Source organism: Selenomonas sp. F0473 (assembly GCF_000315545.1).
In the GTDB taxonomy this organism is placed as follows: Bacteria; Bacillota; Negativicutes; order Selenomonadales; family Selenomonadaceae; genus Centipeda.
Map to the genome: position 1 here is coordinate 2,021,878 of NZ_JH992902.1, position 43,924 is coordinate 2,065,801.

46 protein-coding genes and 4 tRNA genes are annotated in these 43,924 nt (G+C 58.0%); 32 read left to right on the forward strand and 18 right to left on the reverse strand.

Annotation, left to right across the window (positions count from 1 at the left end; all coding sequences use genetic code 11):
- Window positions 1-172: 172 nt before the first annotated feature.
- The 5 genes from HMPREF9161_RS09375 to HMPREF9161_RS09395 are packed head-to-tail and all read right to left on the reverse strand — an operon-like array spanning window position 173 to window position 5,131.
- The gene (locus HMPREF9161_RS09375) at window positions 173-1,423 is read right to left on the reverse strand and encodes a metallophosphoesterase (RefSeq protein WP_009729424.1); all 1,251 of its coding nucleotides are present in this window, start codon (window positions 1,421-1,423) and stop codon (window positions 173-175) included.
- Window positions 1,420-2,148, reverse strand: a complete 729-nt coding sequence (locus HMPREF9161_RS09380; RefSeq protein WP_009729425.1) for a TVP38/TMEM64 family protein — start codon at window positions 2,146-2,148, stop codon at window positions 1,420-1,422. Before HMPREF9161_RS09380 ends, HMPREF9161_RS09375 begins: the two co-directional genes overlap by 4 nt.
- 11 nt (window positions 2,149-2,159) lie before the next feature.
- A complete protein-coding gene (locus tag HMPREF9161_RS09385; RefSeq protein ID WP_009729426.1) occupies window positions 2,160-2,507 on the reverse strand; it encodes a hypothetical protein in 348 nt (115 codons plus the stop codon).
- 37 nt (window positions 2,508-2,544) lie between these two features.
- The gene (locus HMPREF9161_RS09390; protein WP_009729427.1) at window positions 2,545-3,429 is read right to left on the reverse strand and encodes a peptidoglycan recognition family protein; all 885 of its coding nucleotides are present in this window, start codon (window positions 3,427-3,429) and stop codon (window positions 2,545-2,547) included.
- Window positions 3,419-5,131 (reverse strand): ABC transporter ATP-binding protein/permease, encoded by a 1,713-nt coding sequence (locus HMPREF9161_RS09395; protein ID WP_009729428.1) that lies wholly within the window; start codon window positions 5,129-5,131, stop codon window positions 3,419-3,421. Before HMPREF9161_RS09395 ends, HMPREF9161_RS09390 begins: the two co-directional genes overlap by 11 nt.
- A 201-nt stretch (window positions 5,132-5,332) precedes the next feature.
- On the opposite strand from HMPREF9161_RS09395, the gene HMPREF9161_RS09400 reads away from it, so the two are divergent.
- Together HMPREF9161_RS09400 and HMPREF9161_RS09405 are read left to right on the forward strand one after the other, a co-directional pair.
- A complete protein-coding gene (locus HMPREF9161_RS09400; RefSeq protein ID WP_037348734.1) occupies window positions 5,333-6,022 on the forward strand; it encodes a MotA/TolQ/ExbB proton channel family protein in 690 nt (229 codons plus the stop codon).
- Window positions 6,019-6,417, forward strand: a complete 399-nt coding sequence (locus HMPREF9161_RS09405; RefSeq protein ID WP_009729430.1) for a biopolymer transporter ExbD — start codon at window positions 6,019-6,021, stop codon at window positions 6,415-6,417. Before HMPREF9161_RS09400 ends, HMPREF9161_RS09405 begins: the two co-directional genes overlap by 4 nt.
- A gap of 137 nt (window positions 6,418-6,554) precedes the next feature.
- Here the strand turns inward: HMPREF9161_RS09405 and HMPREF9161_RS09410 are convergent, their stop codons facing one another.
- Window positions 6,555-8,246 carry a DUF4127 family protein gene (locus HMPREF9161_RS09410; protein ID WP_009729431.1) on the reverse strand — a complete coding sequence of 564 codons (1,692 nt, stop codon included), beginning with the start codon at window positions 8,244-8,246 and terminating at the stop codon, window positions 6,555-6,557.
- 219 nt (window positions 8,247-8,465) lie between these two features.
- On the opposite strand from HMPREF9161_RS09410, the gene rsmD reads away from it, so the two are divergent.
- The 17 genes from rsmD (at window position 8,466) to HMPREF9161_RS09490 (ending at window position 24,341) form a co-directional block, all read left to right on the forward strand.
- Entirely contained in the window at window positions 8,466-9,017 is a 552-nt protein-coding gene (gene rsmD, locus HMPREF9161_RS09415) for a 16S rRNA (guanine(966)-N(2))-methyltransferase RsmD (RefSeq protein ID WP_009729432.1), read from the forward strand.
- On the forward strand, window positions 9,014-9,502 hold the full coding sequence (gene coaD / locus HMPREF9161_RS09420) for a pantetheine-phosphate adenylyltransferase (RefSeq protein ID WP_009729433.1): 489 nt from the start codon (window positions 9,014-9,016) through the stop codon (window positions 9,500-9,502). The genes rsmD and coaD overlap by 4 nt, the downstream gene beginning before the upstream one ends.
- A gap of 37 nt (window positions 9,503-9,539) precedes the next feature.
- A complete protein-coding gene (locus HMPREF9161_RS09425) occupies window positions 9,540-10,073 on the forward strand; it encodes a hypothetical protein (protein WP_009729434.1) in 534 nt (177 codons plus the stop codon).
- Window positions 10,074-10,156: 83 nt separating this feature from the next.
- Entirely contained in the window at window positions 10,157-10,657 is a 501-nt protein-coding gene (locus HMPREF9161_RS09430; RefSeq protein ID WP_009729435.1) for a DUF177 domain-containing protein, read from the forward strand.
- Window positions 10,658-10,672: 15 nt separating this feature from the next.
- Entirely contained in the window at window positions 10,673-10,852 is a 180-nt protein-coding gene (gene rpmF / locus HMPREF9161_RS09850; protein ID WP_071599625.1) for a 50S ribosomal protein L32, read from the forward strand.
- 158 nt (window positions 10,853-11,010) lie between these two features.
- The gene (gene fapR, locus HMPREF9161_RS09435) at window positions 11,011-11,565 is read left to right on the forward strand and encodes a transcription factor FapR (protein ID WP_009729436.1); all 555 of its coding nucleotides are present in this window, start codon (window positions 11,011-11,013) and stop codon (window positions 11,563-11,565) included.
- 32 nt (window positions 11,566-11,597) lie between these two features.
- Entirely contained in the window at window positions 11,598-12,611 is a 1,014-nt protein-coding gene (plsX, locus tag HMPREF9161_RS09440; RefSeq protein ID WP_009729437.1) for a phosphate acyltransferase PlsX, read from the forward strand.
- Window positions 12,601-13,608 carry a beta-ketoacyl-ACP synthase III gene (locus tag HMPREF9161_RS09445; RefSeq protein ID WP_009729438.1) on the forward strand — a complete coding sequence of 336 codons (1,008 nt, stop codon included), beginning with the start codon at window positions 12,601-12,603 and terminating at the stop codon, window positions 13,606-13,608. Before plsX ends, HMPREF9161_RS09445 begins: the two co-directional genes overlap by 11 nt.
- Window positions 13,608-14,555, forward strand: a complete 948-nt coding sequence (gene fabK, locus HMPREF9161_RS09450) for an enoyl-[acyl-carrier-protein] reductase FabK (RefSeq protein WP_009729439.1) — start codon at window positions 13,608-13,610, stop codon at window positions 14,553-14,555. Before HMPREF9161_RS09445 ends, fabK begins: the two co-directional genes overlap by 1 nt.
- Window positions 14,556-14,566: 11 nt before the next feature.
- The gene (fabD, locus tag HMPREF9161_RS09455; protein WP_009729440.1) at window positions 14,567-15,502 is read left to right on the forward strand and encodes an ACP S-malonyltransferase; all 936 of its coding nucleotides are present in this window, start codon (window positions 14,567-14,569) and stop codon (window positions 15,500-15,502) included.
- Window positions 15,503-15,546: 44 nt separating this feature from the next.
- On the forward strand, window positions 15,547-16,290 hold the full coding sequence (gene fabG / locus HMPREF9161_RS09460; protein ID WP_009729441.1) for a 3-oxoacyl-[acyl-carrier-protein] reductase: 744 nt from the start codon (window positions 15,547-15,549) through the stop codon (window positions 16,288-16,290).
- Window positions 16,291-16,327: 37 nt separating this feature from the next.
- Entirely contained in the window at window positions 16,328-16,558 is a 231-nt protein-coding gene (locus HMPREF9161_RS09465) for an acyl carrier protein (protein ID WP_009442433.1), read from the forward strand.
- A 258-nt stretch (window positions 16,559-16,816) separates the two neighbouring features.
- Window positions 16,817-17,764 (forward strand): nitronate monooxygenase family protein, encoded by a 948-nt coding sequence (locus HMPREF9161_RS09470; RefSeq protein ID WP_009729442.1) that lies wholly within the window; start codon window positions 16,817-16,819, stop codon window positions 17,762-17,764.
- A gap of 37 nt (window positions 17,765-17,801) precedes the next feature.
- Complete coding sequence (gene fabF / locus HMPREF9161_RS09475; protein WP_009729443.1) at window positions 17,802-19,046, forward strand: beta-ketoacyl-ACP synthase II; 1,245 nt, start codon at window positions 17,802-17,804, stop codon at window positions 19,044-19,046.
- 4 nt (window positions 19,047-19,050) lie between these two features.
- Window positions 19,051-19,767, forward strand: a complete 717-nt coding sequence (gene rnc, locus HMPREF9161_RS09480; RefSeq protein ID WP_037348737.1) for a ribonuclease III — start codon at window positions 19,051-19,053, stop codon at window positions 19,765-19,767.
- A gap of 182 nt (window positions 19,768-19,949) precedes the next feature.
- Window positions 19,950-21,137 (forward strand): efflux RND transporter periplasmic adaptor subunit, encoded by a 1,188-nt coding sequence (locus tag HMPREF9161_RS09485; RefSeq protein WP_009729445.1) that lies wholly within the window; start codon window positions 19,950-19,952, stop codon window positions 21,135-21,137.
- A gap of 12 nt (window positions 21,138-21,149) precedes the next feature.
- A complete protein-coding gene (locus HMPREF9161_RS09490; protein ID WP_009729446.1) occupies window positions 21,150-24,341 on the forward strand; it encodes an efflux RND transporter permease subunit in 3,192 nt (1,063 codons plus the stop codon).
- A 64-nt stretch (window positions 24,342-24,405) separates the two neighbouring features.
- Here the strand turns inward: HMPREF9161_RS09490 and HMPREF9161_RS09495 are convergent, their stop codons facing one another.
- The 5 genes from HMPREF9161_RS09495 to HMPREF9161_RS09515 form a co-directional block, all read right to left on the reverse strand.
- A complete protein-coding gene (locus HMPREF9161_RS09495) occupies window positions 24,406-24,738 on the reverse strand; it encodes a branched-chain amino acid transporter permease (protein WP_009729447.1) in 333 nt (110 codons plus the stop codon).
- Entirely contained in the window at window positions 24,735-25,442 is a 708-nt protein-coding gene (locus HMPREF9161_RS09500) for an AzlC family ABC transporter permease (RefSeq protein ID WP_009729448.1), read from the reverse strand. Before HMPREF9161_RS09500 ends, HMPREF9161_RS09495 begins: the two co-directional genes overlap by 4 nt.
- The gene (locus HMPREF9161_RS09505) at window positions 25,439-25,996 is read right to left on the reverse strand and encodes a DNA-3-methyladenine glycosylase I (RefSeq protein ID WP_009729449.1); all 558 of its coding nucleotides are present in this window, start codon (window positions 25,994-25,996) and stop codon (window positions 25,439-25,441) included. The genes HMPREF9161_RS09500 and HMPREF9161_RS09505 overlap by 4 nt, the downstream gene beginning before the upstream one ends.
- A 94-nt stretch (window positions 25,997-26,090) precedes the next feature.
- Entirely contained in the window at window positions 26,091-26,306 is a 216-nt protein-coding gene (locus HMPREF9161_RS09510) for a hypothetical protein (RefSeq protein WP_009729450.1), read from the reverse strand.
- A gap of 22 nt (window positions 26,307-26,328) precedes the next feature.
- Window positions 26,329-27,843, reverse strand: coding sequence for a hypothetical protein (locus tag HMPREF9161_RS09515; RefSeq protein ID WP_009729451.1), 1,515 nt, complete (start codon window positions 27,841-27,843; stop codon window positions 26,329-26,331).
- Between the two features lie 142 nt (window positions 27,844-27,985).
- Between HMPREF9161_RS09515 and rfbB the strand changes: the two genes are divergently transcribed.
- Together rfbB and HMPREF9161_RS09525 are read left to right on the forward strand one after the other, a co-directional pair.
- Window positions 27,986-28,996: a dTDP-glucose 4,6-dehydratase gene (rfbB, locus tag HMPREF9161_RS09520; RefSeq protein ID WP_009729452.1), complete on the forward strand. Its 1,011-nt coding sequence runs from the start codon at window positions 27,986-27,988 to the stop codon at window positions 28,994-28,996.
- Window positions 28,997-29,085: 89 nt separating this feature from the next.
- A tRNA-Ala gene (locus HMPREF9161_RS09525) sits at window positions 29,086-29,161 on the forward strand.
- Window positions 29,162-29,266: 105 nt separating this feature from the next.
- Here HMPREF9161_RS09525 and HMPREF9161_RS09530 read toward each other — a convergent pair.
- Both HMPREF9161_RS09530 and HMPREF9161_RS09535 read right to left on the reverse strand, forming a co-directional pair.
- Window positions 29,267-29,343, reverse strand: a tRNA-Arg gene (locus HMPREF9161_RS09530).
- A 2-nt stretch (window positions 29,344-29,345) separates the two neighbouring features.
- Window positions 29,346-29,422, reverse strand: a tRNA-Pro gene (locus tag HMPREF9161_RS09535).
- Window positions 29,423-29,610: 188 nt separating this feature from the next.
- On the opposite strand from HMPREF9161_RS09535, the gene HMPREF9161_RS09540 reads away from it, so the two are divergent.
- From HMPREF9161_RS09540 to HMPREF9161_RS09555, 4 genes are all read left to right on the forward strand, one after another.
- Window positions 29,611-30,375, forward strand: coding sequence for a DeoR/GlpR family DNA-binding transcription regulator (locus HMPREF9161_RS09540; protein ID WP_009729453.1), 765 nt, complete (start codon window positions 29,611-29,613; stop codon window positions 30,373-30,375).
- Between the two features lie 7 nt (window positions 30,376-30,382).
- Entirely contained in the window at window positions 30,383-31,660 is a 1,278-nt protein-coding gene (locus HMPREF9161_RS09545) for a four-carbon acid sugar kinase family protein (protein ID WP_232213529.1), read from the forward strand.
- A gap of 29 nt (window positions 31,661-31,689) precedes the next feature.
- The gene (gene pdxA / locus HMPREF9161_RS09550) at window positions 31,690-32,688 is read left to right on the forward strand and encodes a 4-hydroxythreonine-4-phosphate dehydrogenase PdxA (protein ID WP_009729455.1); all 999 of its coding nucleotides are present in this window, start codon (window positions 31,690-31,692) and stop codon (window positions 32,686-32,688) included.
- A gap of 64 nt (window positions 32,689-32,752) precedes the next feature.
- Window positions 32,753-34,114: a GntP family permease gene (locus HMPREF9161_RS09555; RefSeq protein ID WP_009729456.1), complete on the forward strand. Its 1,362-nt coding sequence runs from the start codon at window positions 32,753-32,755 to the stop codon at window positions 34,112-34,114.
- A 216-nt stretch (window positions 34,115-34,330) separates the two neighbouring features.
- Here HMPREF9161_RS09555 and HMPREF9161_RS09560 read toward each other — a convergent pair whose 3' ends face one another.
- Genes HMPREF9161_RS09560 through ilvA form a run of 3 tightly spaced genes read right to left on the reverse strand, consistent with a single transcriptional unit; the run spans window position 34,331 to window position 36,691 of the window.
- A complete protein-coding gene (locus tag HMPREF9161_RS09560) occupies window positions 34,331-35,071 on the reverse strand; it encodes a C40 family peptidase (RefSeq protein ID WP_009729457.1) in 741 nt (246 codons plus the stop codon).
- Window positions 35,072-35,108: 37 nt separating this feature from the next.
- The gene (locus HMPREF9161_RS09565) at window positions 35,109-35,423 is read right to left on the reverse strand and encodes a helix-turn-helix transcriptional regulator (protein WP_009729458.1); all 315 of its coding nucleotides are present in this window, start codon (window positions 35,421-35,423) and stop codon (window positions 35,109-35,111) included.
- Between the two features lie 17 nt (window positions 35,424-35,440).
- Complete coding sequence (ilvA, locus tag HMPREF9161_RS09570; protein WP_009729459.1) at window positions 35,441-36,691, reverse strand: threonine ammonia-lyase; 1,251 nt, start codon at window positions 36,689-36,691, stop codon at window positions 35,441-35,443.
- A 156-nt stretch (window positions 36,692-36,847) separates the two neighbouring features.
- Here ilvA and HMPREF9161_RS09575 point away from each other — a divergent pair, with 156 nt between their 5' ends.
- From HMPREF9161_RS09575 to HMPREF9161_RS09605, 7 genes are all read left to right on the forward strand, one after another.
- Window positions 36,848-37,294, forward strand: coding sequence for a universal stress protein (locus HMPREF9161_RS09575; RefSeq protein ID WP_009729460.1), 447 nt, complete (start codon window positions 36,848-36,850; stop codon window positions 37,292-37,294).
- 48 nt (window positions 37,295-37,342) lie between these two features.
- The gene (locus tag HMPREF9161_RS09580) at window positions 37,343-37,759 is read left to right on the forward strand and encodes a universal stress protein (protein WP_009729461.1); all 417 of its coding nucleotides are present in this window, start codon (window positions 37,343-37,345) and stop codon (window positions 37,757-37,759) included.
- Between the two features lie 101 nt (window positions 37,760-37,860).
- A complete protein-coding gene (locus HMPREF9161_RS09585; RefSeq protein WP_009729462.1) occupies window positions 37,861-38,598 on the forward strand; it encodes a ThiF family adenylyltransferase in 738 nt (245 codons plus the stop codon).
- A complete protein-coding gene (locus HMPREF9161_RS09590; protein ID WP_009729463.1) occupies window positions 38,595-39,575 on the forward strand; it encodes an NAD(P)H-dependent glycerol-3-phosphate dehydrogenase in 981 nt (326 codons plus the stop codon). Before HMPREF9161_RS09585 ends, HMPREF9161_RS09590 begins: the two co-directional genes overlap by 4 nt.
- Window positions 39,576-39,578: 3 nt before the next feature.
- Window positions 39,579-39,980: a (deoxy)nucleoside triphosphate pyrophosphohydrolase gene (locus HMPREF9161_RS09595; protein WP_009729464.1), complete on the forward strand. Its 402-nt coding sequence runs from the start codon at window positions 39,579-39,581 to the stop codon at window positions 39,978-39,980.
- Between the two features lie 54 nt (window positions 39,981-40,034).
- Window positions 40,035-40,121 (forward strand) — tRNA-Leu (locus HMPREF9161_RS09600).
- Between the two features lie 193 nt (window positions 40,122-40,314).
- Complete coding sequence (locus HMPREF9161_RS09605; protein ID WP_009729465.1) at window positions 40,315-41,820, forward strand: IMP dehydrogenase; 1,506 nt, start codon at window positions 40,315-40,317, stop codon at window positions 41,818-41,820.
- Window positions 41,821-42,184: 364 nt separating this feature from the next.
- Here HMPREF9161_RS09605 and HMPREF9161_RS09610 read toward each other — a convergent pair whose 3' ends face one another.
- Together HMPREF9161_RS09610 and HMPREF9161_RS09615 are read right to left on the reverse strand one after the other, a co-directional pair.
- The gene (locus HMPREF9161_RS09610; protein WP_009729466.1) at window positions 42,185-42,967 is read right to left on the reverse strand and encodes a tRNA 2-thiocytidine biosynthesis TtcA family protein; all 783 of its coding nucleotides are present in this window, start codon (window positions 42,965-42,967) and stop codon (window positions 42,185-42,187) included.
- A gap of 22 nt (window positions 42,968-42,989) precedes the next feature.
- A complete protein-coding gene (locus HMPREF9161_RS09615) occupies window positions 42,990-43,715 on the reverse strand; it encodes a thiamine diphosphokinase (protein WP_009729467.1) in 726 nt (241 codons plus the stop codon).
- Between the last annotated feature and the right edge of the window lie 209 nt (window positions 43,716-43,924).

The following is a 43,924-nucleotide window of genomic DNA, read 5'->3' on the forward strand; positions in this document are numbered from 1 at the left end:
CGTCGCGCCCCGCACGGGGCGCGTGGATTGAAACCTCACTCAATATGCGACGGCGGCGGGGCGCATGGATTGAGCCTACGCTTCGGATACCGTGCAGATATGTATGGCATACAAAAAGTCCGCAGCGGCATAGGATTGTCTACTGCGGACTTTTTGTATTGCAAGAGGTATGTTATTTTTTTAACGTAACTGTGTCAATGACCATACCGTCCGCCGTCTCACAGGTAATATGCAGCTGCTTAGCGTCGGCTTCCATGTAGAGGTAGTTTGACGGAGCGGGATTCGGTGCAGCTGCGAGATCGTAGGATTCGGCGGGGACATCGAAATACTGGTTGCCGGCAGGCCCGGCGAGGAGGTAGAGCGTGCCGTTTGGATCCGTTTGGTAGGAGCGGATTTGCCGTCGGCGGTAGGTGTGGATATGCCCCGAGATTACAAGGTCGATGCCGAGTGCGTCAAAGGCGTCCATAAAGACACGCCCCACATCGCTGATGCCGCTGTTGGCACCTTGTTCAGGCTGATAGTCTCCATAGGCGAGGATATCCTTGTGCATAAGTACGAGCCGCCACGGCGCATGGGAAGCGGCCGCATCGCGCATCATCCAGGAAAGTTGTTCATGCTTCAGTTGATCGCCGCGCGCACCAAGTTCTAGGAACTGTGTGTCTAGGACAATACAGTGGACAAGGCCGACGTCAAAGGAGTAATAATGTCCTCGGAACGCCGCACTTTCATTGCCAGGCAAGGCGAACGTATGCAGGTAGCGCTGCGGCGGTTCTGCCGTCCATTGGAGGCCGTAATATTCATGGTTGCCGAGAACAGGCACATGGATATGACGGGCAAGCGGATCTCCCACGCCCTCCATCGCGGAGAAAAAATTCTCCCAGTGCCATGTAGATTCACCGTTGTCTACAAGGTCGCCGACAAGCGCGGCGAAGTCGGCGTTCGGGTGCCTCTGCCATGCGGCTTGATAAAGACTTTGCCAGGTATTGTAACTTCCTCCGCATTGACTGTCGCAAAAAAATAGGGCATGTGCGACGTTGCGCGAGGCCATAGGAACGAGAGGCATCCATTCTGTGACGCCGCTCTCAGATGCCGTGCGAAAGGAAAGGCCGTGCGCGGGGACCGGAATCTCCGCATGGTAGATGTACTGTACGCTCCCGTCCATTGCAAAGTAGGTATAGGCGGGGAAATAGATATCCGTCTGCGCATGGGCGTTCGTGCGTCGCACTTCGACGCGCGCATCCGTGAGGAGGCGCGGGCTGTCCCACTGGATCATACGCGCGCGGCCGGGATCACGTGTGACGATCTGCCGCAGATGCCGTACGTCATGCGTATGCGCCTCGGCGCCGGGGGATGAAAAGAGACCGCCGAACCCCATAGAGAGAATGGTGCTCGCAGCGGTCTGCAGAAAGTGCCGGCGCGTCATTGGACGTCCTCCGCAGGATGGGATTTTTGTGCTTCCGCCTGCATGACGCGTTTTTCATAGCGCCACGCGCCCGCGATGAGGCCGACGGCACAGAGAATGACGACGACGAGACGGGTGTGATCCTCCTGCTGCACGATGAGATCGTGACCAATGATGGCTTCGATCCCCGTCGAGGGAAATTTCCCCACAAACGACGCGATCATGTAGTCCCGCAGGCGAATCGAAGAGAGGGCGCCGATCGCGTTCAGCAGCGCGGACGGGACATAGGGGATCATGCGCGCAATCAGCATGACGAAGAAACCTTTGCTCCCGCTGTACCGATCGATTTTGGAAAGAAACGGACTCTTCGCGATGACCTTCTCCGCCGCATCACGGAAATAGAAACGCATGAGCAGGAACGCGACGGTGACGCCGACCGTTTCCGCCGCACAGGAGAGGATGATGCCGGGCACGATGCCGAAGAGCATCACATTTGCGGTCGAAAAGATGATCGCAGGCGGAAAGCCGAGGGTATTGACAAAGAGCGTGAGAAAAAACGCAAAGACCGCCGCCCATTCTCCATAGCCCCGGATGTATTCGACCGTCGCGGAGATGTCGCCGCGTGCCAGCAACGCAAAGAGCTCGGGGAGGAATCCCGGGGCCGCGAGGTGGATGACGGCAAAGAGCAGGCCGATCGCGCCCGCGGCGCCGACCTTGATCACGCCCATGCCTATGTTCCGTTTCAAATAAATACCTCCTAGGTCGTGAGTACCATTGCGATTGCGCCGAGGATCAGCGCGATGCTGAACCCCTGCATCGCATTGGCGATACTCGTCCCGTATGTACCAGCACAGCGGCGGATAATCTTACGCAGCTCAAAGACGAGGAAGGAGAGACAAAAGAAGACGAGCGAAAGATCTCCCTCCGTATACCCGTAGGCGAGGATCAGAGAGGACAGCACTAGGCCGGTCTGTTCGCCGCGTGAAAAGATGCGTTCCGGTTCCCGTTCATGGTCGCGTGCATCGATATCGGCACGGGTCAGCGGGATGCCCATCTCGTCCGTCTTTTCCTGATCGCGGTCAAACCAGCGATAATGAAATCCCATGCGGTCTCACCTCCTGTACGGTCAATGGATGCCGCTTTTAATTGGCAATTCTGCGCTGTGCGGGCTTTGTATTCGACGCTTTCGGTATATCGGACCGCATATTAGGCTTTTTGACGGTCGGGGGCGTCGGATGTTTCGCTTGCGGGGGCTGCGGCGGAGGCGTTGGTTTTGGCGTCGGCGCCTTCTGTACGGAAGGCGTCGGATGGGACGGGCGCGCGCCATTCTTACGGCGTGCCTCTTCCATGCGCGCGCGCGCCCGGGCGAGCTGCCGTTCCTTATCCTCGCGCTCCCGCTGCGCGATACGTGCGCGTTCTGCGGTCAGTTCCTCCGAGCCGTAGTAGGCGCGCGCCTGTTCTACGACCTCGGGCAGCTGCGTATAGAGATAGCGGCCGGGGCAGGCGGTCGCGCTGAGGTCGCGGTGCCCGAATATCGTCTGTTCCCATACGGGATCAAACTGATAGACCGTGCAGAGCGAGGCGATCAAATGTGCGGCGGCCGTCTTTTGCGCCTCCGTCGGCATTGCGGTTTCAAAATTCCCTACGATATTGATGCCGACCGTGTGGCGGTTTTCTCCGTAAACATGTGCGCCGACGGTGCCGAGGGGGCGTCCCTCCTCGATGGTGCCGTCCTTGCGGATGAGGAAGTGATAGCCGATGCCCGCCCAGCCGTTGTTCAGATGCCATTGGTGGACCGTCTCGGCCGAGACGTCGTCGTTCGTACTGCCGATGTGGTGAATAACGAGACTGTTCGTGAAAAAACGGTTTTCGAGTGCGCCGAACTTCAGATGCGTCGGGCGAATGGAAACGCCGGGCAGCACCGTCGGGATGTACCACGACGCCTCGGCGACGGAGGGAAAGAAGGGGAGGGCGGCGGCGCCGATACCGACGAGTGTCAAGCGGCGTAAAAAGTCTCTACGATTCATGAGGGATCTCCTGATAGGTATACGTTTGGCGACTGAGATGGAGCTCCGCGTCATGAACAGCAAAAAGGGTCGATCGGTGTCCGACGCTGATGATGCTTGCGGCGGGGAGTTCCCGGTTGAGTATATCATAAAGCGCGCGTTCGCGCGGTTCGTCTAGGGCGGAAGTTGCTTCATCGAGGAAAATCCAGTCGGGACGGATGAGCAGGATGCGCGCAAAAGCAAGGCGCTGCTGCTCGCCGAGCGAGAGGATGCGGCTCCAATCGTCCGCCTCATCCAGCCGCGCGGCGAAGTGCTCCAGCCCGACGAGACGAAGGACGCGCGCCGTCTCCTCGTCGTTTTCCGCACGCGCGCGCGGGTAGAAGAGGGCGCGGCGGAGCGTGCCGAGCGGCAGATAGGGGCGCTGCGGGAGGAACAGCCGGCGCATATGCTGCGGGAGGGTAATCGTCCCGCTGCCGTAAGGCCATATGCCTGCGAGCGTACGCAGGAAGGTACTCTTCCCCGCGCCGGAGACCCCGGTGACGAGCACGCGGCTGCCGGGCGGCAGCGTGAGCGTACAGTCGGCGAGAAGTTTTGCGCCGTCGGGCAGGGCGATGGAAAGCCGGTCCAATGCGAGATCGGGAGCACCGCCTTCTATGCGCCGGATTTCTCCCGTCGCCTGCGCCGCGCCTTCCATATGCTCCGTGAATCCGCCGAGTCGATGGAGCACCGCAGCGAGCTGCGCGACGGAATCGTAGGAATCGACGAAAAATGACAGCGCGCCCTGCACGCGGTCGAATGCGGTCATGGTCTGCATCAGTCCGCCGAGCGCGATCTCGCCGGCATAGTAACGCGGCGCCGCCATGATGAGCGGGAAGATGATCGCAAGCTGGCCGTAGCCGTTGACATAGAAATTGAGCAGTTTCGTCCGGCGCATCAGCCCCCAGTAGTTCTTGATGACATTTGCAAAGTATTCTCTGAAGCCGATTGACTCCGCGCGTTCGCCGCGGTAAAATGCGATGCTCTCGCTGTTTTCGCGGACGCGCATCATGCTGAAACGGAAGTCCGCCTCATAGCGCTGCTGGTCAAAGTTCAGCCGGATGAGTTTTCGTCCGACCGCGTGCGCGAAGCAAGTGCCGAGTCCGGAGTAAATGAGCGACAGCCAGAACATGTAGCCGTAAATCACGAATTCCCTGCCGCCGACAGGGACGGTAAGCGCCCCAGAGAGATTCCACAGCACGACGCCGAACGCGCCGAGTGTCGTCAGCTGGCGCAGGATACCGATGAGGAGCGTCAGCGTCAGCGATACGAACTGATTGATGTCCTCGCTGATACGCTGATCCGGATTGTCCGTGTCGCTGTGCAGGACCTGCAGCCGGTAGTAAGTCCGGCCGCGCATCCAACGGGAGAGATATTGTTCCGTCATCCATGTCCGCCACTTGATTGTCAGCATTTGCCGCAGATAGATCGCATAGACGGCGATGAAGATATGGAGCATCGCCAATACGGTGAACTCGCCGATAAGCGGCCAGAATGCCGCCCATTCATAAGCTTGCAGGGCGTCATAGAAGACGCGGTACCAGTCGTTGATGCGGACGAGTATATAGACGATCGCAAGGTTCAGCGCAATGACTGCGGCAAGAAGCCCGCGCGCCCTCCATTTCTCCTCTGAGCTCCAATATCCTTTGAACAGCTGCCAAAAGGCGCGCGGCAGGGATGATTTCAATCCGAATCCTCCTTATAAAAAAGAACGGATATCATTATAGTATTTTTTTGTATGTACTGCAAGGCGTTGGCGGCGGTATAAAGATTTTTAATGAAATCCGATTTCATTGACGCGCGATAAAAATTATAGTAAGATAGATACCAAATATGGGATGGCAGGGGTGCCATCAAGCTCCGGCGATGGAAAGGAAAAGTGGCGTTTATGGATTATATTTCTCAGGGGTTGCACTTTTTTCATCAAGGCGGTACGGTTATGTACTTCCTGCTTGCGGCGTCTCTGTTTGTCGTATTCATCGGCATTGAGCGGGCGCTCTACTTTGCGCGGGCGGATGCGGGGCGGAGTTTTGCCCATACGTTCATGCTGCATATCGCAAACGGCCAGTTTAAGGAAGCCGTTCAATTGACCGAGGCAAAGCGCGGATCGATATCGGATATTCTGTTCAGCGCGATCTCGAAGAACAGCAAGAACTCGCGCAAGATGAACTCCTATATGGAGGTCCAGTCCGGCATCGCGCTGTCGAAGTTCCGCAACCGTCTCTACTATCTGAGCGTCATCGTCACAATGGCGCCGTTGCTCGGTCTGCTCGGCACCATCAGCGGTATGATCTCGACGTTTAGTGTGTTCAACCTCGATGCGGGGGATCCGACCGCCATCACGGGCGGCGTCGGCGAGGCTCTGATCGCGACGGCGATGGGCCTTTGCGTTGCAATTATCGCGCTCGGCGTACACGCTTATTTTTCCCAGCGCATTGAGAATATCGTCACGGATATGGAGATGTGTTTCTCCGTCGCGGAGAATAACCGCATCGAACTCGCGCGTGCCGCAGGAGTCAAGGGCGTTCTGGAGACATCCGTTCACGCCGACGGATCGACGGAAGGTGATGAGGCATGAGACTGCGCGACAGAAGGGCGTTTGTAAAGCCCGAGGTCATGATCATCCCGATGATCGATATCATGTTCTTCCTGCTCGTCTTCTTCATCATGAGTACGCTCTATATGGTGAATCTGAAGACCGTGGACGTCAACCTGCCCAAGGCGCAGACGGCGCAAACCCAGCTCAACGTAACCTACCTCGTCACCGTGCGCAAAGACGGCACGCTTTGGCTGGAGGACAAGCAGATCGACGAGACGACGCTCCTGCGCCGTGCGCGCGTGGAGAGCCAAAAGAATCCGAAATTTGCCGTCGTTGTCCGTGCGGACGGGGATATGAACTACAGCGGCGTCATGGAACTGCTCGATAAATTCCGCAAGGAAGGAATTACGCGTTTCGGACTTGCCGCCGAATAATGAAATACGATATTAAATTAAAAGAGGCGCCGTACCGATGCGTTCAAATCGCTCGGTGCGGCGCCTTTTTGTCGGGGTATCCGTGCCCGTACCCTACGCGCTATGGCGGTGTGGACTGCGAGCTGCTCCGGGCGTAATTACGGAGAGCGCACCGGAACTTGCGGCGCGGATGTCAGGCGAATCTCAAAGGTACGCGGCCACGGGAAGTATGCCGCGATATTGTTCCGTCGGACGTACAGACGCATATCGCCGACGTAGAAGGGGGCGCGGAAGGCCGGCGTCGCTTCATAGGAACGGAGGCGGCGGCCAAGGTCATGCGCAAGCAGATCGTTCGCCCAGCGTGCGTTGCGCGTGAGATCGAGATCGGCGGTATTGGTATAGCCTGCGATATGCAGAGTGTCGTTCACCCGGTCAATGCTCTCCTTGAGATAAAACTCATCCTCCGCGATCCGCCCCGTGAGGAAGGAAAGATTGGCATAAACGGCGGATTCCCGATCTTCCTGCGAACGAGCCGCCTCTAATGCGCAGTGATAGAGCGCCGCCTCGGAGAGCGCCGTGCCGATGGCATTGCTCGCCGTATTCCATCCGGCATAAGCGGCAAGGGCGTTTATCGGGACGTTTTTTTGGACGAGTATGGGCAGCAGCGCCTCATCGGCGCGGAAATGGCGAGAGAGATCTGCGATTGCGATTTTTTTGTTCTGCGCGAGCATTTTTTTGACGGTGCCGGCAGTAGGCGCGCGAGAACCGAGCGTGTCGGCGTCGCTGTCGCCGGCCGATATGAAGAGCGTGATATCGGCATCCTCCGAGGTGCCCGATAAGGTGCAGCCGAGGAGCGCCGTTTTTTCGCGCGCCGTCTCGTCGTTGGAGATCGCCATGAAGGGGAATACGGCCGCGCCCATCGACGGCGCGGCATAGCGAAGTGCGACGCGCGGGGCGGAACCGCCGTGCGCAAGCAGATCGTCCGTTCCGATCCGTGCGAGCATAGAGAGGGCGATTTCATCGGCGCCGTGGACGATCATCACCCGATCGGCGGAGATGTTCTTTCGCGCCAGCAGGGCGGAGAGCTCCCGTTTTTTGAGATTACCGACAGAGTACGGTTCGCCGTCATCCTGCCCGAGAATCAGGCGCGCGAGCGTGCCTTCTTCTGTGAGTTCGATGAGCATAGCGGCGAGCGCCGTGCTTTCATCGAAGTGTGCGAGGTATTTTTCTAAATCTGCGTCGGTAAAATTCTCGTGCAGTCGCGTCATTTCATTAGAGTCGACGGGGCATCCTTCGCCCATCCGTCCAAGCAGACGCGCATAGGAGAGCAGCGCGCGCCGTGCACGCCAATCCTCGATACTGTCCTGCGGTACGGCGCGCGGCAGAATATAAAAGGCGTGGAGCGGAACATTCGGATGGGCGGAATGCAGGGCGCGCAGATACGCGGCCAGCGTTCCGATATCCTCCGCGGAGATATGCGCCTCACGTGCGGCGACGAGGCCGCCCGAGAGGAGCTGATCTATGGAGAGAATCACGGCAGACGATTCGCCCGTGTGTGCGCCGAGCCATGCGCGCAGCGCCGCCGTATTGCCGGGCCGCGTGTAGTAGTCCATAGATTCCGACGGCGGCGTGAGGATTTCGCGCCCGATGATCTTTCCGCCGTTTATGACGAAGTCCGTACAGGGCGGGCGTGTGTCGAGAGGGACGAGGAGGATGGGGCGTCCCTGTGTCGCCGACACAGCCGACACCGAACGGCCGTCGACATCCGCGGGGCTCGGATGCAGGACGCACCGGAAGAAGAGTACGGCGCCGATCAGCATGAATATGATTGCCGGATACGGTTTGCGCATGGCTCATCCTCCTTTCCCTGTTGTCTCGCACAGTATAGCATAGAGCGCGCGGGCTGAAAAGGAATGAATTGCCCGGATGACGCGTGTCGTTTTATTTATGGAAAGGAAATAATCTTTATTTTGCGGGAGATGCACAATCGGGCGTCACAACAGGTTGAAATAAGGATGCGAGTTGTGGTAAAATAACAAGACCTATGGTAGAATACCGGGGGGAATACGATGCGGATCATCACGGGAAGTGCGCGCGGATGCCGATTAAAAGCGCCGACCGGGGAGGAGACGCGTCCCACGTCGGATCGCGCGCGCGAAGCGCTGTTCAGTATGCTCGGCAGCCGCGTGCCGGACGCGGAAGTATTGGACCTCTTTGCCGGAACGGGCGCGCTCGCACTTGAGGCCCTTTCGCGCGGCGCACGGCACGCCGTGCTGATCGATCGCGCGACGTATGCGATTCTCGCGGAGAATGCGTGCCGGACAAAACTTGCCGCGCATGCGGAGATCCGCCGCGGGGACGTATTCGGTCAGATGGCGGCGCTCGTGCGGGCGCGTCGGACATTTGATCTGATCTTCGCTGATCCGCCCTATGCGGCGGGAGATGGCGCGCGTGTCCTCGGGGCTGTGGAGCCTCTGCTCGGAACGGACGGGCTTTTTGTCCTCGAGCAGAGCGCGGGCGAAGTCGTCACGGAGCACACGGGGGCCCTCAGGCTCGTGCGCGAGCGGCGCTACGGCGCGGCGCGCATTTGCTTTTATGAACGGCGGGAGGTGCAGGGATGAGGCGGGCCGTTTTTGCCGGGAGCTTTGATCCCGTAACGACAGGTCATATCGATATCATCGAACGTTCGGCCGCGATGTTCGACGAGTTGATCGTCTGCATTTTTCATAACGTCCAAAAGGAAGGCTGTTTCCCCGTGGACGATCGCATCCGGTTTCTGCGCGAGGCGACGGCGCATATACCGAACGTCCGCGTGGACGTTTCTTCCGGGCTCCTGACGGACTATATGCGGCAGGAGCAGGCGCGCGTCGTTGTGCGCGGCCTGCGCTCGGTCAAGGATTTCGAGTATGAGGAAAACCATGCGGCGATGATTCGTCACCTCATGCCCGAGAGCGATACCGTCTTTTTACTGACCCGCCCGGACCTGACCTTCGTCAGTTCCTCGGGCGTTCGGGAACTCATCCGCTTCCGCGGGCCGGTGCAGGGGATTGTGCCGCCGTCGGTGGAACGGGCGGTTCTGAAGTTATATGGGAAACGTACGCAGTGATTTAAGCGCCGCAGGGCACAGGTAAAGGAGTTTATTTATGGCAGTAACGGATACGCTCAAAAAACTGGAAGATCTGGTGGCTGACGCCTCGCATTTTCCCTTTACGGATAAGGCGCTCGTCAATGACGACGAAATCGTGCACCTTGTGGAGGAGCTGCGTACGGATCTGCCCAAAGAACTGAACAGCGCGGCGCAGATTATGGCGGAGAAGGACAGCATTCTCGGCAACGCGCAGGAAGAGGCGAAGAACGTCCTCGAGACCGCGCACACACGCGCAAATCAGCTCCTTGAGGAGAGCGAGATCGTCATACAGGCGAAAGAGCGCGCACGCGCGATCATGCAGCAGACGCAAGAGCAGGCGCGCGATCTGATGGAGCAGACGCAGGCGAACGCCGCCCGTCTGCAGAGCGATGCCGACGCCTATGCCAATCAGGTGTTCGAGCAGCTCATCGCCCATGTCGGCAGTACGTTCAAAGGCGTGCAGCAGGCGGAGGCGGGACTGAACCAGGCAATGAACGTTCTCCGGACGGCTAAGGCGCAGATGAACGCGCCGCAGGAAGACGCGCAGTAATTTCAGACGCAGTGCGAAGCTCTATAAAAAACGCTCCTTGACAATGCGGAAAAGCATCGCTATAATGTGAAAGGTCATGCGTCATGATGAAATTAGACGTTGCCGCGGCGGCGTTTGCGCTCGGCGAGAGCCGCGCATTCGCCTTTGCGGCGGCACCTTCCTCTCTCGATATGGGGACGGACGCGCCGCGGTTCTGCGGCGATATTCACGTTGCGGGAACGGTGATGAACACGGGGCGGACGTTCCGTGTGGAAGGCCGCGTCACGGCGTGCAAGGCGTTCGTTTGCGACCGCTGCCTTGCGGAAGGCAGGCGGGACGTCGCGCATGATTTTTCTGAAGACTATGCGAAGACTACGGGAGAAGCGGACGAGTTTACGGTATTCGACGGCGACGAGATCGTCATCGATACGCTCGTGCGCGATACCCTCCTTGTGGCTGAGCCGCTGCGCGAGCTGTGTAAGTCTGACTGCAAGGGGCTTTGTCCGGTCTGCGGACAGAACCTGAACGAGGGGCCGTGCGGCTGCGATACGTTCGTGCCCGATCCTCGACTGGCGGCTTTAGAGAGCCTGCTAAGGAACGACTAAGGAGGTGTATCCCAAGTGGCAGTACCGAAGAGAAAAACATCGAAGGCGCGCCGTGACCGACGCCGCGCGAACTGGAAACTCGAGGCGCCGAACTATGTGTCATGCCCGCAGTGTCATGAGCCCAAACTCCCGCATCATGTGTGTATGGAATGCGGTTATTATGACGGAAAACCTGTGGCCGAGGCCGCTGAATGAGACCATTCTAAGCTGCTGTAAGAAGCCGATGCGCTTTTTGCGGCAGCTTTTTTATTTTTTTACCAATCCCCCCTTGCTTTTCTTTTTAGCACCTAGTATAATGCCTTTATACTGATAGCATCAGGTGCTAAAATTTACAGTAAAGGAGGGGCGGCGGCATGACCGAAAAAAAGCGGCGGCGCCAGGAGACGCTCGTCAAGGCCGTGCGCAAGGAACCTTTTCTAACCGACGAAGCGCTCGCAAAGAAACTCGGGGTCAGCGTGCAGACGGTGCGGCTGGATCGTACGGAGCTCGGCATTCCCGAACTGCGCGCGCGCGTGCGCACGCTCGCCGAGCATGCGCGGGAGAAGGTGCGCGCCATCCCTCATACGGAAGTCGTGGGCGACCTCCTATCGCTCGAACTTGGACATGCGGGAACGTCCGCGCTCAAGGTGACCGACGATCTGATCTTTGCCGATTTGGACGTCGCGCGCGGCACGGCGCTCTTCTCGCAGGCCAATTCGCTCGCGCTTGCGATCATCGATGCGCCCGTCGCGATGACGGGCGTCGCCAACGTTAAATATAAAGTGCCGATCCGCAAGGGCGACACGGTGATCGCGCACGCAGAGATCGTCAAGACCCGCGGCAATAAAATTTTTGTGTGGGTGAAGACCTACCGCGGGGAGCAGGAAGTGTTCCGCGCAAAATTTATTGTCGTCTCATTGGATAAGTAACGCAGAGGTCTCGTAGGAGAAGGGAGTGCAGGATGCGGATAGCGGTCGACGTGATGGGCGGAGATTTTGCCCCGAAGGAGATTGTTCGGGGCGCGCTGGATGCGGCGAAGAAATACGACTGCGAGATTGTTCTCGTCGGCGATGAGGAGAAGATCCGCACCGAGCTGCACGGAGAGAATATCGAAGCGCTGCGCATCTCCATCGAACATGCGGCCGATGTGATCGGTATGGACGAGCATCCCGCCGAGGCCGTGCGCACGAAGAAGAGCGCCTCCATCGTCGTTGCCACGCGTCTCGTCAAAGAGGGAGTATGTGACGCCGTATTCTCGGCGGGATCGACGGGGGCGGCCGTGGCCGCCGCGCAGCTCATCCTGCATCGGATCCGCGGCGTCGGGCGTCCCGCTATCGCAACGCCGATGCCGACCCCGGACGGCGTAACGCTGATGCTGGACTCGGGCGCCAACGTAGACTCGAAACCCGAGCATATCGTTCAGAGCGCGGTTATGGGGTCGCTTTACGCCCGGTACGTGTTCGGGGTCAAGAGCCCCCGCGTCGGCCTTCTCAACATCGGCGAGGAAGAGACGAAGGGGAACGAGCAGGCGAAGGAAACGTATCTGCTGCTTGCGGCCGAGCCGAATATCAACTTCTGCGGCAATGCCGAGGGACGCGATGTGCCGAAAGGAAATTTCGATGTTGTCGTTTGCGATGGATTTGTCGGCAATGTTGTGCTAAAATTTGCAGAGGGGCTCGCAAAGACCATTCTGGGTCTCATCAAGGAAGAGGTGCGCCGCGGCGGCTTGATGGCGAAACTGGGCGCGTTGCTCCTTGTGCCGACGCTGCGCCGTCTCGGCAAGCGGCTCGATGTCCGGGAGTACGGCGGCGCGCCGCTGCTCGGCGTCAGCGGCTGCTGTGTGATCGGTCACGGCTCCTCGGACGCAAAATCCATCGCGAGCGCCATCGGCGCGACGGTGGACTATGTCAACGGTAAGGTGCTGGAAGAGATACGCGATGCTCTGGCAAAGGAGGAGGGGTCGAATGCATCATAAGATCAGCGCGGGCATCCTCGGGACGGGGTATTACCTCCCGGAGAAGGTGCTGACGAACTTCGACCTTGAAAAGATGGTCCAAACGAGCGACGCGTGGATTGTCGAGCGCACGGGCATTCACGAGCGCCGCATTGCGGCCGAGGACGAGCCCGTCTCCGCGCTCGCACAGCGTGCGGCGGAGATGGCGCTGAAAGATGCCGGTATTGCCGCCGAGGACCTCGACCTCATCATCATGGCGACGCTCACCTCCGACCGTATCATCCCGGCGACGTCCTGCGTCCTGCAGGATCGCCTTGGGGCCGCACATGCGGCGGCATTCGATCTCTCGGCCGCGTGCTCCGGGTTCGTCTATGCCGCTTCGATTGCGGCACAGTTCATCGAAGGCGGCGTCTATCGGCATGTCCTTGTCATCGGCGGCGAGACGCTCTCGCGGGTCGTCGACTGGCAGGACCGCAACACCTGCATCCTCTTCGGAGACGGTGCGGGCGCCGCCGTATTCGGTCCCGTTGAGGACGGTTACGGCATCCGTGCCTTTGATCTCGGCAGCGACGGATCGGGCGGCGATACGCTCGACATCCCGTCGAGCGGGAGCCTTTGTCCCGTGACCCCCGAGACCATCAGGCAGCGTCTGACCTATGTGCATATGGACGGCAGGGCGGTTTTCCGATTTGCCACCAAAGTCATGGGCAAGACCGTAGAAACATCTCTCGCACGCGCGGGGATGCAGCGGGAGGAACTGGATTTCCTCGTACCGCACCAAGCGAATATCCGCATTATCCAATCGGCGGCCAAACGGCTCGCTATGCCGATGGACAAAGTTATTATAAATATTCATCGTTACGGCAATATGTCTGCCGCATCCATCCCTGTCGCCCTCGCGGAGGCGGCGCACGCGCATCAGTTCAAAAAGGGAGACAACATTGCCCTCGCGGGTTTCGGTGCGGGACTTACATGGGCGTCATGTATTATGAAGTGGGCGAAGGAGGAAAACGATTAATGTTTGAAAACAATCCGGTTTGCCAGATGCTTGGTATCAAGTATCCAATCTTCCAAGGCGGTATGGCGTGGATCGGCACAGCCGAGCTCGCCTCTGCCGTCTCAAACGCCGGAGGGCTTGGCCTCATCGGTGCCGGTCATATGCCGCCCGATGCGCTGCGCAGCGAGATTCACAAGGTCAAGGATCGGACGAAGAACCCGTTCGGCGTCAACGTTATGCTCATGAGTCCCTTTGTGAAGGAAGTCATGCAGGTTGTGCTCGAAGAGCGCGTTCCCGTCATCACAACCGGAGCGGGGAATCCCGGCGAGTATGTGCCCGCGCTCAAAGAGATCGGTTCGAAGGTCATTCCCGTAGTCGCCTCGGTTGCGCTCGCGCGCCGTCTTGTGCGCACGGGCGTGGATGCCGTGATCGCAGAGGGCACGGAGTCCGGCGGGCATATCGGCGAGATTACGACGATGGCGCTCCTGCCGCAGGTGGTCGATGCCGTGGATGTCCCGGTCATCGGCGCGGGCGGCATCGCAGATTCCCGCGGTATGGCGGCCGCTTTTGCGCTCGGGGCGAAGGCGATTCAGATGGGCTCGCGCTTCGTGCTCAGTGAGGAGTGCATCGCGCATCCGAACTATAAGAAAGCCGTACTTAAAGCAAAGGACCGCTCGACGGTTGTCACGGGACGTTCGCTCGGGCATCCCGCACGTGTGCTTCAAAACAAGCTTTCACGGAAATATGAGGAAATGGAAGCCGCGGGTGCCTCGCATGAGGAACTTGAACAGCTCGGCGTGGGCAGCCTGCGCCGTGCCACGCATGACGGCGACGTGGACAACGGCTCCGTCATGATCGGCGAGATCTCCGGGATGCTTTCGGACATCAAGCCCGTGAAGCAGATCATCGAGGATATTGTCGGCGGACTTCCGAGCGCCGTGGACGCGGCGCGCAGCACCTATCAGTGAGGTGAAATACGATGGGGAAACTCGCATTTATCTTTCCGGGGCAGGGGGCGCAGGTCGTCGGCATGGGCAAGGACCTGTTCGACGCCTATGATCTTGCGAAAAAACGCTTTGCAGAGGCCGACGAAGCGCTCGGTTATTCCATCAGCAGACTCTGCTTTGAAGGGCCTGCCGATAAGCTTCAGCTGACGGAACATACGCAGCCTGCCATTTTGACCGTAGAGGTCATTGCGGCGGAACTTCTGCGCGAAGCGGGCGTTGCCCCGGAAGTCGCGGGCGGACACAGCCTCGGCGAGTACGGCGCATTGGTGCTTGCGGGCGTTATATCATTCCAAGACGCCGTCCTGCTTGTACATAAGCGCGGCGCCTATATGCAGGAAGCCGTTCCCGTGGGCGAGGGCGCAATGGCTGCGGTCATCGGGCTCGACGACGAGAGCATCGTCGCGGTCTGCACGGAAGCAAGCCGTGCGGGCGCCGTTCAAGCGGTCAACTTCAACTGCCCGGGGCAGACGGTCATCGCGGGCACTATGAGGGGCGTTGAGACGGCAGTCGAACTGCTCAAGGAAAAGGGCGCGAAGAAGGCGGTCATCCTGCCGGTTTCCGCACCGTTTCATTCGACACTGATGGCGCCGGCGGCAAAGAAACTCGCAGCGGAACTTGACAAAGTGGAGATTCACGATGCGGCATTCCCCGTCGTCTCGAACTACACGGGAAAACTGCAGCAGACGTCGGCGGAGATCAAGGAAAATCTCGTCGCGCAGGCGGATCATCCCGTCCGCTGGATCGCGTGTGTGGAGACCATGCGCGACTTCGGCGCGGACACCTACGTCGAATGCGGTCCCGGCAAGACCCTCGCGGGATTCAATAAGCGCATCGATAAGAGCCTTATCAGCCTGAACGTCGAGAGTGCGGATTCCCTGCAAAAAACACTTGACACGCTAAAGAAGTAATGATTAAATGAGTTCGGTCGAAAGGAATCCAGAAGGAGGACTCCATGATTCTTGAAGGGAAAGTCGCTCTCGTGACGGGCGCATCCCGCGGCATCGGCCGCGCCATTGCGATTCGCCTCGCGGCGGAGGGCGCGAAGGTTGCCGTCAACTATGCGGGCAATACCGCCGCTGCCGAGGAGGTCAAGGCCTTCGTCGAGCGACAGGGCGGCACCGCGCTCCTCGTCCAAACGGACGTCTCGGATGCCGCCGCGGCGGCGGAGATGGTCGCGCGGGTCCATGAGGAGCTCGGCGGGCTCGATATCCTCGTCAACAACGCCGGCATCACGCGCGACACCCTGCTCGTCCGTATGAAAGACGAGGATTTCGACGCCGTGATCAGCACCAATCTGAAGGGCGTCTATGCCTGCACGAAGGCCGCCGCGAAGTTCATGACAAAACAGCGCAGCGGGCGTATCGTCAATCTCACCTCCGTCGTCGGCGAGATCGGCAATGTCGGGCAGACGAACTACGCGGCTGCAAAGGCCGGGGTGATCGGCTTTTCAAAGGCGGCGGCGAAAGAATTCGCGCCGCGCGGCATCACGGTCAACGCCGTGGCGCCGGGGTTTATCGATACAGATATGACGGCGGTTCTCAAGGACAATATTCGTGAAAAGATCGTCGAGGGAATTCCCCTCGGCGCGCTCGGCAAACCGGAGCATGTCGCCGATGCCGTTCTCTTCCTCGCAAGCGACGCGGCATCTTATATTACAGGCCAAACGCTGAATGTAGACGGCGGCATGGTGATGTAGAATACAATCAATTCATTTAAAGGAGGTGAGATACTGCATGGCAACGTTTGACAAGGTTCGCGACATCGTCGTGGAACAGCTCGGCTCGGAGGCTGACGAGGTCACCCTTGAGTCCACCTTCATCGACGATCTTGGCGCAGACTCGCTCGACATCGTTGAGCTCATCATGGCGTTCGAAGAAGAATTCAACGTAGAGATCCCGGATGAGGCGGCTGAAAAGATCAAGACCGTTCAGGATGTCGTCAATTACATTGATCAGCACAAATAAGAGGCAGCGGAAGCGGAACGCCGCATCCGTGCACAAAACTTGTCTTTTAGGGAAATCCCGTGACGGCTCAGGCGCACGGGATTTTTCTCAAAAGGCAGCAATGACTTTGCATAAAACCAGGACGGGAAGCGTCCTGCTGTGATATATTCGACTCCCGCCGGCGGAAGGGGAGATCGATCTTGCGGGGAGCATGAATTGCCGCGCTGCGTGCGGCAGAGGCCGCTGTGTGGCGCGCTCTCTCGCGATTGGAGGGCTTATATGAGACTACCCGAGGTGAGGATTGGCAGCAAAGTTGCCACCGTCCCCATCATTCAGGGCGGTATGGCGATTCGCATTACAACGGCGCGGCTCGCCGCCGCCGTTGCGAACGAGGGCGGGATCGGGCTCATCGCTGCTTCCGGCATGAAACCGAAGGAGCTGCGTTACGAGATCCGGCTCGCGCGTTCGCTTTCACCCCATGGGATCATCGGCATCAACGAAATGGTCGCGGCCAGCGACTTTTCGGAGGCCGTTCAAATTGCGATTGACGAGGGCATTGATCTCGTCGTTGCGGGCGCGGGATTTTCCCGCGATATGTTCCAACTCGGAAAGGAATCCGGCACGCCGATCGTGCCGATCGTTTCCACGCCGAAACTGGCGAAAATCGCCGAGAAACTGGGCGCTTCGGCTGTCGTCGTCGAGGGCAAGGAGGCCGGCGGACATCTCGGTACGGATCAATCCGTCCGCAATATCATTTCCGACGTGCGTGCGGCGGTAAAGATTCCTATCTTTGCCGCCGGCGGCATACTGACGGGACAGGATATTGCGGATATCCACAAGATGGGAGCGAACGGCGTGCAGCTCGGCTCGCGCTTTGCGGCCTGCGTTGAATCCAACGCGGCGCCGTCGCTCAAGAAATATTACCTCAAATCCCAAAAGGACGACATTGTGATTATCCACAGTCCCGTCGGACTGCCGGGACGTGCCGTGCGCACGCCGTTTTCGTCGCGGATTATGGAGGGCCCTGTGCCGCCGACCGTCTGCGATAAGTGCCTCAAGCACTGCGACCATCACTTCTGCATCATCCGCGCGCTCTCGCGCGCGCAGCAGGGGGATCTCGAGACGGGACTTGTCTTCACCGGCGAATTCATGCCGCGCATCGATCGGATTTTGAGTGTTCATGAAATATTTGAAGAGCTGAAACAGCAGCTGGAGGCAGCGAACTAGAGTGTCCGCGGATGCTCCGGGAAAGGAGTCGATTGGTTTGAAAAAGAGAATTGTCGTTACGGGGATGGGACCCATTACGCCGATCGGCATCGGAAAAGACGCCTTTTGGGATGCCCTGTGTGCAGGAAAGAACGGCATCGATAAGATCACCCGTTTCGACGCGACACGTTACGCTGCACAGATTGCAGGCGAGGTCAAGGACTTCAGCATCGACGGCTACATCGATAAGAAAGAAGCGAAGCGCATGGATCGCTACGCCCAGTTTGCCGTTGTGTCGGCGGGCATGGCGATTGCGGATGCGGGACTCGACCTCGATCAGGAGAACCGGGACCGCGTCGGCGCCTATATCGGCGCGGGCATCGGCGGCATCGAGACGATGCACAGCACCTATGAGCGTCTTTTCGACAAGGGGCCGGAGCGCGTCAGCCCGTTCTTTATCCCCATGATGATTGCGAATATGGCGGCCGGACAGGTTGCCATCAACTACGGCCTGCACGGTCCCGTGTCCTGTGTCGTTACGGCGTGTGCGACGGGGGCGAACTGCATCGGCGACGCGTTCCGTGTGCTGCAGCGCGGCGACGCCGACGTTATCATCGCGGGCGGTACGGAGGCTTCGATCTCCGAGGCGGCAAGCGCGGGATTTGCGGCGATGAAGGCGCTCTGCACGGATCATAACGACGATCCCGCACATGCCTCCCGCCCGTTTGATAAGAACCGCTCGGGGTTCGTCATGGGCGAGGGCGCGGGGCTTGTGATCCTCGAGACGCTCGCGCACGCCGAGGCGCGCGGCGCGCATATCTACGCGGAACTCGTCGGCTACGGATCCAACTCCGACGGCTATCATATCACGAGCCCCGCGCCCCGGGGCGAGTATCAGGCGAAGTGTATGCGGCTGGCCCTCGACGATGCGGGCATGAAGCCCGAGGACCTCGACTATATCAATGCACACGGCACCTCCACGCATATGAACGATTTGTGCGAGACCGAGGCGATCAAGACCGTTTGGGGGGCCGCCGCAAAGGACGTTGCCGTTTCCTCCATTAAGTCCATGACGGGACACCTCCTCGGTGCGGCGGGCAGTGTCGAACTCATCGCTTCCGTACTTGCCGTTGAGAACGATATCATGCCGCCGACGATCAATTACGAGACGCCGGACGAGGGGCTGGATCTCGACTATGTGCCGAATACGGCGCGGGCAAAGACCGTACGCGCGGCGATTTCCAACTCCTTCGGCTTCGGCGGGCACAATGCCTGCCTTGTCGTTCGGAAATTCCGGGCGTAAGGCGATGGCACACGGGATGACGCCGGAGCGCCGCAAGGCCCTGGAGCGCCTCTCCGTCCGGCTCGGCATCCGATTTGCCGATATATCGCTCCTGGACGAAGCGCTGACACATTCTTCCTATGCAAACGAATCGAGAAAATTAATACCGCATAACGAGCGCCTGGAGTATTTGGGCGATGCCGTGCTGGAGCTTGCCTCCAGCACATATTTATATGAGTGTTTCCCGGCGTGCACCGAAGGGGAACTCACGAAGATGCGCGCAAGCCTCGTGCAGAGCGAGACCCTCGCGCGCCTGGCGCGGCGGCTTGATCTGGGCGCGTACCTTCGGCTCGGTCACGGAGAGGCGCAGGACGGCGGCGCCGAGCGGCAGAACAACCTTGAAAATGCCTTTGAGGCCGTTGTCGGCGCCGTGTATCTCGACGGCGGATGGGAAGCCGCAAAAGATTATGCCTATGCGCAGCTTGCTTCCGAGGTCGGACGCCTCCGGCCCGAACAGGTACAGCGCGATTATAAGACGACGCTCCAGGAGTACATCCAGAAGACACAGCGCGAGACCGTCGCTTATGAGCTCGTCGATGAGAGCGGTCCCGATCACGATAAGCGCTTTACGACGCGCGTACTTGTCGCCGGCCGAGCGATGGGCGAGGGCACGGGGCGCAGCAAGAAAAAGGCGGAGCAGCAGGCCGCCGCGCATGCGCTCGACCGGCTCGGCCACAGTTAAAATTTCAGTTAAACTTATCGTCGAACGTGATATCATTCCTTGACTTTTGACGCGCGCTTCGAGTAAGATAAGATTGCTATGGCAGGGAGTCCCGTGCGGATACCTGCCGTTTCTTCATAGAGGATATTTTAGAAGAGATGAAGCAATGCCCTCGGGAATGGGACGAAGAGGAGGTTTTTTATTTGTTTGGCATCAAGAAGAGCGTTGCGGCGCTTGTTTCCGTGCTGATGCTCGGCGCTCTGCTGACGGGGTGCGGGAGCGGGCAGAAAAGCGGCGCGAAACCGACGCCAGTCAAGGCGATGAACGTCCTGCAGCAGGACACGCCGCTCACGCATGTGTATGCGGGACAGATTGTGGGGACGGATGAGGTGAACATCCAGTCTCGCGTCTCCGGGAACGTCGTGGAGAAATATGTGAAGGGCGGTCAGTATGTCGCGGCCGGCCAGCCGCTGTTCCGAATCGACGATCGGCAGTACCAGAGCGCCGTCCTGCAGGCACAGGCGACCCTTGCCCAGTCTGAGGCGACGCTCGGCAATGCGCGCATGGATCTCAGCCGTTATGAGCAGCTCTATGCCGACGCGGCCGTTTCCGAGCAGACGCTTGCGACCCAGCGCGCGCAGGTCAGCGCCTATGAGGCTGCGGCCGCCGCAAATGCGGCGCTTTTGCGTCAGGCACAGGAAAACCTCGACGATACGACTATTTATGCGCCGATGTCGGGCCAGCTTTCCGTCAACGACGTTGGGCTCGGGACCTTTGTGTCCGCCGGGACGACGACGCTGGTCTCGATGGGCATGTCGAATCCCATCTATGCGCAGTTCAGCCTCTCGGAAAACGAATACTTGAATTTTATGGAGCAGGCGGCACAGCAGAGCGGCATCGGCGCCGTTATCGTGCAGCTCAAACTCTCGAACGGCTCGAAATATCCGCTCGCAGGACATATCACGACCGTGGACCGCGCGCTTGCGGCGCAGACGGGGACCCTCACGGTCAAAGCGCTTTTTGACAACCCGGACGGCCTCCTCCTCCCGGGCATGTTCGCCCGCGTCAGCCTCGTCGGCGATACCATTCCCAATGCGCTCCTCGTACCTGAGCGCGCCGTACAGCAGCTCCTGGGCAAGTCGTTCGTCATGGTGGTCGGAGACGACAACAAGGCGGCCGCACGCACCGTCACGCTCGGCGATAAAGTCGGCAGCTACTACGTGATCAAGGACGGCCTCTCCGCTTCCGATATCGTCGTTGTCGAAGGACTCACCACGCTCCAGGAGGGCGGCGACCTCGACGTCACGATGGTCACCGCGGACGAAATGGGATTCTCCGTCGAAGAGGATTCTTCCAACTTTAACGCCAGCACGCTGACGCCGGCCGAGTAAGGAGGAACTCCTTTGGCAAAATTTTTCATCCATCGGCCGATTTTTGCGATCGTCATAGCGCTGATGATCGTGATTGTCGGAACGATTGCAGGATTTTCCCTGCCGATTGCGCAGTACCCGCAGATCTCTCCGCCGACCGTTGCGGTAGCCGCCAACTACACGGGGGCGAGTGCGGCTGTCGTGAACGAGACGGTCGCGCAGGTGATCGAGGAGCAGGTCAACGGTACGCAGGGCATGGACTACATGAGTTCTACGTCCGACGACACCGGCCGGTACAGCCTCTCCGTAACCTTTGAAGTCGGCACGGACGGCGATATGGACGCCGTCAAGGTGCAGAACAACGCCGCGGGCGCAAACGCCAGTCTGCCGTCCTCCGTGCAGGCGGCGGGCGTCACGACGCGCAAATCCTCGGGGCAGATGGCGTACTTCGTCTCTCTATATTCCGAAGACGGCAGCTATGACCGCGCGTTTATGAAGAACTACGCGACGCTCTACTTCCTCGACGCGATCAAGCGAGTGAACGGCGTGGGCGAGGTCCAGGTATTCGGTTCGGACTATGCGATGCGCGTCTGGCTCAATCCGGATCGCCTCGCGGAACTCGGTCTGACCGTCGCGGATATTACGGCGGCGATTAAGGAACAGAACGTGCAGGCGCCCGCGGGAACCGTCGGAGGCATGCCGACCGTCAACGCGCAGGAGAAACAGTATACCGGAAAGGTGCAGGGCCGTCTCACGACGCCCGAGGAGTTCGGCAACGTCATCATCGCTTCGGGCAAAGACGGATCCTTCGTCAGACTGCGCGACGTCGCACGCATCGAGACGGGCCAGCGGTCCAACAGCATCGTTGCAAAGTTTAACGGCTATCCCGCCGTGGGATTCGGCATACAGCTGACTTCGGACGCCAACGCGATGACGACCATCTCGGAAGTTCGTAAGATTCTCAAGGAAGCTGAAGCAAACTTCCCGCCCGGACTCAAAATGAAGTCGATCTTCGACAGCACCGACTACATCAACGCGTCCATCAGCGAGGTGGTTCACACCTTCGTCGAAGCGCTGCTGCTCGTTGTGCTCGTCATCTTTATATTCCTTCAGAGCTGGCGCGCGACCGTTATTCCGCTGCTCGCGGTGCCGGTGTCTCTCATCGGTACGTTCGGCGCGTTTATCCTGCTGGATTTCTCCATCAACACATTGACCCTCTTTGCGATGGTGCTCGCGATCGGTCTCGTTGTCGACGACGCGATCGTCGTCATCGAGAACGTCGAGCATCATATGGAGAGCGGGCTCTCGCCGATCGACGCCACGGAGCGCGCGATGGCGGAGGTGCAGGGACCTGTCGTCGCCATTGCGTTCGTGCTTGCGGCGGTCTTTGTCCCGGTCGCGTTCCTCGGCGGCATGATGGGCGTGCTCTATAAGCAGTTCGCGCTGACCATCGCCATTTCGATGGCGCTCTCCGCATTCGTTGCGCTGACACTGACCCCCGCGCTCTGCGCGATGATGCTGAAACCGAAGAAGGAAAATACGAAAAACGGCTTCCTAGAGCGGTTTTTCGACAGATTCAACAACTGGTTCAACCGTGCGCGCAAAGGCTACGTCGGTATTGTGACGAACTTCATCCGCCGGTCGCGGGTAGCCGTCATATTTTTGCTCATCGTCTGCGGCCTGACGGCGATCATCTATAAGAATCTGCCGTCCACCTTTGTTCCGGAAGAGGATCAGGGGTATATGATGATCGCGATCCAGCTGCCTTCCGGGACATCCACGAACCAAACGCAGAAGGTTGTGGATAAGATCCAGCAGGCGGCGCAGCGCGAGATCAAGGGCCAGAGCGCCGTCATGTCGATCAACGGATTCGATATCCTCGCCGGCGGCGCGAACTCCAACGGCGCCGTCGTCTTTGTCGGCATGAAGGATTGGTCGCAGCGTCTGGGCTTTGCGCAGTCGGTCACTGCAGCGGTATACACGATGTTCCGGGTCGGCGCAATGGAAGCGCCCGAGGCCCTCGTCGTGGCCATCAACCCGCCGGCTCTGCCCGGCCTCGGCAATGTCGGCGGCTGGTCGCTCGAACTGCAGGATATGAGCGGGCACACGGATCTCGAACTCAACGATCTTGTCAACGGGATCCTCGCAGAGGCAAACACGCGGCCGGAACTCCAGGGCGTACGCACAACCTTTAAGATCAACGCGCCGAGTTATCAGTATGAGATCGACCGCGAAAAGGTCAAGAACCTCGGCGTCGAGCTGACCGACGTATTTACGGCGCTTCAGGTCAACTTCGGCGGCTATGAGGTCAACGACTTCAATCAGTTCGGCCGCACCTACAAGGTCGTCCTCCAATCCGATGTGCTTTACCGCACGGAGGCGGAGGCGGCAAAGTTCGTCTTTGTTAAAAACTCTGCGGGCGGTATGGTTCCGCTCGACACGCTTCTCAAGCCGAAACTTACGACGGGCCCCACGCAGATCACGCGCTTTAACGGAACGCGCTCGATCACCATACAGGGAAGCGCCGGTACGGGATACAGCTCCGGGCAGGCGATGAACGCGATTACCGAGATCGTGCAGAAACATGCGCCCTCCGGCTATAATATCGAGTGGTCCGGGCAGAGCCGTGAGGAAAAGAAATCCTCGGATTCGACGATGCAGGTGCTTGCACTTGCTCTCTTATTCGTATTCCTCGCGCTGGCGGCCCTCTACGAGAGTTGGAGCGTGCCGTTTGCCGTGCTTCTCACGGTGCCGACGGGCATCTTCGGGGCACTCTTTTCGGAGTATGTGCTCGCGTTCCTCTTCGGCATGATCGGGATACCCGCCGCGGGGTTCCAGAACAGCGTCTATATGCAGATCGGCGTCATCATGGTCATCGGTCTCGCGGCGAAGAACGCCATCCTGATCGTCGAGTTTGCGAAGGTGCGCGTCGACCGCGGTATGGACCCGCTGAAAGCGGCCATTCAAGCGGCGGGGCTGCGCCTCCGCCCGATCCTCATGACGTCGTTCGCGTTTATCATCGGCTGTCTGCCCCTTGCCATCGCATCCGGTGCGGGCGCCGCAGCGCGTAACGGTATGGGCGTCGCCGTTGTCGGCGGCATGCTCTTTGCGACGGCGATGGGCATCTTCCTCATCCCCGTCTTCTACGTCGTCGTCGACCGCATCGCGCGGATGCTCGGCGGCAGGAAGAAAGCAAAAACGAGGACCGCGGACGAGTATATGTAAGCGATTTACGGAAATAAAAATCCCCTCTGTGAGGCAGAAGCCTCGCTGAGGGGATTTTTTCTTCTTATTTCGCAAATACGAATTGTATGAGTATCATATACGCCGCGGTGCCGCCGGCGATGGAGACGAGCATTTGGCGCAGACGGACATGCAGTAGGGCGGTGACGGCAATGCCTATGAGTTCCGGCAGTCCGTGTGTGCCGCTGAGGAAGGATGTGTCTTTGAGGCAGTAGACGATGAGCATTCCAAAGACCGCGGCGGGCAGCGCATTCCCCAGATAGCGGACGAGCGGCGGTGTCGGCTTTGATTTCGAGAGCAGGAGAAAGGGGAGGGCGCGCGTTAGGCCGCTCGCGAGGATACAGAGCCCGATGGTGGCGCATTCTTCTGTGAACGTCATTGTGCTGCCCTCCTTTCAAGGTAGGGACGGGAAAGCAGGCAGACGACGAGAATAACGAGCATCGTCGGGATCATAAACGCGTCTCTGCCGCATACCGCGAGGCAAAGCGACGCCGCGCCAAGCCCCAAAACGGCCGTATAGTGCTGCGGATCGTTCATCCACTGCTCGATGAAGATCACGACAAACATCGCCGTCATGACGAAGGAAATGCCGTCGGTATTGAAGGGGAGACTGCCGCCGACGAGACCGCCGAGCGTTGCGCCGGTAATCCAATAGATGTGATTGAGCAGGGTGACAAAGAACATGAACCAGCCCGCGTCGATGTCGGGCGGCACCTTCGTCGTATAATTAATCGCAAAGGATTCGTCGCACATGCCAAAGATGAGATAGGGCTTTTTCCATCCCGTGCCGCCGTATTTTTCAAACATGGAGAGCCCATAGAACACATGCCGCGCCTGTATCATGAGGGCAAGCAGGAACGTCTGAATCGGCGCAAACGGGCTGAGGAGCAGCGTGGCGGCGACGAATTCGAGCGAACCGCCGAAGATGAGCGCTCCCATGAAGAGCGGATACCAAAAGGAAAAGCCGAGCACGTTCATATAGACGCCGTAACCAAGACCGATGAAGAGAAAGCCCGTCAGTATGGGCAGCGTTTGCCGCAGAGCAAAGCGCAGCGCGGCGCGCCGCGTGTTGGGCTGTGTCATAATTTGCTCCAGTCACATGCGTCCGTATGTGCCGCGAGAACGCCGATGGCCTGCAGCGTCGAATAGATGCACGTGGAGCCGACGAACTTCATACCGCGCTTTTTGAGGTCCTTTGCAATCATATCCGAGAGCGGAGAAGTCGTCCGCAGCTCACAGCTCTCACGGATGGATTTCCCATCGGTGAATCCCCAGATATAGCGGTCAAAACTGCCAAACGCGGCCGCAATCTCAAGAAAAATACGGCTGTTTACGATACTCGCCTCAATCTTGCGCCGGTTGCGCACAATGCCCGCATCCTGCATCAGCGCCTCGACTTTTGGCGCGTCAAAGGCGGCGACGCGTTCGGGGATGAATCCCTCGTAGGCACGGCGAAAGTTCTCCCGTTTGTTCAGAATCGTCTCCCACGAGAGACCCGCCTGAAAGGTTTCTAGGATAAGCAGCTCATATAGCGCGCGGTCATCGTGCAGCGGAACGCCCCACTCCTCGTCATGATATTTTACATCAATGGGATTGTTCAATTTCACCCAAGAACATCTGCATCGTCCGTCATCCATCGCTCATTCTCCTCTATGGTACAGAAAAAGCCGGCGCCCGTCGGGTCTCCGGCTCATTTGCATGTTTATATTCTAGCGGGCTTTGCCTCCCTTGTCAACAGGGCTCGTCGATCTCCCGCGGCGCGTCAAAGGCGGCGTCGCTGCGCGCGGCGGCGCGGTCTGCCGCCGCATGGAGTCCCGTCAGCGCGGAAAAGGGGGCGAACTGTCCCGCACGGTCGCGGAGAGACATGGGCGGATGCCGTTCTGAAATGTGATGCGGCAGATTGATGATGTCCGCATAGTCGCGGATATCTCGATTGGGACGCTGCATGAAGATACTCCCTTTATATGCGTTACGCTTTATGTCCGCCGATCTGATCGTTGCGCAGACGTGCGGTCGCGCCGTCGACCAGATTGGCGCCGCGCAGGATGGCGTTCTTTCCGTATGCTTTTTTGATGGCGACAAGGGCTTCCTGCAGGGCGTGTTCCTTTGCGCGCTCTTTTTTCTCTTCCGGCGTGAGCACGGTCTGTGCCGCCTCTTCGGAGGAGAAGAGGTCGATTTGTTCCGCCGGCGGTACTTCGTCCGCAGGTATGAGATGCTGTGCGGAGATTGTGAGACGGCGGATGAGGAGGGCGGGATTTGCAATCTCGTCATAGAGGACGGTGAGCGCCTCCATGACCGTATGCGTCGACGCCCCGCGCTGAAGGAGCGTCCTGCCGTGCGCCGGCCACGGGACGCGCCGTCCGTAGCGGTCGGTGCGGATGCGTCCCTGATAAGCGCTGCGGATCTCCGGCCGCGTGAGACATTCGATATCATAGCCGACGGTCAGCTCCAGACGGTCGGTTGTGAGGCGCTTCTCCGCCAGATCCAGGGAGAGCGCATCCGCCATCTCCCAGACGACGAGGCGTGCCTTTTCCGCAGTATACGGCGTTTGGAGTACCTGGCCCATATGTGCGCTGCGCGATTTCGGCCGATAGTTTTTGATATCCTCCATGCGTGCCGGCTCCCATCCCCACGCGTGGTCGATGAGAAGTTCCGCCTGAATACCGAAGAGTCGATAAAGGAGATCCTCATTGCATGGCGCATCAGCGTCGCCGATCGAGCAGCGCGCGATATCTCCCATCGTATAGAGGCCGTGTTCTTCAAGTTTTTTCGCAGTTCCTCTGCCCACGCGCCAAAAATCCGTGAGCGGCATATGCGTCCAAAGACGGCGGCGATAGCTTGTCTCGTCGAGTTCTGCAATACGCACGCCGTCCGCATCCGGCGCGATGCGTTTTGCCACTATGTCCATTGCGATCTTTGCGAGGTAGAGGTTCGTTCCGATGCCCGCCGTCGCGGTGATGCCCGTTTCGCGGAGGACGTCGCGGATGAGGCGGATGGTGAATGCGTGCGCCGAGATCTTCTCCGTGCGCAGATAGTTCGTCACATCGATGAGCATCTCGTCGATGGAGTAGATGTGAATATCGGCGGGGGCAATGCGTCGTAGATAGATCTCGTAGATGCGCATGCTGTAGTCCATGTAGAGTGTCATGCGCGGCGGGGCGATATGATAGGCGACCGCAAGGGCCGGATTCTGAGCTAGCTCGTCGGCGTCCGTGCTCTCGCCCGCGAGTTCATGCCGGGGCGCACGGGCGCATCGTCTGCGGTTGATATGCGCGACCTGCCGAATGACCTCGAAGAGCCGCGGCCGTCCGCCGATGCCGTGCGCCTTGAGCGCGGGAGAGACGGCAAGGCAGATCGTCTTGCTCGTACGGCTTTCGTCGGCGACGACGAGATTCGTCGTCAGCGGATTCAGCCCGCGCTCGATGCATTCGACAGACGCGTAAAATGATTTGAGATCGATCGCGATATACGTACGCTGCTCCATGGCCGCCCTCCTTCTTCAATAGTATTATAGCACGTACGTTTGCGACATGTAAATCGTTTTGTGCGCACTGGCGTGAAAAAGGGAAAACGGCACTGTCGTCGAATACTGTTTTTGAAGAATGAACTTTGAAGGAGCGAATGCTATGAACGTCATCGTCACCGGCGGCGCGGGATTTATCGGTGCGAATTTCGTCTACTATGAGCTGCGCACGCATCCGGAGGATCGCATCGTCTGCTATGATGCGCTGACCTATGCGGGGAATCTCGCGACGCTCGACGAGGCGCGGAAAGCGCCGAATTTCTTATTTGTGCACGGCGATATTGCCGACCGCCCCGCGGTGTACGAACTGTTCGAGCGGGAGAAGCCCGATATCGTCGTGAATTTTGCCGCGGAGTCGCATGTGGATCGCTCGATCGAGAATCCAGAGATCTTTTTGCAGACCAATATCGTCGGGACGAGCATTCTGCTCGACGCCTGCCGTAAATACGGCGTCGAGCGCTATCATCAAGTATCGACGGACGAGGTGTACGGCGATCTGCCGCTGGACCGCCCCGATCTCTTTTTTACGGAGGAGACCCCGCTGCATACCTCCAGCCCCTACTCTTCATCGAAGGCAGGCGCAGACCTTCTCGTACAGGCATATGCGCGCACCTACGGGCTGCCCGTATCGATCTCGCGCTGCTCGAACAACTACGGGCCGTATCAGTTCCCGGAGAAATTGATTCCCCTCATGATCCTGCGCGCGATGAAGGATGAGCCGCTGCCTGTCTACGGCGACGGTCTCAACGTGCGTGACTGGCTGCACGTCGACGATCACTGCGCGGCGATCGACAGTATTGTGCGCAAAGCCGCGGCGGGAACGGTCTACAATGTCGGCGGGCATAACGAACGCTCGAACATCGAGGTCGTCCGTACGATCCTCGGAGCGCTCGGCAAGAATGAGGAACTGATCTCCTATGTCGAAGACCGTAAGGGACACGACCGCCGCTATGCCATCGATCCCGCGAAGATCGGCCGCGACCTCGGCTGGCAGCCGGAGACGGCGTTCGAAGACGGCATCCGACGTACGATTCGCTGGTATGAAGAGCACGAAGCATGGTGGGCGGACATCCTAAGCGGCGCGTATCGGAGGCGCAACGAGGCGCGGGGTTAAGTGCCGCCGTATGCGGCGCTGCGGTTCAAATTCAGTATTGACAATACCCGGGCTTTTCGCTATACTAGCATCTATCGGCGCCGCGGCGCGGGGGCATAGCTCAGCTGGGAGAGCGCTTGCATGGCATGCAAGAGGTCAGGGGTTCGATCCCCCTTGTCTCCACCATATGGAACTTAGAGGATGTGAGAGCGATCTCGCATCCTTTTTTGCGTTCATTTTAAGCAAAATAAAACCGTACCGCTCGCAGGAACGGTACGGAATTCGTCTCAGTGGTGCATCCGGGGGGATTCGAACCCTCGACCCACGGCTTAGAAGGCCGTTGCTCTATCCGGCTGAGCTACGGACGCGGTGGTCGGGATGACAGGATTTGAACCTGCGACATCTTGCTCCCAAAGCAAGCGCGCTGCCAAACTGCGCTACATCCCGATACCGCACCATTATAATGAGCGCGTGGGGAAAAGTCAATAATAAGCCTCACGTCAAGATGCCGGAGGCAGTTACAATAAATTAAAAGAAAGATAGAAAAATTTCGACAGATATATTGACAGCCGGGGGATATATCTCTATAATAAAAATAACAAAATATAACATAATATAATATTAAGGAACACGATATGATTTCGATTAGCCGCCGTAAGTATATACTCGACTATCTTTATAAAAACGGGACTGTCACAAGAAGCGAACTCGTAAAAAAACTGGGCGTCACAGCAATGACGGTCGGGCGAGATCTTAAGCGTATGGAAGAGCAAGGCCTCTTAGTACGCACGCATGGCGGCGCAGTGCTTCCGAACTATCTTGTCGAAGAAACGCTCTACGATAAAAAGAAAACGCAAAATATTGACATAAAGAAAAGGATCGCGAAAGCGGCGCTTCAATATGTGCACAGCGGGATGACCCTTCTGCTTGACGCGGGTACGACGACCTTTGAGATCGCCGATATGCTGAAAAAGTCCGACTGGGATAATCTCACTGTCATTACGGGAGATCTGCAGATTGGCCTGCACCTTTATCAACATAAAGGAATTCAAGTTTTTATGCTTGGCGGCGAGGTTTTGACCGAGACGGGGGCCGTTTCAGGCAGTATTGCCATACAACAGCTCGAGCGCTACGCCGTAGATTTATCATTTGTCGGAACGGCGGCCGTGACAGAGGAGTTCTATATTGTCGTTCCGACAGAAAGTAAAGCCGTATTCAAAGAAAAAATTATCGCCGTCAGCGAGAGAGCAATTCTTGTGGCGGATCAAACGAAATTCCATAGGAAAAAAATGTATAAGGCGGCGCGGTTGGAGGATCTTGATTTCATCATCACGGACTATCCTTTTACCGCAAAGGAAGCCGCTGTTTCCGGCTTGGAGGGAAAAATCATAAAGGCGTAGGAGATGAATGAAGATGAAAGGCGTCATCATAGCGGACGATCTTACCGGGGCAAACGCATCCGGCGTACTTTTAAAAAAGCTGGGGCTTCGGGTATCCAGCATCTTCCAGCCGGATCGCGTTCATTGCAGCGATTCGGATGTGATCGCGTATTCGACCGACAGCCGAGGGCTGGCGCCTGAAGATTCATATGCGCGCGTGTACGAAGCTTTTTTAAGGCTGAAACAAGAGGCCTGTTTCTTTAACAAGCGCATAGACTCCACCTTGCGCGGCAATATAGGAACGGAGATAGACGCCGCGCTTGATGCCTTAGGAGACGGATATACGGCCATGGTTGTGCCCGCGTATCCGGATTCGGGACGTATTGTCGTAAACCGCACCATGTTGGTTGACGGCGTCCTTCTTTCGCAGTCCGACGCCGGCCGCGATCTGAAGATGCCCGTTCTAACGGATGATGTTGAGCAGCTCATTCGTGCGCAGACGCGATATCGTTGTCTTTACATCCCTTTACAGGAGATTGTGCGCGGGATTTCATACCTGCGGGATATCATCCGAACGGCAAGAAGAGAAGCGAGGGTTGTCATTTTCGATGCCGTGCGCAATGAGGATATCCGTACGGTCGCGCAGGCGATTCTCGCAAGCGGGGATCGGATCCTTACGGTGGATCCCGGTCCGCTCACGATGCACTACGTTCATGAGCAGCAGGTACGGGAAAAGCGAGAACAGAAAATCCTGATGGTCATCGGGAGCGTCACGGAGACAACAAAACGGCAGATTGCCTGCATCCTGCAGAAGAGGAGCGTTTACTTTGTGCAGATGAAGGTCGATGCGTTCTTTGATCCCGCCGAAAGACAAGAAGAAGTTGAGCGCATTGTCGAGAAGATCTGCGGCGTTGTCGATGAAGAGGATTTTTTCCTTCTCACTACGACCCCGATCGGTACGGAGGAAGAAGTGGATTTGTCCGCGACGGCGGCGAGACTGGGGATTACGACCGAGGATGTGTCAAATCTCCTCGCGGACACCCTTGCCCGCGCAGCCGTAGACGTCTTAGAGAGAACCCGTAAAATGGAAGGAATTTACTGTTCGGGCGGAGATATCACCATCTCGATTCTAAAGCGGCTGCACGCGGCGGGAATCGATATCCGCGACGAAGTGATTCCTCTCGCGGTTTACGGACGTATCCTCGGCGGGCGGCTGCCGAATCTCAAAGTCGTTACGAAAGGAGGGATGATCGGAGGCGACGATACGATCGAACGTTGTCTCGACAAAATGGTGAGCAATCTCTAAGTTATGCCAGATGGAAAGGAACACAAAAGATGGAAAAACCAATTGTTGGCGTACCGATGGGCGATCCTGCCGGCGTGGGGGCAGAAATTGTCGTTAAGTCCCTGCTGGAAGCTTCTGTCAACGAGTTCGCAAAGGTCGTCGTGGTCGGCAGCCGGGACGTTATGCGCAAAGCGCTCGACGCATGCGGCCTCCGCGCGAAGTTGAACTGCATCGAGGATCCTGCGGACGGTGTTTATGAAAATGATAGCGTTAATTTGATAGATCTTGCCAACATCGATACAAGCACGCTGAAAATGGGAGAGGTTCAAGCTTCTTGCGGCAAGGCGGCATTCGAGTATATCGAACGGTGCGTGGAACTTGCGATGGCGCGTAAAATTGATGCGATCGCGACGACACCGATCAATAAGGAATCTCTGCGTGCGGCTAAAATCGACTATATCGGGCATACGGAGATTCTCGGAGGCCTTTCGGGCGCCTCGGATCCATTGACTATGTTTGAAGTCGACGATATGCGCGTGTTTTTTCTTACCCGGCACCTATCGCTGCGGGATGCCTGCGACGCCGTAAAGAAGGAGCGCGTACTCCAATATATCAAGCGCTGCACAAAGGCGCTGGAGCAACTGGGCGTACGCGGAAAAATGGCGGTTGCCGGACTCAATCCGCATTCGGGTGAGCATGGCCTTTTCGGGTGGGAGGAAGTGCGTGAAATAACCCCGGCTGTGGAAGAAGCGCAAAAGGAAGGCTATGACGTGGTCGGACCCATAGGCCCCGATTCCGTCTTCCACCAGGCGCTGCAGGGGAGATATCAGGCCGTTCTGTCTCTCTATCATGACCAGGGGCATATTGCGACGAAGACATATGATTTTGAGCGCACGATCGCCGTCACATTGGACATGCCGTTTCTTCGTACGTCGGTGGACCACGGGACGGCGTTCGATATCGCGGGAAAAGGTATCGTGAGTGCCGTTAGCATGACGGAGGCAATTCGCTTAGCCGCAAAATATGCGCCAAACTTTCGTCGTGGGTGAGACGGTTCCGGGGAAAGGAACATATAGTTTCATGTGACATCCTAAAAGAGAGGATTGATTCGAAATGGCTGGAGACTCTCAAATTCTTATCGGATTGGGCATAGGAATTATCTGCCTGATCTATATGATCCTGAAGACGCGTATCCATACATTTTTGGCGTTGATTCTTGCGACAGTGATTGTGGGCGTGATCGGAGGGATTGAGTACAAAGATATTATCGGCAGCATCACGAAAGGCTTCGGCGGGACGCTGGGGAGCATCGGCATCATCATCGGATTCGGCGTCATGATGGGACAGCTTTTTGAAGTGTCCGGCGCGGCTAAACGTATGGCATTATGCTTCCTTAAGCTTTTCGGTAAGGGGCGCGAGGAAGTCGCTATGGCGATTACGGGATTTTTGGTATCCATCCCTATTTTCTGTGACTCCGGCTTTATTATTCTTACGCCGCTGGCAAAGGCGATTTCTTCCGAGACGAGAAAGTCTATCGTATCCATCGGAATCGCTCTTGCGACCGGGCTTGTCATAACGCACACCATGGTGCCGCCGACGCCGGGACCGGTGGGCGTCGCGGGAATCTTTGAAGTCAGCGTCGGCGCTCTCATCCTCTGGGGGCTGGTTCTGTCGGTTCCTATGCTTATGGGTCCGCTCCTCTTTGCAAAGTGGGCAGGCAAAAAAATCTGGCAGATTCCAACGTCGGACGGCGGATGGACGCGCGATAGGAACGCCGCGTCAAAAGGGGCGGAAAGTCTCTATGACGAAGATCATCTTCCGTCGGTCGCCCTTTCATTCTCTCCAATTTTGGTGCCGATCCTTTTGATTCTTTTAGGAACGGTCACCGCCGCTATGGGCCTGCAGGGGAGCGCCGTCAATCTGATACAGTTTATCGGATCGCCCGTTATTGCCGTCGGCATCGGACTGCTTATCACCATATACGGATTGGCAAGGCACCTGCCAAGGAAACAAGTGCTGAGTGAAATGGAGAATGGGATCAAATCCGCCGGCATCATTATTCTCATTACGGGCGGCGGCGGCGCTTTCGGCATGCTGATTCGTGACAGCGGCGTCGGTACGGTATTGGCGGAAGGATTGGCGCAGACGAATCTGCCCGGCATTTTATTGCCGTTCTTCATCGCTACGTTCGTTCGGTTTATCCAAGGGAGCGGCACCGTCGCGATGATTACGGCGGCATCGATTACGGCGCCGATTATTGCGCATATGGCGGTTAATCCTGTGTTCGCGGCGCTCGCCGCATGCGTCGGTTCGTTGTTCTACTCTTATTTCAACGATAGTTTCTTCTGGGTCGTCAACAGATCGATCGGTATTACGGAGGGGAAAGAGCAGCTCCGCCTATATTCTGTGGCAAGCACGATCGCTTGGGCGAGCGGGATCGTCGTACTCCTTATACTCAATGCGATCTTCGGTTAAAAATCAACGCTGCATTTGATCGGCTCCCCAAAGTCAGGATGTAAAAGTTCGCGGCTTTGGGGGATTTTTATGGGAAAAAACGGGGGACCTCTCCTAACCGTTGACGGAAACGAACGGTTGTCTGCCAAATAAAAAACGCGGCGATTTTTCGCCGCGTTTTTTCAATCCGATTTAGAGTCGCTTCGTTTTGGCCGCCGTACCGTCTTTTAAGGAATATTACTTCACAATGTGTTTGCCGCCGAGGAAGCGCGGCTGCCAATAGCTGTTGGACAGCTTGTCGATGCGGACGCCCTTGCTCGTGGAGGCGTGGATGAATTCGTCCTTGCCGAGGTAGATGCCGCAGTGGGACGCGCCCTTTTCATACGTCTCGAAGAAGACGAGGTCGCCGGGCACGAGTTCTTTGGCGCTCTTTGTGCGCAGGCCGAGTTTATACTGCTCGTCGGCGGTACGCGGGATGGCGATGCCCTGTTTTTGAAAGACGTACTGGAGATAGCCGGAGCAGTCAAAGCCCTTCGGCGTCGCTCCGCCGAAGACGTACGGGGTTCCCATATACGCCTTTGCCGTCTTGATCACATCGGAGACTTTGCTTGCGGGCAGGATCGTCCTGCCGTTCGGTGCGAGCGGCATCTTGTTCGCCTTTGCCGGGGGCGGCACGTCGACGCCCCACGGGCGTACGGCGGGCGCTTCTTTGAGGGCGCGCCACGTTGCGTTGTTCACAATCCCCGTGATCTTGATCTTATTGTCACGCTGAAATTCCGCGACGGCGCGTTCGGTGTTCTTGTCAAAGACGCCGTTGGCATTTTTGATTTTGTATCCGGCTTTTTGCAGCGCCTGCTGCAGAACGAGCACTTCGTGCCCGTGGGAACCCTCGCGGAGGGTGGGGGAAGCCGACGCTGTTCCGGCCGCGAGAAAAAAAGCGATGCCGGCGGCGATGAGGAGTTTTGGCGGGCGTTTCATGGATATTCTTCCTTTCCATAGGCGCTGCGGAAGCATCTCATCCGTGCCGGACGTGCTCGAGTCCTTGGCTGAGGAAGCTCAGCACATGGTCGTCGTCAACGGAATAGAGCACTTCTTTTCCGTCGCGGCGGAATTTCACGAGACGCGCGTTGCGCAGGACGCGCAGCTGATGGGAGATCGCCGACTGCCCCATCGCGAGGCCGTCGGCGATGTCGTAGACGCGCAGTTCCTCTTCTGCGGCGAGCAGGGAGAGAATCTTGATGCGCGTGGGATCGCCGAGCGTTTTGAAGAGGTCGGCGAGATGCTGTGCAGTGTCTTGGTCAATGCATTTCAGAGGGGCGGCAGAAGTCATTCTTCCGTGGTCCTTTCTTAATAGATCTTGTTAATTTCAAATCCGTTTTGCGCGAGGGCGCGGACGATGCGGTCGATGTGCTCCTGTCCGTGTGTTTCGACGGTGACTGTGAGCTGCACTTTTTTGAAGCTGTCCGTGACCATGCTCTGATCGTGATCGAGCCGAATGACGTTCGCGTCCTGATTGGTGAGAATCTGCGCGACGTTGAGCAGCTGGCCGGGTTTGTCCGGGAGCTGTACGGCAAAGCGGAACACGCGCCCGCGTGAGATGAGCGCTTTGGAGATGAGTGCGGAGATGGTGGAGATGTCGATGTTGCCGCCGCTGACGAGGACCGCGATCTTCTTGCCGCGCATATTCAGCTTTTGCAGCGCCGCAAGGGGGAGGACGCCGGCGCCTTCGGCGATGAGTTTGTGCTTTTCGATGAGGGAGAGCAGGGCGCTCATGATCTCCATCTCGGAGACTGTGACGATCTCGTCGAGATACCGGCGGCAAAACGCAAGGGTGAGCGTGCCCGCCGTCTTGACCGCACAGCCGTCGGCAACCGTATCTGCGGAGGGGAGCGTGATGCGTCTTCCGCAGGAAAGAGCGGCTTTCATACAGGCGGCATTCTCGGGTTCGACACCGACGATCTTTATCTGCGGATTGACGAGTTTCGCACCGAGGGATATTCCCGAGACGAGACCGCCGCCGCCGATGGGGACGAGGATCGCGTCCACGTCTTTGAGCGCGTCGATGATCTCGAGCGCGATGGTTCCCTGTCCGACGATAACGTCGCGGTCGTTGAAGGGATGAATATAGATATAACCTTTTTCTTTTTGGAGTTCCAGGCTATGCGCATAGGCGTCGTCAAATCCGTTGCCGTAGAGGATTACGTCTGCACCGAGCGCCCGCGTCGCCTCAACCTTGAGGATCGGGGTCGTTGCGGGCATGCAGATGACGGCGTTGACGCCGAGTTTTTGTGCGGCATAGGCAACGCCCTGCGCATGATTGCCCGCCGAGGCGGTGATCACGCCGCGCCGGCGCTCGCCCTTCGTGAGCATGCCGATGCGGTTGTATGCGCCGCGCAGCTTAAAGGCTCCCGTAGTTTGGAGGTTTTCGAGTTTTAGATAGGTCGCGTTGCCGGAGAGGTCGGAGAAGAAGTCGCTGTATATGAGAGGGGTCTTCCGAACGATGCCTTCGAGGTGTTTTGCCGCGGCGTAAATATTGGAAATCCCGGTTGATGAAACGATGCGCTCGTAATCCTCTTGCGTGGCTTGTTCTTCTCCCATGTGTAGGCCGCCTCCATAGCACTTACTCTATATTCAGGGTCAGTCTATCATTTTCGATGGGCAACGTCAAATCTTTTTGCGCAGAAAGCCGTCGGAATAAAGAAGGAGTTCGACGAAATTTCGAGAATAAATACTATAAACGGGAGGGGATGCGTGATGAACGATCGTTTGGACCATGCGCGGATTCTCGTTCCCGTAGACGGTTCGGAGGGCGCGCTCCGTGCGGCGCGGATCGCGGGAGAGATCGCCCGCGTCACGGACGGCACGGTATGCTTCCTCTATGTCGCGTTGTTTGACGAAAGTACGGATGAGGGCGAAGTCGCATGGCTTCCGGAAAGTGTCGCGGGATCCACGGCCGAGGAGTCGCAGGCGATCTTTGCCGCCGCTGCGGCGGTTCTGCCCGAAGGCGTTTCTCATGCCGCATATCGCCGTGCCGGAGCTGCCGCGGAGGAGATCCTGCGTTTCATCGACGAGACGGGATGCGATCTTGTCGCCCTTGGCGGCCGTAGATCCTCCCGTGTGAGCGGGATCCTTCTCGGAAGCGTCACGCAGGCGGTGTTGGAGCGCGCACAGACACGCGTGTTGATCGCCGGGCAGGCGTGACTCCGGGATGGAATGGTTTATGTTCTTTAAAGAGAAGGAGGAACTGCCATGATGAAGAATATTTTAGTACCGGTAGACGGTTCGGAAGGCGCGGACCGCGCGATTGAACAGGCGATCACACTGGCACAGCTGTGCAATGCGAAGGTGAACTTCCTCTACGTTGCGAACATCAATCAGCTCGCGATCAACGCGGTGCTCTCGGATGCGATTTTGGACTCCGTAACAAAGGCGGGGAACGTGATCCTCGACCGCGCGATGGAGATGGTGCCGGCAGGCGTTGAGAAGGAGTCGTTCTCGGATACGGGGTCTCCGGCCGTTGTGGTGCTCGACTTTGCGGAGTCGAACAACATCGATCTCATCGTTATGGGCAGCCGCGGCCTCGGCGTCGTCAAGGGGGTGCTGCTCGGCAGCGTCAGCCAGTACGTTGTGGAGCAGGCCAAGTGCCCGGTGCTTGTGGTCAAGTAAATTCGTACGAACCTCAGAGGGGCTGCCGCGGCGTATGTCCGCGGCAGCTCCCTTTGTCATATATGCAGTGAATTGACGGGATGAAAGAAAGGCGGACATCTATGGAGGAACGCGGCCGATTTGCACGGACGGAGATGCTGCTCGGCACGGCGGGGATGGGACGGCTCGCGGAGAGTTCCGTTGCCGTATTCGGCGTTGGCGGCGTCGGTTCCTTTGCGGCTGAGGCGCTCGCGCGTGCGGGGATCGGACGGCTCACGCTCATCGACCATGACCGTATTGACCTGACGAATATCAACCGGCAAATTCATGCGCTGACGGAGACGGTCGGACAGGCAAAGACCGCCGCAATGGCCGCACGTATCCGCTGTATCAATTCGGCGTGTACGGTCACCGAGATGACGGCGTTTTATCAGCCGGAAAACGCCGATATCTTTTTCGCACAGCCCTATGATTATGTAGTGGATGCGGTGGATACGGTGTCGGCGAAGGTCGATCTTGCACGGCAGTGCCATAGGCGCGGGATTCCTATAATTTCGAGTATGGGGGCGGCCAACAAACTGGATCCCACGCTGTTCAAGATCCTCGATATCTATAAGACGAAGGGGGACCCGATTGCGCGCGTCATGCGAAAAAAACTGAAGGAGCACGGTGTGCGGCATCTAAAGGTCGTATGCTCCCCGGAGCGCCCGCGCCCTGTTGTCTACAGAGCCGAGACGCCGGCACCGCGGCGGCACAGCGTGCCGGGAACCGTATCCTTCGTGCCTTCGGCGGCAGGCCTCATTCTGGCGGGTGCGGTTGTCCGTGATCTTGTGGGGATGCGCGCGGAGGTGTCGGCATGAATATTGCGGTGCTGGGATGCGGTCGCTGGGGATCTTTTCACGCGTGGTACGCGCATCGTATCGGACATAATGTCATGCTGTGGGGGCGAAGAGGATCGCCGCATCTTGCGGAACTCTGTGCGGCGCGAAAAAATGAGTTCCTGACCATGCCGGAGGAGGTGCGGCTCACAGATGACCTTGGCGCGGCGCTCCGATTTGCCGAGATCGTTATCATCTCGATTCACGCGCAGGCTCTGCGCGCGTTCCTGCGGGATCTCAGGGACGCGGAACGTATGTCGGAAGTCGCGGGAAAGCGCGTGGTCCTCTGCATGAAGGGGCTCGAGATCGGTACGGGGAAGCGTTTGACGACGGTCGTTCGGGAGGAACTCGGCGATGCGGTGCATCCGCTCGTATGGGTGGGACCCGGGCATGTGCAGGACTTTGTGCGTGAAATTCCGAACTGCATGGTGATTGCGGGAGAGGATCGGGAGTCCTTGCGGGCCCTTGTGGACGCGCTTTCAAGTCCGCTGATCCGGTTTTACTATGGAGAGGATCTGCTCGGGACGGAGGTCGGCGCCGCGGCGAAGAACGTGATCGGACTTGCGGCGGGGATGCTCGACGGGCTTTCCTATGGCAGCCTCAAGGGAGCCCTGATGGCACGCGGCACGCGGGAACTCTTCCGACTCGTGCGGGCGATGGGCGGAGACGGCGAGACCATCTATGGACTTTCGCATCTCGGCGACTATGAGGCAACGCTGTTCTCGCCGCACAGCAACAACCGCCGCTACGGCGAGGCCGTTGTGCGCGGTGCGGCGGACGGTTTTCATAAGATCGCCGAGGGCGTCTACACGGCGGAGGCGCTGATGGAACTCTCGCGGGAATACGGCGTCGATCTGCCGATTTCAGAGACCGTATACGAGATTGTATCGCACGGCGCAGATCCGCGCGCACAGTTGACACGGCTCTTTCTCCGTGCGACAAAGGGGGAAAAAGAGTAAGTCATGGGTAAGTCGCGAAAGCATATCGATGTGGTTGCGGGCGCCATCCTGCGCGATGGAAAGGTATACGGCGCCTGCCGCAACTACGGCGCCTATGCGGGCATATGGGAGTTTACGGGCGGCAAGGTGGAGCGGGGGGAGACGGATGAGGCGGCGCTCCTGCGTGAGATCCACGAGGAACTCGGCATTGAGGTCACGGTCGAGGAACTGCTCGGGGCACTCGATCATGACTATCCGGAATTCCATATGAACATGCGGCTCTACATCTGCCGTCATGTTGCCGGGGAACCGGAACTGCGCGTGCATTCGGCGGGGCGCTGGCTGGGGCTAAAAGATCTCTACACCGTGCGTTGGTTCGAGGCGGATGCGACGCTCATCCGCCGTCTAGAGGCATATCTGCGTTGACAATGCCGCCGCCCCAATGCTATAATACACAGCGAGTCGAGAAGGGCTCTCTATGCCGAAGTGGCGGAATTGGCAGACGCAGCAGACTCAAAATCTGCCGTTGGCGACAACGTGCCGGTTCGACCCCGGCCTTCGGCACCATAAGCGAACGATGCCCCGCGGGGTATTTCCCTAAGAGTAGACAGCCGCTCTTAGGGATTTTTTAACAGCAATGAAGCTGCCGCGACAGTATATGGACTGCGGCCGGCGTCCGTTCTGTGCGGGTTGACACACCCTGCAGAAACGTGTATATTGGACAGAAAATTTTATGAAGATACGGAAAGGAATGGTCAAGTTGGCGCATTATTACACGGAACCGTCTCATACATTCGGAGAGTATCTGCTCATTCCGGGCTACTCTTCCGCAGAGTGCTTCCCGGCGAATGTTTCTCTGCGTACGCCGCTTGTCAAATTCCGGCGGGATGAAGAGCCGGCGCTGACGATGAATATCCCGCTCACCTCCGCGATTATGCAGGCGGTATCCAACGATACGATGGCGATCGCTCTTGCCAAGCAGGGGGGGATTTCCTTCATCTACGGCTCCCAGTCCATTGAAAAAGAGGCGGAGATGGTCTCCCGTGTGAAGAACTATAAGTCCGGATTTGTCAGCAGCGACTCGAATATCAGCCCGGAGACGACGCTCGGCGGCGTGCTCGACCTCCTCGCAAAGACGGGGCATTCCACGATGGCGGTGACCGAGGACGGCTTGGCGAACGGGAAACTGGTCGGCATTGTGACCAGCCGCGACTATCGCGTGTCGCGCATGTCGCTCGATACGAAGGTCGGCACATTTATGACCCCGTTCGAAAAGTTGGTCTGGGCGGACGCGGACGCCACGACGCTCACGCGTGCGAACGATCTCATTTGGGACCACAAGCTGAACATGCTCCCGCTCGTGGACAAAAATCAGCGCCTGCGCTATATGGTCTTCCGCAAGGACTATACGGACAACAAAGAGAACGACCTCGAGCTGACGGACGACAACAAAAGCTATATCGTCGGCGCCGGCATCAACACGCGCGATTATGCGGATCGTGTGCCGGCGCTCATTGCGGCGGGCGTGGATGTCCTCTGCATCGACTCCTCGGAGGGGTTCTCCGAGTGGCAGCGGATGACGATTCAGCATATCCGTGAGGAGTTCGGCGATACGGTGAAGGTCGGCGCGGGCAACGTCGTCGACGGCGAGGGGTTCCGCTTCCTTGCCAACGCGGGCGCCGATTTTATCAAGGTCGGCATCGGCGGCGGCTCCATCTGCATCACGCGCGAGACGAAGGGCATCGGGCGCGGGCAGGCGACTGCTCTCATCGATGTCTGCGCAGAGCGCGACAAGTATTATAAGGAAACGGGCGTCTACATCCCTATTTGCTCGGACGGCGGCATTGTCTACGACTACCACATGACATTGGCGCTCGCGATGGGCGCGGACTTCCTCATGCTCGGGCGCTACTTTTCCCGCTTCGACGAGAGCCCGACGGACCGCGTTATGGTCAACGGCACCTATTACAAGGAATACTGGGGCGAGGGGTCGAACCGCGCGCGCAACTGGCAGCGCTATGACCTCGGCGGCAGCAAAAAAATGTCTTTTGAAGAAGGCGTGGATTCCTACGTTCCCTACGCGGGGCCTCTCAAGGAGAACGTCGAGACGACGCTCTCGAAGATTCGCTCTACCATGTGTAACTGCGGGGCGCTCACGCTGACCGAGTTCCGCGACAAGGCAAAGCTGACGCTCGTCTCTTCGACCAGCATCGTTGAGGGCGGGGCGCATGATGTGATATTGCGCGATAAGCTTGGGCGCGACTAAGGGGGCGTGACGCAGTATTTTGGCGCATAGCTGTGTCACTGCAAAAAAATCATCGGTCGACGTAGCTCTTAACTACGCCTTCCCTTGATTTTTTTCTTGTTCCTTGCTCTGCATCCAAACTTCTGCGTCACTTAGGTTACTGAGACACGGGATTTTGGCGCTTAGCGTCGTCATTTTTGGCGAACGCGTCGTCGACGTAGGTTCCTACTACGACTCCCTCGCGTTCTCCTCATACCTCGCCATGCATCAAATCTAGCGCGTCATTTAGGTTCTATAGTAAACAGTTTCCATAAATATAGTTGTAAATTCAATCAAAAAAGGCAGCAACACAAATGTAATTTTACAATCTGTGTCGCTGCTTTTTTTATGCCCTTTGCATGAATGCGCGATAGGTTTTCTCCATCTCTTTGCGCGTCTTTGTCGCGGGCCAGAGCTCGCCGAGCGCGCCTTCACGCATGCCGGCGGCGAGATGGTCATAGAGCAGGGTATTTTCGGCTCCGAGTTTTGCGATAAGTTCTTTTATCGTCTGACGCATCGTATTTCCGTTGTGCGGACAGGGGGACGGCAGCGGCGTAAAGCCGTGATACTGAATCGCGTCGACGAGTTCCTGCTCGCGGAAGTAAACGAGCGGGCGGATGACCGTTAAATTTGTACGTTCGAGATAGGTCTTCGGGCGGAACGTGTTCAGCTGTCCCGAGTAGAAGAGGCTCATGAGGAATGTCTCCACCGCGTCGTCATGGTGGTGTGCGTAGGCGACCTTATTCAGGTTGTGTTCCACCGCATAGCGGTTGACCGCACCGCGGCGGAAGAACGCACAGGTGAAGCAGGGGCTTTTATCATCCTGCGCCGCAATCGTTCCCGCAATGTCCACGTCTACAACCTCATACGGGACATCAAGATTTTTGCAGAAATCGGCGATGGCGCCGGTATCCAACGGTTCGTCGAACTCCGGGTTCACCGTAAATGCCGCAATGGAGAAATCCTTTTTCAGCCGATCGCGGAGGATGGCAAGCGCATAGGTGAGGAAAATGCTGTCCTTACCGCCCGATACGCCGATCAGAATGCGGTCGCCGTTCTCGATCAGATCGAACTCGACCACCGCGCGCATGAGCTTACTGAAATAGGACTGTGGTATATTGATATTCATGAATGGAACTACTCCCAGCGATTTATTCTTTGTGGCAGAGATAGACGCCGAGCCTGCCGCGTTCGATGGAGACAGAGAAACGGCGCGACGTGTTTTCGAGAGCAAATACATTGCTGATCGTTGTAGATTTGGAGCTTGTAATTACCGCATTGGAAAGTTCCCAGCGAAGCCCTTCCGTCGATACCCCGACGCATTCCTCCGTGAAAGGGAGCAGGGAAATCGCGCGCGGCGGATTGTCACATTGAATGGAGAGCGATGCGCCGTCGTGCAAATAAAACAGGGTTTCGCGGTCATCCGCAAGCACACAGGGGACGGGCGCGTATGCGCAGACTGCGGCAGTGCTGAACAGATGATCGAGACGACCGCCGAAGGCTGCCGTCAGAACGACAAGCGGCGGAACGGGAAGCTGCGCGGCAATCCGGAGCGCCAGCGCCGTATCCGTATCATCCTTTTCGCGAGGGTAACGGCGCGCCTTGGTTCCGCGTTCGACTGCCCATGACCAAGCCGCGTGATCGGCGCTGTCGCCATCGCCGATCAGTAAGGAGGGAGGGACCGATGCATCGCGACATAGATTCACGCCGCGGTCTATCGCCCAGACGGGCGGAGCAATCCGAGAACCTTGCGCCACGGACATAAGCTGCGTGAGCCATGCCGGAGAAGGCGGGCGTCCTCCCCCCACAAGAATAAGCGCATCCGTCGCGGCGCATGGGAGAGCGGCACACAGTCCCGGAAGTGAGAGCATATGCATGGAGACACCCCTTTCTTTATCGTATGGATTATACCATAAGATTTTTTCAATAAATAGAGGAAAAGGAGAAAAGAGACTTGACGATCGAAAGGCACTGTGTTATATTATAAAAGCCGCGCTGCGGGAGGCAGAGGCCTTTGGAGGCGCGGGAATGTACCCTGAAAACTACACAATGCAGAGAGGTTAGAGATAATCTAACCGAAGCCAGA

What these genes read in the sequence shown, in the direction of transcription:
- HMPREF9161_RS09375 (WP_009729424.1), bottom strand. Translation starts at nt 1,423, where the DNA reads ATGACGCGCCGGCACTTTCTGCAGACCGCTGCGAGCACCATTCTCTCT.
- HMPREF9161_RS09385 (WP_009729426.1), bottom strand. Translation starts at nt 2,507, where the DNA reads ATGGGATTTCATTATCGCTGGTTTGACCGCGATCAGGAAAAGACGGAC.
- HMPREF9161_RS09390 (WP_009729427.1), bottom strand. Translation starts at nt 3,429, where the DNA reads ATGAATCGTAGAGACTTTTTACGCCGCTTGACACTCGTCGGTATCGGC.
- HMPREF9161_RS09400 (WP_037348734.1), top strand. Translation starts at nt 5,333, where the DNA reads ATGGATTATATTTCTCAGGGGTTGCACTTTTTTCATCAAGGCGGTACG.
- HMPREF9161_RS09405 (WP_009729430.1), top strand. Translation starts at nt 6,019, where the DNA reads ATGAGACTGCGCGACAGAAGGGCGTTTGTAAAGCCCGAGGTCATGATC.
- HMPREF9161_RS09410 (WP_009729431.1), bottom strand. Translation starts at nt 8,246, where the DNA reads ATGCGCAAACCGTATCCGGCAATCATATTCATGCTGATCGGCGCCGTA.
- rsmD (WP_009729432.1), top strand. Translation starts at nt 8,466, where the DNA reads ATGCGGATCATCACGGGAAGTGCGCGCGGATGCCGATTAAAAGCGCCG.
- coaD (WP_009729433.1), top strand. Translation starts at nt 9,014, where the DNA reads ATGAGGCGGGCCGTTTTTGCCGGGAGCTTTGATCCCGTAACGACAGGT.
- HMPREF9161_RS09425 (WP_009729434.1), top strand. Translation starts at nt 9,540, where the DNA reads ATGGCAGTAACGGATACGCTCAAAAAACTGGAAGATCTGGTGGCTGAC.
- HMPREF9161_RS09430 (WP_009729435.1), top strand. Translation starts at nt 10,157, where the DNA reads ATGATGAAATTAGACGTTGCCGCGGCGGCGTTTGCGCTCGGCGAGAGC.
- fapR (WP_009729436.1), top strand. Translation starts at nt 11,011, where the DNA reads ATGACCGAAAAAAAGCGGCGGCGCCAGGAGACGCTCGTCAAGGCCGTG.
- plsX (WP_009729437.1), top strand. Translation starts at nt 11,598, where the DNA reads ATGCGGATAGCGGTCGACGTGATGGGCGGAGATTTTGCCCCGAAGGAG.
- HMPREF9161_RS09445 (WP_009729438.1), top strand. Translation starts at nt 12,601, where the DNA reads ATGCATCATAAGATCAGCGCGGGCATCCTCGGGACGGGGTATTACCTC.
- fabK (WP_009729439.1), top strand. Translation starts at nt 13,608, where the DNA reads ATGTTTGAAAACAATCCGGTTTGCCAGATGCTTGGTATCAAGTATCCA.
- fabD (WP_009729440.1), top strand. Translation starts at nt 14,567, where the DNA reads ATGGGGAAACTCGCATTTATCTTTCCGGGGCAGGGGGCGCAGGTCGTC.
- fabG (WP_009729441.1), top strand. Translation starts at nt 15,547, where the DNA reads ATGATTCTTGAAGGGAAAGTCGCTCTCGTGACGGGCGCATCCCGCGGC.
- HMPREF9161_RS09465 (WP_009442433.1), top strand. Translation starts at nt 16,328, where the DNA reads ATGGCAACGTTTGACAAGGTTCGCGACATCGTCGTGGAACAGCTCGGC.
- HMPREF9161_RS09470 (WP_009729442.1), top strand. Translation starts at nt 16,817, where the DNA reads ATGAGACTACCCGAGGTGAGGATTGGCAGCAAAGTTGCCACCGTCCCC.
- rnc (WP_037348737.1), top strand. Translation starts at nt 19,051, where the DNA reads ATGGCACACGGGATGACGCCGGAGCGCCGCAAGGCCCTGGAGCGCCTC.
- HMPREF9161_RS09495 (WP_009729447.1), bottom strand. Translation starts at nt 24,738, where the DNA reads ATGACGTTCACAGAAGAATGCGCCACCATCGGGCTCTGTATCCTCGCG.
- HMPREF9161_RS09500 (WP_009729448.1), bottom strand. Translation starts at nt 25,442, where the DNA reads ATGACACAGCCCAACACGCGGCGCGCCGCGCTGCGCTTTGCTCTGCGG.
- HMPREF9161_RS09505 (WP_009729449.1), bottom strand. Translation starts at nt 25,996, where the DNA reads ATGGATGACGGACGATGCAGATGTTCTTGGGTGAAATTGAACAATCCC.
- HMPREF9161_RS09510 (WP_009729450.1), bottom strand. Translation starts at nt 26,306, where the DNA reads ATGCAGCGTCCCAATCGAGATATCCGCGACTATGCGGACATCATCAAT.
- HMPREF9161_RS09515 (WP_009729451.1), bottom strand. Translation starts at nt 27,843, where the DNA reads ATGGAGCAGCGTACGTATATCGCGATCGATCTCAAATCATTTTACGCG.
- rfbB (WP_009729452.1), top strand. Translation starts at nt 27,986, where the DNA reads ATGAACGTCATCGTCACCGGCGGCGCGGGATTTATCGGTGCGAATTTC.
- HMPREF9161_RS09540 (WP_009729453.1), top strand. Translation starts at nt 29,611, where the DNA reads ATGATTTCGATTAGCCGCCGTAAGTATATACTCGACTATCTTTATAAA.
- HMPREF9161_RS09545 (WP_232213529.1), top strand. Translation starts at nt 30,383, where the DNA reads ATGAAGATGAAAGGCGTCATCATAGCGGACGATCTTACCGGGGCAAAC.
- pdxA (WP_009729455.1), top strand. Translation starts at nt 31,690, where the DNA reads ATGGAAAAACCAATTGTTGGCGTACCGATGGGCGATCCTGCCGGCGTG.
- HMPREF9161_RS09555 (WP_009729456.1), top strand. Translation starts at nt 32,753, where the DNA reads ATGGCTGGAGACTCTCAAATTCTTATCGGATTGGGCATAGGAATTATC.
- HMPREF9161_RS09560 (WP_009729457.1), bottom strand. Translation starts at nt 35,071, where the DNA reads ATGAAACGCCCGCCAAAACTCCTCATCGCCGCCGGCATCGCTTTTTTT.
- HMPREF9161_RS09565 (WP_009729458.1), bottom strand. Translation starts at nt 35,423, where the DNA reads ATGACTTCTGCCGCCCCTCTGAAATGCATTGACCAAGACACTGCACAG.
- ilvA (WP_009729459.1), bottom strand. Translation starts at nt 36,691, where the DNA reads ATGGGAGAAGAACAAGCCACGCAAGAGGATTACGAGCGCATCGTTTCA.
- HMPREF9161_RS09575 (WP_009729460.1), top strand. Translation starts at nt 36,848, where the DNA reads ATGAACGATCGTTTGGACCATGCGCGGATTCTCGTTCCCGTAGACGGT.
- HMPREF9161_RS09580 (WP_009729461.1), top strand. Translation starts at nt 37,343, where the DNA reads ATGATGAAGAATATTTTAGTACCGGTAGACGGTTCGGAAGGCGCGGAC.
- HMPREF9161_RS09585 (WP_009729462.1), top strand. Translation starts at nt 37,861, where the DNA reads ATGGAGGAACGCGGCCGATTTGCACGGACGGAGATGCTGCTCGGCACG.
- HMPREF9161_RS09590 (WP_009729463.1), top strand. Translation starts at nt 38,595, where the DNA reads ATGAATATTGCGGTGCTGGGATGCGGTCGCTGGGGATCTTTTCACGCG.
- HMPREF9161_RS09595 (WP_009729464.1), top strand. Translation starts at nt 39,579, where the DNA reads ATGGGTAAGTCGCGAAAGCATATCGATGTGGTTGCGGGCGCCATCCTG.
- HMPREF9161_RS09610 (WP_009729466.1), bottom strand. Translation starts at nt 42,967, where the DNA reads ATGAATATCAATATACCACAGTCCTATTTCAGTAAGCTCATGCGCGCG.
- HMPREF9161_RS09615 (WP_009729467.1), bottom strand. Translation starts at nt 43,715, where the DNA reads ATGCATATGCTCTCACTTCCGGGACTGTGTGCCGCTCTCCCATGCGCC.